General features: G+C 48.3%; 47 protein-coding genes and 2 pseudogenes (2 of these 49 cut by a window edge). 21 read left to right on the forward strand and 28 right to left on the reverse strand.

Going from position 1 to position 57671, the window contains the following annotated elements:
- The 5 genes and pseudogenes from CBP12_RS08740 to CBP12_RS08760 all read right to left on the reverse strand — a co-directional run.
- Window positions 1-35, reverse strand: the 5' end (the start) of a protein-coding gene (locus tag CBP12_RS08740) for an ABC transporter ATP-binding protein (RefSeq protein ID WP_086964090.1). 1048 nt of this gene lie to the left of the window's left edge; only the first 35 of its 1083 coding nucleotides appear in the window; it begins with the start codon at window positions 33-35; the stop codon falls past the left edge of the window.
- A complete protein-coding gene (locus tag CBP12_RS08745) occupies window positions 32-1012 on the reverse strand; it encodes an ABC transporter ATP-binding protein (RefSeq protein ID WP_086964091.1) in 981 nt (326 codons plus the stop codon). Before CBP12_RS08745 ends, CBP12_RS08740 begins: the two co-directional genes overlap by 4 nt.
- Entirely contained in the window at window positions 1012-2823 is a 1812-nt protein-coding gene (locus CBP12_RS08750) for an extracellular solute-binding protein (RefSeq protein ID WP_232455046.1), read from the reverse strand. Before CBP12_RS08750 ends, CBP12_RS08745 begins: the two co-directional genes overlap by 1 nt.
- Before the next feature lie 12 nt (window positions 2824-2835).
- Window positions 2836-3890: pseudogene (locus tag CBP12_RS08755) on the reverse strand (ABC transporter permease).
- Window positions 3883-4902 (reverse strand): ABC transporter permease subunit, encoded by a 1020-nt coding sequence (locus CBP12_RS08760; protein WP_086964092.1) that lies wholly within the window; start codon window positions 4900-4902, stop codon window positions 3883-3885. The pseudogene CBP12_RS08755 and the gene CBP12_RS08760 overlap by 8 nt, the downstream one beginning before the upstream one ends.
- Before the next feature lie 241 nt (window positions 4903-5143).
- On the opposite strand from CBP12_RS08760, the gene metN reads away from it, so the two are divergent.
- The 4 genes from metN (at window position 5144) to rfaH (ending at window position 8307) form a co-directional block, all read left to right on the forward strand.
- Window positions 5144-6187, forward strand: a complete 1044-nt coding sequence (gene metN / locus CBP12_RS08765) for a methionine ABC transporter ATP-binding protein MetN (protein ID WP_086964093.1) — start codon at window positions 5144-5146, stop codon at window positions 6185-6187.
- Window positions 6168-6821, forward strand: a complete 654-nt coding sequence (locus CBP12_RS08770; RefSeq protein ID WP_086964094.1) for a methionine ABC transporter permease — start codon at window positions 6168-6170, stop codon at window positions 6819-6821. Before metN ends, CBP12_RS08770 begins: the two co-directional genes overlap by 20 nt.
- A gap of 16 nt (window positions 6822-6837) precedes the next feature.
- Window positions 6838-7671, forward strand: a complete 834-nt coding sequence (gene metQ, locus CBP12_RS08775; protein WP_086964095.1) for a methionine ABC transporter substrate-binding lipoprotein MetQ — start codon at window positions 6838-6840, stop codon at window positions 7669-7671.
- Window positions 7672-7794: 123 nt separating this feature from the next.
- Window positions 7795-8307: a transcription/translation regulatory transformer protein RfaH gene (gene rfaH / locus CBP12_RS08780; RefSeq protein WP_086964096.1), complete on the forward strand. Its 513-nt coding sequence runs from the start codon at window positions 7795-7797 to the stop codon at window positions 8305-8307.
- 18 nt (window positions 8308-8325) lie between these two features.
- Here the strand turns inward: rfaH and CBP12_RS08785 are convergent, their stop codons facing one another.
- The 3 genes from CBP12_RS08785 to arcB form a co-directional block, all read right to left on the reverse strand.
- Window positions 8326-9498, reverse strand: coding sequence for an inverse autotransporter beta domain-containing protein (locus CBP12_RS08785; protein ID WP_157420087.1), 1173 nt, complete (start codon window positions 9496-9498; stop codon window positions 8326-8328).
- 150 nt (window positions 9499-9648) lie between these two features.
- Complete coding sequence (gene dgt / locus CBP12_RS08790; protein ID WP_086964098.1) at window positions 9649-11037, reverse strand: dGTPase; 1389 nt, start codon at window positions 11035-11037, stop codon at window positions 9649-9651.
- On the reverse strand, window positions 11034-13430 hold the full coding sequence (arcB, locus tag CBP12_RS08795) for an aerobic respiration two-component sensor histidine kinase ArcB (RefSeq protein ID WP_086964099.1): 2397 nt from the start codon (window positions 13428-13430) through the stop codon (window positions 11034-11036). Before arcB ends, dgt begins: the two co-directional genes overlap by 4 nt.
- Window positions 13431-13614: 184 nt before the next feature.
- Here arcB and mtnN point away from each other — a divergent pair, with 184 nt between their 5' ends.
- From mtnN to CBP12_RS08815, 4 genes and pseudogenes are all read left to right on the forward strand, one after another.
- Entirely contained in the window at window positions 13615-14313 is a 699-nt protein-coding gene (gene mtnN / locus CBP12_RS08800; RefSeq protein ID WP_086965495.1) for a 5'-methylthioadenosine/S-adenosylhomocysteine nucleosidase, read from the forward strand.
- Between the two features lie 2 nt (window positions 14314-14315).
- The gene (locus CBP12_RS08805; RefSeq protein ID WP_086964100.1) at window positions 14316-15260 is read left to right on the forward strand and encodes a cobalamin biosynthesis protein; all 945 of its coding nucleotides are present in this window, start codon (window positions 14316-14318) and stop codon (window positions 15258-15260) included.
- A complete protein-coding gene (locus CBP12_RS08810; protein WP_232455047.1) occupies window positions 15251-16141 on the forward strand; it encodes a cobalamin-binding protein in 891 nt (296 codons plus the stop codon). Before CBP12_RS08805 ends, CBP12_RS08810 begins: the two co-directional genes overlap by 10 nt.
- Before the next feature lie 63 nt (window positions 16142-16204).
- Window positions 16205-16833 (forward strand): annotated as a pseudogene (locus CBP12_RS08815) (trimeric intracellular cation channel family protein).
- Between the two features lie 157 nt (window positions 16834-16990).
- Here CBP12_RS08815 and tyrS read toward each other — a convergent pair.
- Complete coding sequence (tyrS, locus tag CBP12_RS08820) at window positions 16991-18187, reverse strand: tyrosine--tRNA ligase (protein WP_086964101.1); 1197 nt, start codon at window positions 18185-18187, stop codon at window positions 16991-16993.
- Between the two features lie 173 nt (window positions 18188-18360).
- Between tyrS and CBP12_RS08825 the strand changes: the two genes are divergently transcribed.
- The gene (locus tag CBP12_RS08825) at window positions 18361-19659 is read left to right on the forward strand and encodes a peptidoglycan DD-metalloendopeptidase family protein (protein ID WP_086964102.1); all 1299 of its coding nucleotides are present in this window, start codon (window positions 18361-18363) and stop codon (window positions 19657-19659) included.
- Window positions 19660-19738: 79 nt separating this feature from the next.
- Here CBP12_RS08825 and CBP12_RS08830 read toward each other — a convergent pair whose 3' ends face one another.
- From CBP12_RS08830 to CBP12_RS08845, 4 genes are all read right to left on the reverse strand, one after another.
- Window positions 19739-20185, reverse strand: a complete 447-nt coding sequence (locus CBP12_RS08830; RefSeq protein WP_086964103.1) for an HIT domain-containing protein — start codon at window positions 20183-20185, stop codon at window positions 19739-19741.
- Window positions 20178-20504 (reverse strand): glutaredoxin family protein, encoded by a 327-nt coding sequence (locus CBP12_RS08835; RefSeq protein ID WP_086964104.1) that lies wholly within the window; start codon window positions 20502-20504, stop codon window positions 20178-20180. The genes CBP12_RS08830 and CBP12_RS08835 overlap by 8 nt, the downstream gene beginning before the upstream one ends.
- A gap of 15 nt (window positions 20505-20519) precedes the next feature.
- The gene (erpA, locus tag CBP12_RS08840) at window positions 20520-20864 is read right to left on the reverse strand and encodes an iron-sulfur cluster insertion protein ErpA (protein WP_086964105.1); all 345 of its coding nucleotides are present in this window, start codon (window positions 20862-20864) and stop codon (window positions 20520-20522) included.
- A gap of 93 nt (window positions 20865-20957) precedes the next feature.
- Window positions 20958-21593 carry a DUF6776 family protein gene (locus tag CBP12_RS08845; RefSeq protein WP_086964106.1) on the reverse strand — a complete coding sequence of 212 codons (636 nt, stop codon included), beginning with the start codon at window positions 21591-21593 and terminating at the stop codon, window positions 20958-20960.
- Window positions 21594-21761: 168 nt separating this feature from the next.
- Here CBP12_RS08845 and hemL point away from each other — a divergent pair, with 168 nt between their 5' ends.
- On the forward strand, window positions 21762-23048 hold the full coding sequence (gene hemL, locus CBP12_RS08850; RefSeq protein ID WP_086964107.1) for a glutamate-1-semialdehyde 2,1-aminomutase: 1287 nt from the start codon (window positions 21762-21764) through the stop codon (window positions 23046-23048).
- Between the two features lie 130 nt (window positions 23049-23178).
- Here the strand turns inward: hemL and mrcB are convergent, their stop codons facing one another.
- A complete protein-coding gene (mrcB, locus tag CBP12_RS08855; protein WP_086964108.1) occupies window positions 23179-25521 on the reverse strand; it encodes a penicillin-binding protein 1B in 2343 nt (780 codons plus the stop codon).
- Window positions 25522-25523: 2 nt separating this feature from the next.
- Window positions 25524-27965, reverse strand: coding sequence for an ATP-dependent helicase HrpB (gene hrpB / locus CBP12_RS08860; RefSeq protein ID WP_086964109.1), 2442 nt, complete (start codon window positions 27963-27965; stop codon window positions 25524-25526).
- 293 nt (window positions 27966-28258) lie between these two features.
- On the opposite strand from hrpB, the gene thpR reads away from it, so the two are divergent.
- Window positions 28259-28780, forward strand: a complete 522-nt coding sequence (gene thpR / locus CBP12_RS08865; RefSeq protein ID WP_157420089.1) for an RNA 2',3'-cyclic phosphodiesterase — start codon at window positions 28259-28261, stop codon at window positions 28778-28780.
- On the opposite strand, the gene sfsA is transcribed toward thpR, so the two are convergent.
- Complete coding sequence (gene sfsA / locus CBP12_RS08870) at window positions 28777-29511, reverse strand: DNA/RNA nuclease SfsA (RefSeq protein ID WP_198341902.1); 735 nt, start codon at window positions 29509-29511, stop codon at window positions 28777-28779. The two genes, thpR and sfsA, sit on opposite strands and share 4 nt — an antisense overlap.
- A 285-nt stretch (window positions 29512-29796) precedes the next feature.
- Between sfsA and dksA the strand changes: the two genes are divergently transcribed.
- From dksA to CBP12_RS08910, 8 genes are all read left to right on the forward strand, one after another.
- Window positions 29797-30249: an RNA polymerase-binding protein DksA gene (gene dksA, locus CBP12_RS08875; protein WP_086964112.1), complete on the forward strand. Its 453-nt coding sequence runs from the start codon at window positions 29797-29799 to the stop codon at window positions 30247-30249.
- Between the two features lie 9 nt (window positions 30250-30258).
- Entirely contained in the window at window positions 30259-31140 is an 882-nt protein-coding gene (gene gluQRS, locus CBP12_RS08880) for a tRNA glutamyl-Q(34) synthetase GluQRS (protein ID WP_086964113.1), read from the forward strand.
- An 81-nt stretch (window positions 31141-31221) separates the two neighbouring features.
- Window positions 31222-32625 (forward strand): polynucleotide adenylyltransferase PcnB, encoded by a 1404-nt coding sequence (gene pcnB, locus CBP12_RS08885; protein WP_086964114.1) that lies wholly within the window; start codon window positions 31222-31224, stop codon window positions 32623-32625.
- The gene (gene folK / locus CBP12_RS08890; protein WP_086964115.1) at window positions 32622-33128 is read left to right on the forward strand and encodes a 2-amino-4-hydroxy-6-hydroxymethyldihydropteridine diphosphokinase; all 507 of its coding nucleotides are present in this window, start codon (window positions 32622-32624) and stop codon (window positions 33126-33128) included. Before pcnB ends, folK begins: the two co-directional genes overlap by 4 nt.
- Entirely contained in the window at window positions 33121-33915 is a 795-nt protein-coding gene (gene panB, locus CBP12_RS08895; protein ID WP_086964116.1) for a 3-methyl-2-oxobutanoate hydroxymethyltransferase, read from the forward strand. Before folK ends, panB begins: the two co-directional genes overlap by 8 nt.
- 17 nt (window positions 33916-33932) lie before the next feature.
- Window positions 33933-34778, forward strand: a complete 846-nt coding sequence (gene panC / locus CBP12_RS08900; protein ID WP_086964117.1) for a pantoate--beta-alanine ligase — start codon at window positions 33933-33935, stop codon at window positions 34776-34778.
- A 144-nt stretch (window positions 34779-34922) separates the two neighbouring features.
- Window positions 34923-35309: an aspartate 1-decarboxylase gene (panD, locus tag CBP12_RS08905; RefSeq protein WP_456093787.1), complete on the forward strand. Its 387-nt coding sequence runs from the start codon at window positions 34923-34925 to the stop codon at window positions 35307-35309.
- Between the two features lie 155 nt (window positions 35310-35464).
- Window positions 35465-36082, forward strand: a complete 618-nt coding sequence (locus tag CBP12_RS08910; protein WP_198341778.1) for a GNAT family N-acetyltransferase — start codon at window positions 35465-35467, stop codon at window positions 36080-36082.
- A 157-nt stretch (window positions 36083-36239) separates the two neighbouring features.
- Here the strand turns inward: CBP12_RS08910 and CBP12_RS08915 are convergent, their stop codons facing one another.
- The 5 genes from CBP12_RS08915 to mpl form a co-directional block, all read right to left on the reverse strand.
- On the reverse strand, window positions 36240-37013 hold the full coding sequence (locus CBP12_RS08915; protein ID WP_086964119.1) for an ABC transporter permease: 774 nt from the start codon (window positions 37011-37013) through the stop codon (window positions 36240-36242).
- Window positions 37010-37933, reverse strand: a complete 924-nt coding sequence (locus tag CBP12_RS08920) for an ABC transporter ATP-binding protein (protein WP_086964120.1) — start codon at window positions 37931-37933, stop codon at window positions 37010-37012. The genes CBP12_RS08915 and CBP12_RS08920 overlap by 4 nt, the downstream gene beginning before the upstream one ends.
- Window positions 37934-38085: 152 nt before the next feature.
- Window positions 38086-38616, reverse strand: a complete 531-nt coding sequence (gene hpt / locus CBP12_RS08925) for a hypoxanthine phosphoribosyltransferase (RefSeq protein ID WP_086964121.1) — start codon at window positions 38614-38616, stop codon at window positions 38086-38088.
- 96 nt (window positions 38617-38712) lie between these two features.
- On the reverse strand, window positions 38713-39369 hold the full coding sequence (locus CBP12_RS08930; RefSeq protein ID WP_086964122.1) for a flavin prenyltransferase UbiX: 657 nt from the start codon (window positions 39367-39369) through the stop codon (window positions 38713-38715).
- Window positions 39366-40754 carry a UDP-N-acetylmuramate:L-alanyl-gamma-D-glutamyl-meso-diaminopimelate ligase gene (gene mpl / locus CBP12_RS08935; protein ID WP_086964123.1) on the reverse strand — a complete coding sequence of 463 codons (1389 nt, stop codon included), beginning with the start codon at window positions 40752-40754 and terminating at the stop codon, window positions 39366-39368. The genes CBP12_RS08930 and mpl overlap by 4 nt, the downstream gene beginning before the upstream one ends.
- Before the next feature lie 189 nt (window positions 40755-40943).
- On the opposite strand from mpl, the gene ppa reads away from it, so the two are divergent.
- Both ppa and CBP12_RS08945 read left to right on the forward strand, forming a co-directional pair.
- Window positions 40944-41474, forward strand: a complete 531-nt coding sequence (ppa, locus tag CBP12_RS08940) for an inorganic diphosphatase (RefSeq protein WP_086964124.1) — start codon at window positions 40944-40946, stop codon at window positions 41472-41474.
- A 475-nt stretch (window positions 41475-41949) separates the two neighbouring features.
- Window positions 41950-42765, forward strand: coding sequence for a TIGR03899 family protein (locus CBP12_RS08945; protein ID WP_086964125.1), 816 nt, complete (start codon window positions 41950-41952; stop codon window positions 42763-42765).
- Between the two features lie 92 nt (window positions 42766-42857).
- Here CBP12_RS08945 and cysG read toward each other — a convergent pair whose 3' ends face one another.
- The 7 genes from cysG to rpoB all read right to left on the reverse strand — a co-directional run.
- Entirely contained in the window at window positions 42858-44264 is a 1407-nt protein-coding gene (gene cysG / locus CBP12_RS08950) for a siroheme synthase CysG (protein ID WP_086964126.1), read from the reverse strand.
- A gap of 324 nt (window positions 44265-44588) precedes the next feature.
- The gene (locus CBP12_RS08955; RefSeq protein ID WP_086964127.1) at window positions 44589-44990 is read right to left on the reverse strand and encodes a CBS domain-containing protein; all 402 of its coding nucleotides are present in this window, start codon (window positions 44988-44990) and stop codon (window positions 44589-44591) included.
- A gap of 40 nt (window positions 44991-45030) precedes the next feature.
- On the reverse strand, window positions 45031-45801 hold the full coding sequence (locus tag CBP12_RS08960) for a phosphoadenylyl-sulfate reductase (protein ID WP_086964128.1): 771 nt from the start codon (window positions 45799-45801) through the stop codon (window positions 45031-45033).
- Window positions 45788-47482 (reverse strand): assimilatory sulfite reductase (NADPH) hemoprotein subunit, encoded by a 1695-nt coding sequence (gene cysI, locus CBP12_RS08965; protein ID WP_086964129.1) that lies wholly within the window; start codon window positions 47480-47482, stop codon window positions 45788-45790. The genes CBP12_RS08960 and cysI overlap by 14 nt, the downstream gene beginning before the upstream one ends.
- Entirely contained in the window at window positions 47482-49290 is a 1809-nt protein-coding gene (locus CBP12_RS08970; protein ID WP_086964130.1) for an assimilatory sulfite reductase (NADPH) flavoprotein subunit, read from the reverse strand. Before CBP12_RS08970 ends, cysI begins: the two co-directional genes overlap by 1 nt.
- 285 nt (window positions 49291-49575) lie before the next feature.
- Entirely contained in the window at window positions 49576-53775 is a 4200-nt protein-coding gene (gene rpoC / locus CBP12_RS08975; RefSeq protein ID WP_086964131.1) for a DNA-directed RNA polymerase subunit beta', read from the reverse strand.
- A gap of 81 nt (window positions 53776-53856) precedes the next feature.
- Window positions 53857-57671, reverse strand: the 3' portion of a protein-coding gene (gene rpoB / locus CBP12_RS08980) for a DNA-directed RNA polymerase subunit beta (protein WP_157420091.1). The gene runs 214 nt beyond the window's last position; only the last 3815 of its 4029 coding nucleotides appear in the window; its start codon lies beyond the right edge, outside the window; the stop codon is at window positions 53857-53859.

Genomic DNA, 57671 nt, shown 5'->3' on the forward strand with positions numbered 1-57671 from the left:
TCAGCACTGGCTAAGGATGCATTGTGCTCACTCATGACGCGCATTCCTGCCAGTGATGACACCATACCGTATGTAATTCGGCCACTTGCTCTACTTCAGGTTGTTGCTCACAAATGTCACTGCGATATTGGCAGCGATTAGCAAACCGGCAACCGACCCGCTGCTCTTCTAAGCTTGGGACCTGCCCTGGAATAGTCGCTAATTGTGTTTTACTCACTCGATCCAGTCGCGCAATGGAAGCCAGTAGCCCTTGAGTATAGGGATGTGAGGGAGCTTCATAAAGACTGATCACCGGCGCTTGTTCTACGCTACGCCCGGCATACATGACTAATACTTGATCACAAATTTGCGCCACTACTCCAAGATCATGAGTAATAAATATTACCGCCATGCCGTTTTTTTGCTGCAACGCTTTAATAAGATGCAGAATTTGTGCCTGTATAGTCACATCTAAGGCAGTCGTGGGCTCATCGCAAATTAATAAGTCAGGCTCACAAGCCAGCGCCATAGCGATCATCACCCGTTGGCGCATTCCGCCCGAGAGCTGGTGTGGATACGCTTTTAGTCGCGCATTCGCTTCTGGAATTCCCACTTGCTGTAACATCTCTAGTGCGGCTGCTTGTTGCTCGCGTTTCGACATCTGCGGGCGATGCAGTTGATACACTTCCATTAACTGGCGCCCTATCGTATGCACCGGATTAAGGGCAGTCATGGGCTCTTGAAAGATCATGGCAATCTGATTGCCACGCACTTGATAACGCTGCTTAGCAGTTAAGGTTAATAAGTCTTGGTCTTGAAAAAAAGCCTGGCCAGCGACCACTTTTCCGGCAGGTTTTGGCAACAAACCCAGTAAGCTTAAAGCGGTGACACTTTTGCCACAGCCCGACTCCCCCACTAAGCCGAGAGTTTGGCCGGCATAGAGCGTAAAGCTGACATCGTCCACCACTCTAAAACTGCCGGCTTCGGTAGTAAAACTAACAGCTAAATTATCCACCTTAAGCAAGGGATTCATTAATGCTCCTGATGACGCCATGTTTCATCTATTTCTAAAACAGGTTCAAAACGTGTCTTACCCGCAGTCACCTCTTTCTTAAGCTCTTGATCAATCCAAAATAAACCGCCGGTGCTGTAAGGCGCCCCTTCCATTGGCCAAAATAATGACGGTGAATAACGGCTACCTTTACTTTCGGGTAAGCGTACATAGCGCCAATAAGCTTCCCGCGTATAAGGCACTTGGTAGCCGGGAATGAAAATAGCCAGCTCATGAATACGTTGTTGAATTTGGCGAGAAATCGCCGCTTTATCGTCAAGATTCATAGTGACTCTGTATTGCTCGATAAGCTTATCTAGCGAGTCATCGGCAATATTAAACAAGTTATTAGTTTGCGGGATATTGGCATTCGCCGAGTGGAAGAACTCCCAATATTGGGGATACAAGCCGCCACCGGCCCAACCTAACCAAGCAGCCTCGTGTTTTTTCTCTAACATCACCTTAAAGCCACTGGCACCATCGACTAAGTTTAACTGCAAGTCGAGGCCTGCTTTGCGTGCTTCTTCTCGCAAAATAGCTAACCGAGGCGTGTGCTCTTGGGTGGTATAGGTCACGCTTAGGCTTAATACATCGCCCGCTTGATTTTGTAAAAAGCCACTGGGACCTTGTTGATCATAGCCCGCTTCGCTAAATAGCGCTCGCGCTTGTTTAATATCGTATGCTCTGGCCTTGATACCGGCATCGGTAAAGGCATCGTAACCCGTACCAAAGGTATTCATACGTTCATAATCGCCGCGCAAAATAGTATCTAACATACGCTGCATATTAAGTGCATGAGCCATGCCCTTACGGACTCGTACATCACTTAAACGTGGGTGCGCCGTATTCAGATGTAACCCTTGGGCTCCTTGTGGCATGTCGTTATAAAACCAAATACGATTAATTAAGCCTTTTTTATATTCTGGGGTATCGGTTTTATCGTGCCACCATTCGGGCAAGATCAAACCAAAGGTGTCGATATCGCCTTTTAGGAAATGACGATAAGAGATATTAAGATCACGAATTACCGTTAAGCGGATTTCATCGGGGTTAAAGCGGTGCTGATAGTATTTAAGATCATTACCCCACCAATCATCGAGGCGCTTAAAGCTAATAGTGCGCCCTCGCTTTACCTTATCCATCACATACGCGCCCGTCACTGGGACTTGTGACCAGTTATAACGGCGCACCCAATCGTCGGTCAACTCGTAAAAATGCTCAGGCTCGGGCGCCAATCCTAGGGTATTTAATAACTCGCGGGGGCTTTTCTCACTGCCAGCGGTAACCGAGATGGTGTGCTCATCAAAGACGGTGACATCAACAATCTCTTCACTGTAATAGTTATTGTACCAAGGGGCACGTATCACCTCAGAGCGCATCATTTTAAGTGCAAATAAGAAATCAGCACTGGTCACCGGCTTACCGTCAGACCAGCGCGCACTGGGATTTAGTTTAAAATACATGGTTTTATTATCGTCACCAAAGGCCCAATGGGTTGCTAAAGCCGGAATGGGATTTTGTGTCACGGGGTGCAGCGAATATAAGCCCAATTGGTTTTCTAAGATAAAAGAGCGAAAAGCCGTATTAGAATCAGGTCCTACAGTGCGAAAAGTCAACGGGAAGCTTAATAAGCTTAAGTTAAATACGCCGCCGCGCTTAGCCTCAGGCGAGGCAAAAATAGGATCGTCATTATTGGTTTCCCAAGTTAACTCCGAAGGAAGCTCGGCGGCATACGCGCTGCCCAATAACAGCGCCAGCATAGCGACTTTTAACTTTATAAAAAAACGACTCATGCTCTTCCCTGCCTATTCATAACGAGAAAAATGTTTGGGGTCTAAGGCTTCACGAATAGCCTCACCAATAAAAGAGACGGTAATTAATACCAAGGACACAGCTGTCACTACCGAGGCCACAATCCAAGGTGCATCTAAATGGTTCACGCCTTGGCGTAATAACTCTCCCCAGCTAGGAGTGGGGGAGCCAAACCAAAACCAAGATAATCTAGCGCGGTTAGCAATGATATATTCGCCACTACCGTAAAAGGAGCTAGTGTGATTATCATCACTAAGGTGTTGGGGAGAATATGGCGCACAATAATTCGCCCCAAGCTCGCCCCTTGCGCGCGTGCTGCCAGCACATAATCGCGCACTTTTTCTCGGTAAGTGAGCGTACGCATATACCAAGTAATGCCCATCCAGCCAAATAAGACGTTAATTCCCACAAATAGCATAAAGTTAGGTTGGGTAAGGGACACTAAAATCATAATGACATATAGAAATGGTACCTGAGACCAGACTTCAATAAAGCGCTGAAAAAGTAAATCAAACTTGCCGCCCACAAAACCCATCGCACACCCTAACAGTACGCCAATTACATAACTGGCGGTCAAGGCGATAAAGGCAAAGCCCACCGCGGTGCGAAAGCCATATACTAGGCGGGCTAAAATATCTCGCCCTGAACTGTCGGTACCTAAGTAATGACCCTGACTGGCATTGGGCGGCGTTGGCGGATAACCGCTGGCACTGTAATCTTGCTCATAAGCACTCCAAGGGACTAGGGGTAATAACACCCAGTTGTTGGTGCTCTGAGCTTGCTCGGCAAAGAGGGCTTTTAGCTCACGATAATTGGTTTCGTACTGATAGCCTAAGTCGAAAGTATCGCCGGTGATCACTTCCCCGTAGCTAGGGAAATAAAGTTGGCCTTCATAACTGACGATTAATGCGCGGTTGCTGGCCCAAAGTTCGGCAGTCAGTGCTAATAACACCATTAATAAAAACAAACAAAAAGCGTAATAGCCGCGGCGAATACTGCGAAAGCGCCGCCATTTTTTTAAGGTAGCATTGGACAATAACTTAGCCATCAAAGCGCACCCTAGGATCTACCAGCGCCACACAAATATCGGATAAAATATTGCCCACTAACATTAATATTGAAGTGACGGCTAAAATCCCCATCACCACCGGATAATCTCGCTCCACAATAGCTTCATAGCCTAATAGGCCAAGCCCGTCGATATTAAAGATCACTTCAATTAAAAACGAACCAGCAAAAAATACTGAAATCACATTACCAAAGTGGCTAGCGATGGGGATCATGCTGTTACGTAGCGCATGGCGCGTGACTGCTTTATGAAAGGGCAAACCTTTTGCAACTGCAGTGCGTACATAATCGGCAGACAAGTTTTCCATCAGGCTGTTTTTCATGGTCATGGTGAGCACGGCAAAATCGCCAATGGCATAGGCAATCAGCGGTAATAATGCATGATGAAATAAGTTAATGGTTTTCGGCCAAAAACCCTCCAAATAATCAAAGTCATCACCGACAAAGCCCCCCATGGGGAACCAGCCTAACTGAAAAGAAAAAATGGTTAGCAAGAAAATGCCCACCACATAGGCAGGCAGAGCATAACCTGCATAAATCAGCATAGAGGTTATGCTATCAAAGCGGCTGTTATGCTTTAGAGCTTTTAAGATACCCAGCGGGATAGAAACCAGATAGCTCAAAATGAAGGTACAAATACCAAAGAAGGCGGACACCGGCAGCCGCTCTTTTATCAGCTCCCATACTGGTAAAAAATAGCGGCTAGACTCACCCAAATCTAGGGTTACTAATTTAGTTAGCCAGTCGCGATACGCTTCAAATACGGGTTTATCTAAGCCATAAAAGGCCTTGAGTTCGTCGATTTGTTCTGCTGAAAGCACCTGACTGCCACGGGAGCTTTGGCTAAACTCGCTACTTTGCATCTGGCTTTCCATTAACATGCGCTCCACAGGGCCGCCCGGCACAAAGCGAGTAATGGCAAACACCACTAAGGTGATCCCTAAAAAAGTAGGGATCAGCAGCAATAAGCGCCGCAGAAAATACTGTGCCATTGGCTTCCTTCGTTTCCTTCCATGAGCGCGTGGAAATCGCGCTATTAGCACCCTAGCCTATCTAGTTGCAGATAAGCAAGAAAGCTCGCGACTTCTGCTGCTGCCCTTCACGCTAAACTTTCCGTTGACTCAGACATCCGGACGGCTTAGCATCGGCGGTTATTGGTCATACTTTTGTGACTTGTCACTACTAAGGTCTGGTAAAGTAGTGAATAACTAACCCGCAAAGGCCTTTCCTCCGATGATCAAGCTAATCAACATCAATAAACGCTACGGCGACGGCCCGCAAGCGGTGCATGCGGTACGTAATATTAATCTGTCAGTCAGTCCAGGCCAAATTATGGGCGTGATTGGCGAGTCTGGCGCTGGGAAAAGTACGCTGATCCGCTGTGTCAATATGCTAGAGCAGCCTACTTCGGGTCAAGTGTTAGTAGATAACCAAGACTTAACCTTATTGAAAGCCAATCAGTTACCTGCGGCACGGCGCAATATTGGCATGATTTTCCAGCACTTTAACTTGTTATCGTCACGCACCGTATTTGCTAATGTTGCCTTGCCTTTAGAGCTGGCAGGTATGAGTAAGGCAGCTATAAAAAATAGAGTCCATGAACTACTGGAATTAGTGGGCTTAAGCAATCGGGCTCATACTTATCCTAATGCCCTCTCGGGTGGGCAAAAACAACGCGTAGCCATAGCTCGTGCACTGGCGCCTAAGCCAAAAGTACTATTGTGCGACGAAGCGACTTCAGCGCTAGACCCTAATACCACTCACTCTATCTTAAACTTACTTAAAGACTTAAACCGCAAATTAGGGCTCACTATTTTACTGATCACGCACGAGATGCAAGTGGTAAAAAGTATTTGTGACCGAGTCGCGATTATTAGCGACGGTGAGCTTATTGAAGAAGGGGAAGTGGCGTGGTTTTTTGCTAATGCGAAAACAAAGTTAGCGCAACGCTTTATTTCCTCCACCATTAATTTAGCCATTCCACCCGAGTATCAAGCGCGCCTCAGTGCTGAGCCTAGCGCAGAAAGTTTACCCATAGTGCGCTTAGGCTTTAGTGGCGATACGGTCGATAGCCCCCTCATTTCTATTATTAGCCGAGAGCTTAATGTCGATGTCAGCATTTTAAGTGCAGATATGGAGTATGCCGGAGGGGTTAAATTTGGCTTTATGCTGGCTGAACTCGAAGGTAGCCAAGCGCAAACCCAAGCCGCATTGGCTTATCTTCAAGAACATAAAATTCAGGTAGAGGTATTAGGCTATGTCCGACGCCATGATTAACTTACTGTTGTCAGCCCTGTGGGAAACCTTGCTGATGACGTTTGGCTCAGGGCTGATTGCCGGTGTCATTGGTATCCCCTTGGGTATTGCTTTGCACGTCAGTAAGCCTGAGCAAATTTGGCAAAATAAAGCCTTTAATAAAGGCTTGGGCACCTTAGTTAATATAGGACGCTCGGTGCCATTTATTATTTTAATGGTCGCCATCATTCCCTTCACGCGTTTAGTGGCGGGGACCAGTATTGGTACTACAGCGGCCATCGTGCCTTTAACAGTGGCTGCCATACCCTTTGTTGCGCGCTTAATGGAAGCCGCCTTAATGGAAGTGCCAGCAGGGTTAGTGGAAGCCGCCCAAGCCATGGGCGCTAAACGACTACAAATTATTACTAAGGTATTATTGCCAGAAGCGCTGCCTGGCATGCTAAATGGCATTATTATCACGCTGGTTACTCTAGTGAATTATTCTGCTATGGCAGGCGCCATTGGCGGCGGTGGCTTAGGCGATGTGGGGATCCGCTATGGTTATCAGCGCTTTGATGGCCAGATAATGTTAATAACTGTGGTGATGCTCGTCGTATTAGTGCAAATTATCCAAAGTGCCGGTGAACGCCTGGTCACTTATGTGGATCATCGTTGATTAAAAGGAAAGACCAATGAAATTAGGCTTTAAATCTCTTACAACCGTCAGCCTATTAGCTGCAGCCCTCGCCTTAGCTGGTTGTGGTGAGCAAGCAAGTGATAGTGCCAACACCGACCAAGAAAATGCGAAACCACTTCGTCTGGGCGTCATTGCCGGTGCCGAAGAGCAAGTTGCTGAAGTCGCGGCTAAAGTCGCGAAAGAACAATATAATTTAGACGTGGAGCTAGTGGCCTTTAGTGACTATGTTACGCCTAACATTGCGCTCAACGATGGCAGTATCGATATTAATGCCTTTCAGCATCAGCCTTACTTAGATAAGCAAATTGCTGACCGAGGTTATGAGATTACCGCAGTTGGAAAAACGTTTGTTTATCCCATTGCCGCTTACTCTAAAGTTATCCAATCGGTCGATGAATTAGAAGATGGCGCTAAGGTCGCCGTGCCTAATGATCCTACCAACTTAGGACGCAGCTTACTGTTATTAGAACAACAAGGCTTACTAGAAATTAATGATGAGGCGGGCTTAGAAGCCACCCCTTTAGATATCACAGCTAACCCTAAAAATTTAAAAATAGTAGAGTTAGAAGCACCCCAATTACCTCGTTCGTTAGATGATGTGGCGTTTGCCATTATTAACACCACTTATGCTTCACAAATCGACTTATTGCCCGAGCGCGATGGCTTATTTGTAGAAGATAAAGACTCTCCCTACACCAACCTTATCGTCGCGCGCAAAGATAACCAAGATGACGAGCGTATCCAAACGTTTGTTAAAGCGTACCAAAGCGATGAAGTGTATGAAGCGGCAAAAGTCTTGTTTAAAGGTGGCGTAGTAAAAGGCTGGTAATAGATAGATAGCTAAATAAGCTTCTTACTTCATAATAAGTTCGTCTAAAGGTCACGCCACAGCGTGGCCTTTTTATATGGGGCTGTCATAATAAAGATCAGATTTATTTAGTAAGAGCTTAGTATGCACAAATGGTATTTGGCGCAGTGTCGGCCTCGTGAAGAGGAACGCGCCTTACAAAACCTAAGCAATCAAGGCATAGACGCCTTTTATCCTTATGCCGAAGTTAAAAAGCGCCAGCGCAACAAGCTAGTGACACGTGTAGAAGCCTTATTTCCTGGTTATCTGTTTGTGCGAGCAGATCTCGATATAGTGAGTGTCACGACCATTAGCTCCACGCGAGGCGTGCGCAGTTTAGTACGCTTTGGCGGCGGACCTTGTGTGGTGCCAAGCCACCTTGTGTACGATTTAATGGCGCATTGTGACAGTGATGCGCTGCGCGAGCAGTTAAGTGACTTGCCTAAAGCGGGAGAAAAAGTACGTATTGAGCAAGGACCTTTTAGTGGTTTAGAAGCCATTTATGTCCAAGCGGATGGCGATACTCGCGCTATTTTATTACTCACGCTCTTACAAAAAGAAACTCGCACCAGCTTTGCTAATCAAGAATTTTCTAAAGTGCTTAAGCCTGCTAAATAATAACCCTACTCTTTTGTTTTAACGCTGCTCAAGAACTAACACTGAGTGATGCTGTAGCGGTTGGTAGCTTTGATAATCACTGCTTTGCTGGGTATTTTTCCACCATAAGCCAGGTTTTAGACTAATAGGCAGCTCAACCCCTAAACGAAAACGGGTTTCAAACTTGTCTTTACTATTGCTAAGTACGGAGCTTTGCAGGCGAAGGATTTGCCAAGGTGCATAATTGAGCGACCATTTTCTTGACATAGTCGCCTTATATTTATCACCACTACCATACAAATTAAGCCGTTTTCCTTGCCACTGATAAAATTGACTCGACACACTTAAGCCCGGCAGCCAATCTAAACGGCCTTCACCAAACACCACTTGTCCGGCGGCAGCGCGCTCAAACTGACCCGCTTGCTGCTGCCAGCCCGATAAAGGGTAATAGCGTCCCGCACCCAGCGTCCAGTCGGGCTTGGAGACATATAATAATAAACCCCCTCTTTGATGCTCCCAGCTGGATTGATAATCCATTACCGGCTCTAAGTGTACATACGTCTGGGGTGTTAGCGCGTGCTCGATATTAAGGCCGGCTTGATAAGTAAGGCGCTGATCACGATAGTCAACGCCCACCTCCCCTTGTACTTGCTTAGTTAAGGGCAAGGCGAAACGACTATTAAACAACAACTCTTTATCAAATAGGGGTAACTGATAATCCCAACTCCAATGCTCTGGGCTGCCCCACAATAAATCACTGAGCTGTGCTGAGCCAAAGGATAAAGTGCTATCCGCCCAATGGCTGCTTTGCTGCTCTAAAAATTTATCTAACTTATCATCGGCGGCGGCTTTAGCCGCACTGGCTAGGGTTAGTTGCAGCTGGCTTGCTCTAGGCGCTTGCTTAGGATTAGGCCGCCCAAGCTGTGGAAGAGAGCTCTCATAAGAGGCAGACTTAGCCGTTGTTGGTGTTGGTGCTGGTTTTGATACTGTGGCAGCCACTGTAGGCTGATAGCTAATAGATAACGTCTTAGCGTGAGTAGGGAGTGGCGATGATATAACTTCTGAGCTAGGCAACCATATCCACTCGCCAGCGCTGAGCGGCGTCATAAAGCGCGCTTGGTTATAGCGAACCCGCAATTGGCGCTCACTAAGTTGATAACGCGCGGCCAGCACTGGCCAGGTTTCTCCTGCTTGCACTTGGTGTAATTTCATTTCTGGCCTTTTGGCGTGCACCGCAAAGCTGACCGCCATCAAGCAAGCCATTATTAGCCTCAAGGCCTGCCCTTTAGCGAGTGGCAAAAAATGCATAACTGCCAAGCTGCTGTTCATGGTTATGCTTTAGATCTCCTTATTAACAGTGAGCTAGCGCTGAAAACCACACAACAAACGGTATTCTTCTAACACATAGGTATCGGTCATGCCACTAACAAAGTCTAACAACAAGCGTACTCGAAAATACCACTCGCGCTCACTGGCTTGTTCAAACCAAGGGGCCTGCTGGCTATCTCTTTTATAGGCAGCAAGATGGCGCGGTGGCAAGCGGTGATATAAACGGCGCAATAATAAGCCTTGAGCATCTTGGCGACGTTCAAGGCTAGTAAACTCCTCGCCCGACAGTGCTAATAAGGGAGCAAATACCTCTAATATACCTTTTAAAGCAGCAAAACCGGCCAGCTCTAGCGCTTCTACCTCTCGGTGTTTAAAGACACTCTGGTGAGCAAAATCTTTTAGCCACTGTAAAGCCTGTGCGGCGGGCTGTTCCACTACCAGCAAAGGTTGGCCATGACTGCCATCTAAAATGGCACTGTGATGCAATAAGTACTGCTCACTCACTAATAGTAATAAGTCATCATTCAGTTGTTGGCGAAAGCGACTAAAAAAGCCTGCTTGTTGTGCGTTGGCTTGGCGAAAGTTGTGTTGTAAATAATCATTTCCCTCGCGCAATATCGCTTGCTCTAACTCCACTAGCGTTAGCACACCGCGATCGACGGCATCTTCTAAGTCGGCCACGCCATAGGCCATGTCATCCGCCGCTTCCATTAAAAAAGTCAGCGGATAGCGCCCGTGAGTTGTGCTTGGGAAATGCTGCCTAATTTGTTGCACTAAGGGGCGCTCACTAAAGTAATGCCCCGGTTTTTGGCGCCACGCCCCCTTATTTTTGCTCACACTGGGTGCCTGGTAGGCGCCGCGCACGTATTTTTGCAACGCCGCTAGCTGGCTTAAGGTCAGGTTTAAGTCTTGGAGGCTATGCAATAAGCGCAAGCTTTGCGCATTGCCTTCAAACTGTTGCAGATCCGCTAGCAACATGGGCCATTGCCGTGAGCCTTTGCCCACGGCTTTTTTAAAAAGCGCCGGCAAGTGGCTACGCAACCAGTCAATTAGCACCACTTCACCAAAGTGGCCAAAGGGAGGGTTGCCCACATCGTGTAGCAGACAGGCCATTTCCACTAAGCTCACAAAGGCTTGTTTATCGGCCCCGTCTTCTTGGGCGCTAGGCGAAAGCTTAGCTAACACTAATAAGGCGAGTTGGCGGCCGGTTTCTTTTACTTCCAGTGAGTGAGTTAAGCGACTGCGCACTGAGGCTTTCACATCTAAGGGAAAGACTTGGGTCTTTTGTTGTAAGCGACGTACCGGCGAGCATTGCACTATGCGCCCTCGATCAGCTTCAATAGCGCTCAGCGCAGAGCTTAGTGCTTGATCATTGGCGCTATCTTGACGGGTACTGGTAATAAAAGGCTGATAGTTTTTCATAAGCGTTGCTCAAGCCAATGGCGTAGTGTCGCTAAGTCACTCGGCAAGTGATGGTTTAGCTCTGCAGTCCAGTTAGGCATAGTTTGCCACCAGTTTTCTTGCTCAGGCGTTTGGATCAGCTGAGCGAGTTGCTGAATACGTTTTAGCCCCACCGAGCCCGCCGCTCCTTTTATTTTATGAGCTTCTTCTACTATTTCGGTTTGCTGTTTCGCGCTCACAAAATCGTTAAGTTTTTGTAAATAATCACTCGCCATGGTGTCGAGCATATCCACACTAGAGAGCAAAATGCGCGCGCCTACCGTATCCACATAATCATTTAAAAAAACACAATCTAGCACCTTATCTTGCTCACTTGGCTCGAGGCGCTCGTTAATAAAAGCGTGCGCTAGCGCGGGCTGTGTTTGGTCAGGTGCAGGCATGTTGGCCAATAGTCGCTCTCGGCTACTGACTCTGGGTTTATGGGCAAAAAAGCGCGCCAGCACCCCTTTAATGGCTTTAGATGACAACGGCTTACTAATGGCATCGTCCATACCTTTAGCCAAATATTCTTGCTTATCACTAATGACATTGGCCGTTAGCGCCACTAACGGCGGTAAACTGTGCCCTTGGCTAAGTGCTTGCTCGCGCAAGCGCTTAGCAATATCAAAGCCGGTCATATCTGGCAGCTGAATATCTAAAAATACTAAGTCAAAGTCTTGTTTGCTTAAGTGCTCAAAAGTTTGTTTACCATCACGAGCGACTGTGACTTGGTGGCCAAGCTTTTCTAATAAAGCACACGCCACGGTCACGTTGAGCTCGACATCTTCAACTAATAACACCGATAAGCAGGGCAGATCAGCCACCACAGGATCGTCTATCGGTGCCGTAGTTCTTGGCACTGTAATGGTAATGCTAAAGCAGGAGCCTTCATTAGGTTCGCTATCTAGTTCAATAGTGCCGCGCATCGCCTCAACCAGCTGCTTAGAGACGGCTAGGCCAATGCCAGTGCCGGTGGCGTATTTATCTCCCTCCACCTGAAAGTACAACGCAAAAATTTGCTGTTGTAGACTAAGCGGAATACCAATACCGGTATCCTCAATATCAAAGCGCAAGGTGATCTCACCCACCATCAGCTCATCGGCCATACAGCGAATGGTAACCCCTCCTTCATCGGTAAACTTCACCGCATTGCCTACCAAGTTCCACAGCACTTGGCGCAACCGAGTACCATCGGCCATGATCCAGTCGGGAATGTCACCGTCACGATCAAAATGTAAATACAGCCCTTTTTGTTCGGCTTGTAAGCGCGCTAAGCTTTCTAAGTCATCTAAAAAGCCTGGAAAATCCATTGGCTCCGGTGCCAGCTCAAGGCGGCTACGATCAATTTTATCGAGATCGATAATGTCGTTAAAAATATTACCCAAAGTCACAGCACTAAAGTGAATGGTTTTCATGTGCTGGCGCTGCTCTTTTGCTAGTTTTGTGGCGAGCAAAATACGGCTTAACCCTACAATGCCATTGAGTGGCGTGCGCAATTCATGGCTAATGGTCGAGATAAAAGTGGTTTTATCTCGACTGGCTTTCTCTAACTCTTCTTGGTAGCGCTTGCGCTCTGTAATATCTCGGCCAAAGCCCAATAAGCCTAGGCGTTTACCATTGCGATCAAAAAAGGGCACTTTGCGAAGCTCAAAACAGGCGCGGCGCAGATCAGGGTATTGCAGCCATTGCTCATAAGTTTGGCTTTCGTTGCGGGCAAAGACTTCTTTATCAGTCTCTACCACTTTTTCCGCCACATCGGCCGGGTACACATCATAGGGCGTTAAGCCAATCAGCTCTTTTTCTTGCTTACCTAATAAATTTTCCATGGCGCGATTACAGCCAGAAAACTCTTCTCGTTCGTTGCGGTAATAAACAAGATCCGGCGAGGTATCAATAAAAGAGCGCAACAAAGCAAGACGCTCTTGAGACTCCATTTGCGCTTTTTCTCGTTGGTAGACTTCCGCCTCTAAGTCTTCAATGGCTTGGTCGCGGCCAGTTTCTGCTTTATGAGTTTCTTCTATTTGCTTATTTAGCAGTTCTATTTTTTCTTGTAATTCATTATTAAGCTCAAGATCGCGCTCACGCATTTGTTGTAAGCGCTGCACCAAACGGCTAAGGCGCTGGCGCGAGTCTTCTAATTGATCAACCACCACCGATAAGAAATACACCGCCCACGGCGTGACTAATAAGCCAAAGAATACCGAGCGTACTAAATCCACTGACTCAACATTGCCGCGTAAAAATAACGTGACTCCCACTTGGATAAAAATGGCCAATAAAATGATACACGCAGCCAGCACTATGCTAAATCGCACTATGCCAAGCTTAGTCATTAGGTCTACGTAATATTGGGCCCAAGTTTTTATGGGTTTCATGACGTTTTTCCATCCGTGAGAGATAAAAGTAGGATACCGACTTAGCGCGGTGAAAACCAAGCTTTAGACAAGCACTGGCCGCGGTTCACTGCCGACCTTGTTAGGTGAAGCTATTTTCTATGATCGGCCTTTCGCTATGATGATGATAAACTGGCCTATATTTTTTATGACTAGAGCATCTATTATGACAATTGGCATTATCGGCGCCATGGAACAAGAAGTCGCCACTTTACGCGCAAACTTAACAGACGCCCACACCATCACAGTGGCCGGCTGTGAGTTTTATCAAGGCACCCTTAATGGTCAAGCAGTGGTGCTCACCCGCTCTGGTATTGGCAAAGTGGCGGCCAGCATGGCCACTACTATTTTATTAGAGCGCTTCTCTCCCACCGCCGTTATTAATACTGGCTCCGCTGGCGGCTTTGATCCTAGCCTTACCATTGGAGATGTCATTATTTCTAGTGAAGTGCGTTTTCATGATGTCGACGTCACTGCCTTTGGCTATGAAATAGGACAAATGGCGCAGCAACCCGCAGCCTTTGTGGCAGATGAGCAATTAATCGCGCTAGCGCAAGCCTGCTTAAAAGAGCAAAATGAAATTAACTCCGCACTGGGCTTAATTTGTACCGGTGATCAGTTTATGCATCGAGAAGATCAATTACGCCACGCCACTACTCAATTCCCGTTAATGAAAGCCTGTGACATGGAAGCCGCTGCCATTGCCCAAGTGTGCCATCAATTTGCAGTCCCCTTTGTCGTGGTACGTGCACTTTCCGACATAGCCGGTAAAGAACAAGCGCAATCTTTTGAAGCTTTCTTAGAAGTGGCCGCCCATCACTCCTCACTAATGGTGCAAGCCATGCTTGCCCGTTTAGCGCACTAACCATGCTACATCTAGCGCTGCTAGAGCAGCCGGTGGCCTTACTCACCTTAGCTATTTTACTTAGTCTTGCTTTGCCCGCCACTCGGCTACAAGCACTCTTAGTAGAAGGGTTGCAGCGCTTAGGTCGCAGACTAAACGGCACTCGCTACCAGCCTCGTTATCTAAAGTTTGCCGGCAGCGCCGCTATGTTGTGTTTATTGCTGCCCTTATTAGCCACTTATTGGGCATTGGCGGTCTTGGCACCTTGGCCGCATTTGCTTGAGCCTTTGCTATTGTGGTGTTGCCTAGACTTAGGGCGCCTTAGTCGCATTGTGCCCAGTGTGCTTGGTTACAGCCAGAGTAATAAACCGCTTGCCCGCCTAAGTTTGGCGCCAATTTGCTTACGTAATACCGACCCTCTCTCACCCTTGGGCTTATATAAAGCGCTAGCCGAGGTGAGCTTATTACGCTTAGCAACTGACTTTGCGCTACTGGTTTGCTATTTAGCCGGGGGGATTTATCTGGCCTTATTTTTTGGTTTGCTGCGTTATCTGGTACAAGCTTGGCCTTATAAATTAGTTCAGTGGCGCGCCTTTGGTATGCTGCCCTCTTATGCTTATCGACTGTTAGCTTGGTTACCCTTTCAACTATTAACGCTCAGTCTGTTTTTATATCCTGGCTCCTTGCGCGCGATGAAAGCTTGGCCTCAGGGTAAACTATGGGGCTATAGCGCAAGTGGGCGCTTATTAGCTGTTGCGGCTGGCGGAGTCAATGTTGGACTAGGCGGCCCCCGTCGCTATACAGAGGCCACCGATTACTATCCCAAGCTAGGTACTGCGCAATATATTAATGAAGTAGCCACGCGCGCCTTATTATGGCGTGTGGTTATTATTTTTATATTTTGGCTCTCGCTGGCGTGGGCTTATCTGCTTATTCCTTTAGTTCAAGACTCGCAATTATGGCCTTAAAGGGTTCTGCACCCCGCGCTGTTAAAGTGGCGTTATTATTGTATATGGCAGTGAGCGCGCCCGCGCTCGCTGATACTTCGTTTTCGGGCCTAAAAAATGGCCAGCATTTAAAAGATAAACCTGCTCAGCGAATTATTACTATTGTGCCTCATGCTACCGAGTTGCTGTTTGCTATTGGTGCGGGCAGCCAAGTTATCGCCACCGATGAAGCCAGCGACTATCCCGCTGGCGCTAAGACACTGCCTAAAGTAGCTAACTACCGCTCCCTGAATACTGAGCGTATTTTAGCGCTGCAACCCGACTTAATTGTGGCTTGGGGCGCCGCTCAGCAGCAAGCGGTACAACCGCTAGTGCAATTAGGCATTGCGGTATTTTTATCAGAGCCCGCCACCTTTAAAGACTTAAGTACCGAGCTTAAAAAGCTAGGTGAGCTAACCGGCCATAGCACACAAGCCGCCAAGGTAATTAATGATTATGAACATGCCTTGGCACAATTAAGCGCAACCTTTGAGCAGCGCCGCCCCGTGCGAGTTTTTTACCAAGTAGCAGAAGTGCCGCTCATGTCGGCTAATAATAGCACTTGGATGGGACAAGCGGTGCGTATGTGTGGTGGGGAAAATATTATGGCGCAAAGCCTTGCGCCCTATCCGCAGGTGAATGTAGAGCAAGTGATTGCACAAAATCCTGAAGCGATAGTGGGCGCCAGTGCGGCTGAGCTTAAGCATTGGCAGCAATGGCCGATGCTCAGTGCGGTACAAAACCAGCATTTGCTGAGCATAGATGCTAATTTATTGCATCGTTTTGGGCCGCGGATAACTCAAGGTATCACTCAGCTTTGCCAACAATTAGAGGCCGTGCGCAGCGCTTCTTCCATTGATTGAGTTCATCTAAGTGCCTCTATACAATAGCGCTCTTTTTTTAGCTTTTTAATAAGGTAGTCACGAATGCAGCCCTTGGTTGAGTCGGTGTTTTACTGGAGTGATCTGTTTGGCACGGCTGTATTCGCCTTTTCTGGCGTACTGGTGGCGGGACGTTTGCGCATGGATGGCTTTGGCGTCATCGTGCTGGCCGCCGTTACCGCTATTGGCGGCGGCACCATTCGCGACCTCATTATCCGCGCCGATCAGGTATTTTGGACGGCAGATACGCTGTATTTATGGGTAATTTTGGTAACTGCCTTATTAGGGCAATACATAGCAACCTTACCAAGGCGCTTACCTTGGTATATTTTACCTCTCGCCGACGCCTTTGGCTTAGCCACCTTTACTATTATCGGTACCGATAAAGCCCTCACTTATGGTACTTCGGGCATGGTAGCGGTAGTGATGGGCGTGATCACAGGAGTAGCAGGGGCATGATCCGTGATGTGTTAGCTCGCGAAGTACCCATGGTGTTACAGCGCGAAATTTATGCTACTGCCTGTATCTTAGGCGGCGTGCTTTATACCGGCTCTTTAGCGCTGGGCGTAGCGCCGTTATTGGCTACTCTCTTCGGCATGGCAGGTACCTTTATCTTAAGAGTGGCGGCGATTCGTTGGCATTTATCACTACCGGCGTTTTCACTTAATCGGTGAGGCATGAGGCGAAGTTTTAAACACACTATTAGAATGTGCAGCAAGGTTTGTGGCGCAAAGTAACAAGGCCTCCAATGGGGAGGCCTTTTTTGTGCTTGGGCGTAAAATACTAACACCTCAGTCTACAAATTCGGTGTATGACTCCTCACCATTTCCCTCACCCTAAAGTCACCTTAGCGAACTTACGCTTACCCACTTGATACACGGCGCTCCCTGCCTTCACTACTAACTTAGTATCCTCTAACTTATCGCCATCTATCTTAACCGCACCTTGTTTGATCATGCGCAGCGCCTCAGAAGTGGAAGCCACTAGGCCTGCTTCTTTCAAGAGATTCGCGATGGCCATGCCGCCTGCTTTAGCATTTAAGCTTAGCTCTGGTACTTCATCAGGAATGGCATTTTTTTGAAAACGGTTAATAAAGTCTTGATGGGCCTGCTCGGCGGCGGCGTCATCGTGGTAGCGGCTAATTATTTCTTTAGCGAGCAAAATTTTAATATCGCGCGGGTTAGCGCCCTGCGCAACTTGTTGTTTAAGGCCGGCCAGTTCTTCTAAGCTTAAGCGAGATAACAACTCAAAGTAGCGCCACATTAGCTCATCAGACAACGACATGATTTTGCCAAACATCTCACCCGGCGCTTCATCTACGCCAATGTAGTTGTGAGCTGACTTAGACATTTTCTTCACGCCATCTAAGCCTTCAAGTAAGGGCATGGTAATCACCACTTGCGCCGCTTGGCCCGCTTCTTTTTGTAACTCACGGCCCATTAATAAATTAAATTTCTGATCGGTCCCGCCAAGCTCAATATCCGCCTTTAATGCGACTGAGTCATGGCCTTGCAATAAGGGATAGATAAATTCATGAATGGCAATCGACTGGCCGCTGGCATAGCGTTTTTTAAAGTCATCACGCTCTAACATCCGCGCCACCGTCAGCTGAGAGGCCAGTTTGATCATGCCACTTGCGCCTAACTCACCTAACCAAGTGGAGTTATAAACAATCTCAGTTTTATCGGCATCTAGCACCTTAAATGCTTGCTCAGCGTAGGTTTTGGCATTTTCTAACACTTGTTCGCCGGTGAGTGGCGGGCGTGTGGTGTTTTTACCACTGGGATCACCGACTTGGGCGGTAAAGTCGCCAATGAGCAATAACACATGGTGACCTAAGTCTTGAAATTGGCGCAACTTGTTAAGGATAACCGTGTGGCCTAAATGAATATCTGGTGCCGTAGGATCCATGCCCAACTTCACACGCAGTGGTCGGCCCAGTTTGAGCTTAGCAATCAGCTCATCTTCAACCAATATTTCTTCTACACCACGCTTAATTTCAGCCAGTGCCGTTTCTAGTTCGGACATGACAACTATACTCCTGTGCTGTGCACCTAAAATAGCAATTACGTAGTGCTCGCCACTCGAAATGACTATTTAGATAAATCGAACAAAATAAGGCGAGCATATTACTGGAATGGCAGATAAATTGGAAAGCCTGTAAAATCTTTACCACTTTTTCGGAAGAGCTATTACTACTCATGATTAAACACTTCCAACAGTTTCCGCGACCGCATAAGGTCGCTATTTCAGTATTAAGCGTCTTGGTTGGCCTATTATCTTTAGCCCCCTCAGAGTCCGCACAAGCTGGCCGTGCTCAGCCCACCACTGTCATTTTAGAGCAAGTTGGCGAGCGCCAGCCTCTTACTTTATCCCTTGATTTAGTCGACACCGCCACTACTCAAGCCCCGGTATTAGTACAAGAGCGTACCGTCCAAGTGCGCAGTGGTGATACCCTATCGGCCATCTTTTCCCGTAATGGCTTACCTTCCACGCTCTTACATGACATTAATCAGCTTAACGGCGTGGCCAGCGAGCTCGCGAAACTCTACCCCGGTAAAATTCTCACTTTCGGTTTTGATGCAGAGCATCAATTTAAGAGTTTGCACTATCCATTAGATAACAGCCGCAGCTTACATATCAACTACACCAGTGAGGGACTTAGCTCACACATAGAACAAGCGGAGCTTGAAAAAAGAACGGAGTTTGCTCAGGCCACTGTTAGCTCTAACTTTTGGAATGCCGCCGCTGGCGCGGGCCTTAGCCCTAATCAAATTATGAGCTTGGCTGGCATGTTCGCTTGGGACGTGGACTTTGCTTTAGATATCCGCACTAATGACAATTTTACCGTTTTATATGAGCAGTATTTTAAAGACGGCATTTTAGTTAGCACCGGCAATATATTGGCAGCCTCTTTTACTAATCAGGGCAAAGTATACCAAGCGATTCGCCATCAAGATGGTAACTATTACTCCCCAGAGGGGCGCTATATGCGCAAGAGCTTTTTAAGAGCCCCCGTCAACTTTTCTCATATTAGCTCTAACTTTAACCCAAGACGTTTGCATCCGGTTACCGGTCAAGTCAAACCTCACCGTGGCATCGACTATGCCGCCCGTACTGGAACGCCAGTGGTGGCCGCCGGTAATGGCGTAGTAGTAGAGTCTGGTTTTAGCCGCTTTAATGGCAACTATGTGGTGATCCGCCACGACAGCACCTACACCACTAAATATTTGCACTTACATCAGCGCAAAGTTAATAAAGGAGAAAAAGTTAAGCAAGAACAGCAAATTGGCACGGTAGGGGCCACCGGACGGGTAACAGGGCCGCATTTACACTATGAGTTTCTAGTCAATGGCATTCATAAAGACCCTAAAAGCGTCGATCTTCCACAAGCGGCATTTTTATCGCCTGCTGAATTAGCGGTCTTTAAGCCCAAAGCCAAGCGCCTGATGGCACAGCTGTCAAAAGTGAGTGATATTATGCTGGCGCGCAATCCCTAGCTACTTTTAGTATCTGCACTAAACGGGAAGCTAAAATTAAAACTAACAATAATGAGTCCTTATTGTTAGGGACTCATTATTAAGCGCTAATAAAATCGGTAAGTTGGCGTAATCTTTGCTGCCATAGGCTGACTTGGCTGTGCGGTTTTTCATAGGGGTTGGCACTCACCTTGCCCCAAATAGGTGAAGGCCAAGCTGCATCATGACTAAAGCGTGCCACATGATGCACATGCAACTGGGGCACCATATTACCTAACGCCGCTATATTAATTTTTTCAGCGCCAACACAGGTCTCTAATAGTTGCGCCACGCCACAGGACTCAATCATGAGCTGCTGCTGATCAGAGGCACTTAAATGATGCGCTTCACGCAGCGAAGCGCGCTTAGGAACCAAGATTAACCAAGGGTAATGACTGTCGTTGGCCAGTAGCACTCGACATAAGGGCAGATCCCCTAGCACCAAACAATCCGCGGCTAACTGAGCATGCAATACAAAGCCCTGCTCAGCACCCGAATAATTACTCATGCTCGCGCTCGGCGTGGCAGCGTAAATAATGAATAATATCGGCCGACTCATAGAGCCAAAAATATTCTTGAGGCGCAGTTTCTATGCGCAGGCAAGGTACCATACGCTGACCGCCGCCTTGCATTAAAGCTTGCAAGTGTTCTGGTTGGCTAATATCACACTTTGCTATGGGCAGGTTCAGCTCTTTAATAACGCTTTTTACGCGCTCACAAAAGGGACACCAGTCTTTTTCATACAGCGCCAATTTGTCAACACTTGCCACTTCTGGGGCAGGGTTTGACTCTGGAGCGTCGCCTTTAAACCAATCGAGTACTGACATTACCCACCTCCAAAACTAGATACTAAACGAAGAGCCACAGCCACAGGTACTGGTCGCATTGGGGTTAGTCACCAAAAAGCGCGAGCCGGCTAAACCGTCAATATAATCAACGGTACCGCCAACTAAGTATTGTAGGCTCATACTATCTACCACCATAATCACGCCGTTTTTTTCAATCACGGTATCGCCATCATTGGTTTTTTCATCAAAGGTAAAGCCGTATTCAAAGCCCGAACATCCGCCGCCAGTGATATACACCCGTAAGCGCAAATTAGGATTTTCTTCTTCCGTGATCAAGGCTTGGATCTTAGTGGCTGCCGCATCACTCATTTGAATTGGCAAAGGGATTGCTTCACTCATCACTACCTCTTGAATTAGTTATCGGCTGAAATTATCTAATACCCGACTAAACAGATCAAGTATTGTCAGCCCAGTTCAATTACCCGTTTCACTTCATTCACTTTCAAAGGTGGGCCAATTTAAGCTAAGCGTACGCAGCGCTTTGCCATCCAAGTCTAACTGCAACTCTAGCGTTTGCGCCTGACTGTCGCTGGGCAACTGTAGTTGCCCGCTTAGCACTTGGAAATGGCGAAAATCCAAGGTAACAGGGGCTACGCCTAATACTTCATCATTGAGTACCACAGACACCCCATTTTGTAAGGCGCGTACTTTAATTCGCGCCACACCCGTAATACGTTTATCGGTCTTGCTCGGCTGTAACAATACCAGTCGGTAAGAAAATAAGCCCGTCTGCGATAAAGGGGTGATGTCTTCTTGGGCTAATAACAACTCAGCACTACCATCGCTGGCTAGCACTTGTCGATATAGCGCCAACTGCTGAGTCTGGGCGCTAAGTTGTTGCGATTGCTGCTCTAATTGGGCTAGCTGACTGGCTTGGGAAGCGAGTAATGCTTGCAGCTCTACTCTAAGAGCCAGCACTTCTTGGCGCTGGCGCTCCCCTTGGGCTTGCTGCTGAGCTAGCATTTGAGATTGTTCATAATAACCTTGGCCGCCGATAAGCAGCGCAATGCCTAAGAGTACGCAAGCCAGCCCACACCCGAGCAAACGCCGATCGATGGCTTTAGTCATAATGAACTCCTAGCGGATAAGAGCAAATTGTGCCAAAGGTCTTAGCCGCGCGCCAGCTTTAGCGTAATAAAGGACAACACAGCTGCATTCAAGCGCCGCCCAGTTTTTGTTATAGTCTGCCCACCTTGGCAGCAGTTGCCGCTTCAGCTCATTTCAAAGGATGCTTACATGTCTAAGTCTGATGACTTATTTGCAAAGGCCCGCCTCGTCATTCCTGGCGGCGTAAACTCTCCGGTGCGCGCCTTTAATGGTGTCGGCGGTACACCTCGCTTTATTGAACGCGCCGAAGGGGCTTATATTTTTGACGCCGATGGCCAATCCTATGTGGACTATATCGGCTCTTGGGGACCGATGATCTTAGGTCATAACGCGCCTGTAGTGCGTGAGGCTGTTATTGAAGCTGTGCAGCGCGGTTTAAGCTTCGGTGCGCCCACGGCCAGTGAAGTAACCATGGCAGAAAAAGTAAAAGAATTAGTGCCCTCCATGGAGCTGACCCGCATGGTGAACTCTGGCACCGAAGCGACCATGAGTGCAATCCGCTTAGCCCGCGGCTTTACTGGGCGCGATAAAATTTTAAAATTTGAAGGCTGCTACCACGGCCATGCGGACTGTTTATTAGTGAAAGCGGGCTCAGGTGCACTGACGCTAGGCCAACCTAACTCGCCTGGCGTACCGGCAGATTTTGCTAAACACACGCTTACCGCCACTTATAACGATGTAGACTCAGTAAGAGCGGCTTTTGCCGCCGCACCTAATGATATTGCCTGCATTATCGTCGAGCCCATTGCCGGTAATATGAATTGCATTCCGCCTGCAGACGGCTTCTTACAAGGCTTGCGCGAAATTTGTGATCAATACGGTGCTTTGCTTATTTTCGATGAGGTGATGTGCGGCTTTCGCGTGGCCTTAGGCGGTGCTCAGCAACGCTATGGCGTAACTCCTGACTTAACCACTTTGGGTAAAATCATCGGCGGCGGTATGCCAGTGGGTGCCTTTGGTGGTCGTCGTGAGGTAATGGAGCATTTAGCGCCTATGGGTCCTGTTTATCAGGCTGGGACGTTATCGGGCAACCCCATCGCCATGGCGGCGGGTCTGGCTACATTGAACGCCCTTAGCAAGCCAGGCCTTCATCAACAATTAGAAGCCAACACTCAAGCGCTCGTTAAGGGCTTGCAAGCGGCGGCAGATAAACATGGCATTGCTTTTACTACCACACAAGTGGGCGCTATGTTTGGCTTTTTCTTTACCACTGAAAAAGACATCCACAGTTATGAGCAAGTGATGAACTGTGATGTAGACGCCTTTAAACGCTTCTTCCATTTGATGTTAGAGCAAGGGGTATACTTAGCACCTTCTGCTTTTGAAGCAGGCTTTATGTCGCTCGCCCACGGCGAGCAAGAAATTGCCCACACCTTAGCAGCGGCAGAGAGTGCCTTTGCTGCAATGAAAGCTTAAGGGTTTTTTAAGGCGACAATTAACACAGCCCGCCTTTTACTTCTTAGTGGCGCTTACTTTAAGTGGGGCGCACTATCGCTAATAAAAAAGCCTCCTAATTAGGAGGCTTTAATATAAGCGGCTGCCATTATTATCTTGCGAAGTTAAAGATATCTTTTAGCCAATCACCAATTTGCTCACCCGCAGCCGGAATATCGTAAGTGGGCGTAGCCGGTCGACAACCCCGTATGGGCGGTAAGTCGGCAGACTTTGCCGGTAATAACCGCGTTTGCTCGCATCTTGGGTCGGCAGGCTGGCCATCGCTATATGCAAAATTCACCTGCTCAACCCCTTGCGGTTGAGTTAGCTCAAGTGAGTCGACACCTCGGCTATCTAAATAACGGCTATACACCCGCAGCGCGCCACTGGCACCCGTTAATCCGGTAGTGCCATTATTATCTAACCCTACCCACACACTGGCGAGCTCTTCATTATCTAAGCCGGCATACCAAGCATCCCGCAGATCGTTAGTGGTACCCGTTTTACCGGCCATTACTCGGTTAGGAAAGCGCGCCGCCAAATGGGCTGCGGTACCGCCACCGACCACTTTTGTCATGGCATATAGCGCTAAGTAACCCGCATCGGGATCTAAGACTTGGGTAGCTTTGGCCGTGTGTTGGTAAACCAGTTCACCTTGATTATCTTGAATTGCTCGAATAGAAGTAAGAGGCTGATATAAGCCTTGGTTAGCCAAAGTTAAGTACAGCTGGTTTACTTCAAACGGCGTTAACTCCAGGGTGCCTAACATTAACGACGGATAAGCCGGAATAGATTGGCGCACTCCCATGCGCTCTAAGCCTTTAATGATTTTATCTAAACCCACCGCCATCCCTATGTTGACGGTCGGTACGTTAAGAGATTTAGCAAGCGCATCCACAAACATCACCTGTCCGCGGAATTTACGATCATAGTTATTAGGCTTCCATACTTGTCCGCCTTCACTGCGCAAGCTTATCGGTTGGTCTTTAATGGCACTGCCTAAAGTAAAGCCGGATGCCAATGCTTGAGCATAGACAGGCGGCTTAATTAAGGAGCCAATGGCACGGCGTGCCGACAATGCTCGGTTAAAGCCAGCATAGCTGGGGTCGGCACCGCCCACGACGGCACTCACCTCTCCTTTTCGCCAATTACTGACCACCATGGCCGCTTCTAAATCCGATTTTTTAGTATTCGCACGCAGCTGTTTTACTTGCTCGGCGATAGCTTGCTCGGCGCTGTGCTGAGCAATAGGGTCAAGACTACTAAAAATCTTCAAGCCATTTTGATTTAAAAATTCATTACCAAATCGCTCTTGCAACTCTTGGCGCAACAAGCCCATAAATGCCGGCGTACGGCCATAGCCCATGCGTCCACGCTCAATGAGGCGCAGTGGCGCCCCACTGGCCTGCTCATAAGTGGCGCGATCAATATGGCCATCATTTGCCAGCAGGCGCAGCACCAAGTCACGGCGATCTCTCGCACGCTCACTGTTGCGCCAAGGATCGTAATAAGAGGGACCTTTTACCAAAGCCACCATTAACGCGATTTGATCGGGATTTAACTCATTAAGCGGTAAGCCAAAATAAAAATAACTGGCTAAACCAAATCCATAAACGCCTTGGTTACCATTTTGGCCTAAGTAAACCTCATTTAAGTAAGCTTCTAAGATTTCATCTTTGTCATAGCGAAAATCAATAATTAGCGCCATGTAGGCTTCTTGTACCTTGCGCCATAAGCTGCGATCGGGCGTTAAAAATAAGTTTTTAGCAAGTTGCTGGGTCAGCGTACTGCCCCCTTGTATAGTGCGACCCGCCTTTAAGTTAACCACCAAAGCCCGTATTATCGCCATGGGCGACACGCCATCATGTTTATAAAAATCTCGGTCTTCTACGGTGATTAGCGCAGTTTTTAATAACTCAGGCACTTGGTCTAAGCGCACCAGTAAGCGGTCTTCTCGCTTATCAACATTCAGTCGGTCTAACAGCACCGGGTCCATTCGCGCATAGCCCAACTCACGACCATTGACCGGATTTTTAATCGCTTGTAGGCGTTGTCCGGCAAAGGTAAGTGAAATTTGGCGCGCATCTTCTGGCCCATCAGAAAAGTTAAAAGAACGACGGTGAATATCAATGCGACTGTTATTCGCAAAATATTCCCCAGGTCCACTAGGACTGTCTACTTTACGATAATTAAGCATTTGCAGCTCACGCAGCATTTGAGCGTGAGAGAGCTTTTGTCCAGGGAATAATTCTAAGGGTCGGCTATATACTAATGCTGGCAATGCCCACTTTTGGCCTTCAAAACGCTCACGCACTTGGCTATCTAAATAGATACCAAAAACCCCCATCAGTACCGCCATCACCAGTGCGACCTTAAGCAACAAGCCCCAGCCAAAGCGGCGCTGTTCAAGCGGTTTTTTCTTGGTGCTTTTCTTAGTTCGAGTCTGTTTTGCCATAATCAGTGCTTATTATGCCTCTTGGTATACTGGGTTGGCGCTGTGGTAGCTGGATTATCAGGCCAGTGGTGTTTGGGGTAGCGCCCCCGCATTTCTTTTTTAACATCTTCATAAGACCCGGCCCAAAATGCTGCCAGATCTCGAGTAATTTGTAGTGGTCGCCGAGCGGGCGATAACAGCTCAAGCACTAAAGACACTCGACCTTGTGCTAGCTGAGGGCTATCAGAGCGGCCAAACATTTCTTGTAAGCGCACCGGCAGCACCGGATCTTGCTCTGCTCGATAGCGAATTCGCACTTGAGTGCCAGTCGCGAGCGTCAGTGAGCCGGGTAGCAGAGTATCCAGCAATTGCTGTTGTGACCAGTCCAGTTGTGCTTTAAATATTTGCAGCCAAGGCAGTCGTGATAACTCCTCCCAACGACTAAGCCCCATCAAATAAGGCAATAACCACAGCTCGGCCCTTGCCAACCAGTGTTTTTCATCAGCGGGAGAAAAGCCATGATCGGCCAGTTTTTGTCCTGCCAGCTTCAATCGCAACCAGTATTGCTGACTCTGTTCATCAAGAGGCAGCGCTTGCCACCCTCGTTTTTGGAGCTCTGCTAATAGACACTGGGCTTTTTGTTCGCCACTTAGGTTAGTTAAGGGCGTACGCTTTAAAATTAAGTTACCAAAACAGGCTTGTTGCTCGGCCCGCACCCGGTTAGCTTCATCATCCCACACTAAATAGGCTCGCTCAGAAAAATAGCTCGCTGCGGCTTCTTCAAGTTGAGCGAAGGTTATGGGCTCACTCGCTTGGATTATTACGCCATTATCATTTTTACTTAAGTCGGCCACGGCTAATAATTCTTTACCGCTTAGCGGACTGGCGAGGGGCAAGCTGGCCGTTAAACCATTGGCTAAGCCATATCGTTGGGCATTGCGAAGTAGCGCCACTCGTTGCGGATAAACACTGGCTAGTAATGCTCCAACATGCTGAGTGCTAGGCAGACTAGGTGTAGCATTTAAGCGCTTAAACCAACGCAGAGCGGTTTTTTTAAGTGCACTTTGCTGCGCTAAAATTTGCCCAGACAAAGGGCCGTTATCTAAGCGATGCTCTTCTAATAAGCTGACTAGATAAACACCGTCGGCCAACGCCCCTGCCTTGCCTTGTGCTTGCCACGCTTTTGCATTCACTAGCAACAAGCCCAAGGGAGCTTCGCTGCCTAAACGCCATACTTGTTGGCCTAATGCGGTGAGCTTATCGGCGTTTAATAAGCCTAGTGCGCTTAATTGTTGGCGGGCCGCAGCGAGCAAAGCAGCAGGCGGCGCACTGAGCAGTGCTAATTGTTCAGGGGCACAGCCCCATGCGGCACATTCCATCACAAAGCGGGTAAGACAACTGAGTTCAATCTCTGCAGGGCGGCGCTGGGCTAAGCGAGGCTGTTGCTCTTCGGACCATAGACGCACACACCATCCGGGCTGCATGCGCCCAGCGCGCCCTGCTCTTTGGGTAGCCGAGCCTTGGCTAATAAAGCGAGTGGTTAAGCGGCTAATATCTGATTGCGGCTCATACTCAGCGCGACGTTCCAAACCTGAGTCAACCACAATGCTAATGCCCTCAATCGTGAGTGAGGTTTCTGCCACATTGGTGGCTAACACCACTTTGCGCCGCCCCGCTGCACAGGCGCTAATGGCTCGCCGCTGTTCGGCCAAACTTAATCGGCCATATAAAGGCCTAAGCTCCACCTCATCACGGGCCGCCAAACCATGATGTTGTAGCCAGCGTAGCGTATCGGCAATTTCGCGCTCTCCCGGTAAAAAAGCCAATACGCTACCCGAGTGCTCTTCCAAGGCCGCTACAATAGCTCTGCCCATGCTTTCATCAAGAGGTTGCTGCAAATTGCGCGGCTGATAACTAACAGTGACCGGAAAACTACGTCCTTGGCTTTTAATAACAACGGCATTAGGTAATAGTTCATCCAACGCCAAGCCTTCTAGGGTGGCAGACATCACTAAAATACCAAGGTCATCGCGTAACTGCTGGCTTTCAAGGGCAAAGGCAAGAGCCAATTCCGCTTGTAGACTACGTTCATGAAACTCATCAAAAATCAGTAAGTCCACACCGCTCAGCTCAGGATCCGCTTGTAGCATACGGGTCAGCACCCCTTCGGTCACCACTTCTAAGCGCGTTGTACTACTCACTCGACTCTCGCCGCGCATGCGATAACCTACTTGGTTACCCAGCTCTTCCCCCAGTTGATTCGCCAAATATTGGGCAATAGTACGAGCCGCCAAGCGCCTTGGCTCCAATAGAATAATGCGCCCTACAAGCTCAGGTTGCGCCAACAACCATAATGGCAAGCCCGTAGACTTACCCGCCCCAGGCGGAGCTTCTAAGATAATGTGCGCAGCATTTAAGGCCGCCTTTAATTCTGGCAGCACGTGGGCGATGGGCAGCGACGAGATGTTTGAGCTTAAGATAGTGATACCTAAGGTGCATTAGCTTAACGAGGAGAAGACCGATAAAAAGCGGCTATATAGTGCCAAATATCCCGATAAATTGCATTACTCAGCACAGTTTTTTATCGCCATAATTCAGTGCATTTATGAGGGACAGCTTTTATAACAAGGGCGGTACTCTTTAGCGCTCAAAGACCTATCCTAGGAGTTAAGTGTCTGCTATCACGCCTTCTTTTTAATTTGCCAAAGTAACAGCCACTGGTCAGTATGCGGTTATTACTTACTATTAGGAGGTGGGTTTGAGCTGCGATTATTCCCGCTTATTCTTAGCATTCCCCGCCACTGAGCTCAGTGAGTCATTGAGCTTACTTCAAGACCAACTGGCGCTTCCTGGACGACGAGTCCCCGTTCATCAATTTCATTTAACTTTGCGTTTTTTAGGAGCGCTCACGCCTACACAGTTTGATTCTTTGCATCGGCAACTATCGGGGGTGCGCTTAGCTAAATTTCATTTACGTCTAGATAATTTAGGCTATTTCCCTAAGGCGCAAGTGGCTTGGTTAGGGCCGACCAGAGTACCTACAGCACTGAGCACTCTCTATCAAGAGTTGTTATTACGCTGTGCTTCGTTGCGTTTAGCTAAGCCCCATAAAGCTTATCGGCCGCACGTGAGTGTATATCGTAATACCCCCGCGCCTCCTCGGATTACCATTAGCCCGCTCGCCTTTAGCCCGCCCTATTTAGCCTTATACAATTCCACTGCCAGTGAGCAAGGTGTGCACTATGAAGAATTAGCACGCTGGCCCTTAGTAAAAAGTTAAGAGAGGACGAGGTCGGGCGCTAGCGAAAACGGCACAGGCGCTATTAGCTGCATGCCTTGAGGGTTAATGGTGGCGCGCCAAGCGAGACACTCGACCCCTAGCGCCATGGCTTTTTCGACTAAGGCGGCGTAGTCAGGATCGATGTGCGCAGCTGGGCTTACCCGTGTAATACCGGTATGTAAGACACAAAATAATAATACGGCTCTATGACCGTCGCGTACGCATTGCATTAACTCGCGCACATGCTTTTGTGCGCGCTCGCTTTTGGTATCAGGAAAATAGCCTTGTCCGGGACTGTGCTCTTCGGCCAATAAAGTAACGCTTTTTACTTCTACGTAGCAGTCTGGCAGCGAGCAGGCACTAAGTAAAAAATCAATGCGACTCTGCTCAGTGCCATAACGTACTTCCGCTTTCATGTCTTGATAAGCGCTAAGCGGCGTAATACGTTGCTCAGCTAATGCGCTGGCCACTAAGGCGTTGGCTTGCTGAGTATTAACACAGACAAAATCTCCCTGCTCATTTTCAACGAGCTCCCAAGTATGGGGGTATTTGCGCTTACGATTATTGGACTCAGAAAAATACACCGGCCACCCAGGCTCAGCGCAACCGGTCATTTTTCCGGTATTAGGGCAATGCAGAGTGAGTGTTTGGTCTTGTACTTGGACATCGGCTAAAAAACGTTTATAGCGACGCAGTAACTGTCCTTTTTGTAAAGAAGGTGAAAAGGCCACCATCACAGCTATCCTTCTTAGATTAATAATAAATACAGGGTGTTTTATAACTTGTCTCTTGAAAGCCCCACCATCGCCCCCATATGAGGAAACAACAAGCGATTCGCTCCGTTAATAGGGACAAGACTGAGACCCACTTTTAGCACCTAAAGTGGCCTATGTCCTGTTTCAAGTAGAATTATCATCGAAATAGCACGGCAAAATTGCCTTGCTAATAGGCTTTCTGCTATAGATAGCCGCTTAAAAAATTTGGTTGGCGCAATATTGCTTCTTAGGAGATACAGAATGCCAGCAATCGAACTCAAGAAATCTCTCGGTATTCTGGCCATTGCCGGTGTAGAGGCCTATCAGGCAAAGCCTGACGAAGAATACATGAACGAGCCACAAAAGACTCACTTTCGCAAGATTTTGGGCGCTTGGCGCACTCAATTGCGTGAAGAAGTGGACCGCACTGTGGGTTACATGAAAGATGAAGCAGCCAATTTCCCCGATCCGGTGGACAGAGCTGCGCAAGAAGAAGAATTTGCGCTTGAGTTGCGTGCTCGAGATCGTGAACGCAAACTGATTAAAAAAATTGAGAAAACACTGCAAAAGATCGAAGAAGATGACTTTGGCTTTTGCGAACATTGTGGTGTTGAAATCGGTATTCGCCGGTTAGAAGCAAGACCTACTGCCGATCTTTGTATCGATTGTAAGACACTTGCCGAAATTAAAGAAAAACAAATGGCCGGCTACTAAGTCGTTGTCATGAATACCACTGCGCCCAAGCCTTACATTGGGCGCTTTGCCCCCTCCCCCAGTGGCCCTTTGCATTTTGGTTCGTTAATTGCCGCACTTGGTAGTTTTTTACAAGCCAGACATCACCAAGGGCGCTGGTTATTGCGTATCGAAGATCTTGACCCTCCGCGAGAAGTGCCAGGGGCGGCCGATGAGATCCTCTTTAGCCTAGATGCGTTCGGATTACACTGGGACGGCCCCGTTTTATATCAAAGTCAGCGCTTAGACGTATATCAACACCTCCTCGAGCAATGGGAAAAGCGCGGCTTAACCTATTATTGCCATTGCAGCCGTAAAGAAATTGCTGAAAGCGGCGGTTTTTATAATGGCCACTGTCGCTACCTCAACTTAGGCGCTAAGGGCAGCGGCACGCGCCTTATCATGAGCAATCCGGTATATGAATTTGTGGATTTACTGCAAGGTAAGGTTAAAATAGACCGTGCGTTGGCAGAAGAAGATTTTATTGTGCGCCGCCGAGACGGTTTTTATGCGTATAATCTGGCCGTGGTCATCGACGATGCGCACACTGGCATTAGTGAAGTGGTACGAGGAGCGGATTTATTAGCGCCCACTGGCCGGCAAATATCGCTCTACCAACAACTTAATGCGCCGGTGCCAAGCTGGTTACATTTGCCATTGGCTACCGTAGCCGGCAATAAATTATCTAAGCAAAATCATGCACCTGCCTTAGATATAAATCATGCAAGTAACCAGTTATGCCAAGCCTTGAGGTTTTTAGGCCAAGCGCCACCTGCGACATTAGCCACAGCGCCGGTCGCAGAAGTACTAGCGTGGGCGATAGCTCACTGGCAATTACAGCAGGTGCCTAAGACCACACAGATTGCACTGTAACTGCGCCAAAGTTCGCATTTGCACTGCCGTGCGCTATTATAGTGCGCGCATTTTTAAGCTAAAGGCCATGCGAGGTGTCCTATTTTTTCCCAGATTGCTGGCTTTTGTAAGAAGCTACTAAACCGAACTCCATCGTCGTCCACTGCACAGGAGACGTTACCGTTGCAACCCGTTATTTTAACGCGCGATCAACACGGTATCTCACGTCAACAAATCAGTGATAACGCCCTCAAAGTATTATACCGCCTGAATAAAGCGGGTTTTGAGGCGTACTTAGTAGGCGGTGGCGTACGCGACTTACTCTTGGGCCGCCAGCCCAAGGACTTTGATATTGCCACCAGTGCTACGCCCGAGCAGGTGAAAGCGCTGTTTAGTAACAGCCGTTTAGTGGGTCGGCGCTTTCGTTTGGCCCATATCTTGTTTGGCCGAGATGTCATTGAAGTGGCGACTTTTCGCGGGCACCACCATGAAGTGAATAATAATAAAAACATCTCCTCTCAATCGTCAGAGGGCATGCTGCTGCGCGATAATGTCTATGGCACCATAGAAGAAGATGCTGAGCGTCGCGACTTTAGTGTTAATGCGCTCTACTACAATATTGCTGACTTTAGCGTGGTCGGTTTCTCTAATGGCCTACAAGACTTAGACAATAAACGCTTAGAGCTCATTGGTGACCCAGAAACCCGGTATCGCGAAGACCCAGTGCGCATGATCCGCGCGGTACGCTTTTCGGCCAAGTTGGGCCTGACCATAAGCCCACGCACCGCCGCTCCTATTCGCGAGCTGGCGCCGCTATTAGGCGATATTCCTCCAGCACGCTTGTTTGAGGAAACGCTAAAATTATTAATGGCCGGCTACGGCCTAGAAACCTATCGCTTACTCCAACATTATCAGTTGTTTGCGCCGTTATTTCCGGAAGCAGCCGACATTATAGGCCAAGAAGACAATGACTATCATCGCTTTCTTGAACTAGCGCTGACAAATACCGATGAACGTATCGCTCAAGGCTTGCGCGTTACGCCCGCATTCTTATATGCCGCTCTCCTATGGGGACCGGTAGAAATGCATACCCAACAGTTTATGCATGAAGGCGGCCTTAATTATTATGATGCCTTCTTACTGGCGATGGATGAAGTGTTGGCTCGCCAAGTGAAGAGTGTGGCCATTCCGCGGCGCTTTAGCTCAGTGGTACGTGATATTTGGATGATGCAAGAGCGCTTAACTAAGCGCAGCGGCAAACGACCGCACCGTTTACTGGAGCACCCTAAGTTTCGCGCCGGCTACGACTTTTTACTATTGCGTGCCGAGCTAGACCCTAAGCTTCAAGAATTAGCTCAGTGGTGGACCGAGTTTCAACAAGCTAACCCGGTAGATCGCAAACAGCTTTCTCGCCATGCTCAGTCGCGTCATAACCAATTAGGGGAGGAGCCGGCCAGTAAGCGCAAGCGCCCTCGCCGCCGCCCGCGTAAGAAAAAAGAAGCATGACTCGGGTCTTTGTCGGCTTAGGTGCTAATTTAGCCCAGCCCGTCGCGCAAATTCGCGCCGCCCAAGTGGCTTTAGAAGCGCTGGCGCTACCCAATAGCTTACGTCACTCGCCGCTTTATCAAAGCCTGCCGATGGGGCCCTCAGATCAGCCGCTCTATATCAATGGCGTGAGTGAGTTTGTGACTAAGCTTGCGCCTCATGCCCTATTAGATGCGCTCCAAGCCATAGAGCAAGCACAGGGCCGAGAGCGCAAGGAGCAGCGCTGGGGTGCCCGTACACTAGATTTAGATATCTTGTTGTATGGCAACCAACGCATCATTGATGAGCGATTAACGGTGCCCCATTACGGTATGAAGCAACGAGAATTTGTCTTATATCCACTGGCCGATCTATGCCCAGACTTAGTGTTACCTTGCACTACCCCACTGGCAGATTTGCTACTGACTTGCCCGCTTAATGGCATGACGCTATTAAGCTCAAGCCAAAGGAAGATTGATGAGTAAAATAACCACGGCTCGTTTGCTGGCCATGAAGCAAGAGCGCAGCAAAATTGCCATGATCACCGCTTACGATGCCACCTTTGCTACCCTCTTTGAGCAAGCCGGTGCCCACGCCATTTTGATTGGCGACTCACTCGGCATGGTTTTACAAGGTGAAGAGAGCACCTTAGGGGTCTCGGTGGCAGACATGGCATATCACACCCGTTGTGTAGCCAAAGGTACGGACAAAGCACTGGTGGTCGCCGACCTTCCCTTTATGTCCTATAGCAACCCCGAGCTAGCATGTCACAATGCGGCCATTTTAATGCGCGCCGGTGCGCACATGGTTAAATTAGAAGGGGGCGCTTGGCTCACCGACACCATTACTCAATTAACCCGCCAAGGCGTGCCGGTGTGCGGCCATTTGGGCCTAACGCCACAATCGGTGCATGTGTTTGGGGGCTTTAAACTCCAAGGTCGCCAGCAAGATCAAGCGGCGCAAATTAAAGATGATGCTAAAGTCTTAGAAGCGGCGGGTATTCAGTTGCTGGTCTTAGAATGTGTGCCAAGCCCGCTTGCTAAAGAAATTACCGAGTTATTAACCATACCGGTGATCGGTATCGGCGCAGGCCCACATACCGACGGCCAAGTGCTGGTTATGCAAGATGCCTTGGGCTTAACCACCGGTTATGTGCCTAAATTCACTAAAAACTTTCTTGCCGAGCAAGGCAACGTAAAAGCCGCCATTAGCGCCTATGTGAGTGATGTGGCTACGGGGCGCTTCCCAGGCCCTGAGCACAGTTTTAATTAAGCCGAGATACCAATGCCATGTTGCCAATTGCTGAAATAACAACGCTGCGCGCTACTGTACAAGACTGGCGTCAACAAGGGCTCAAGGTGGGATTTGTGCCCACTATGGGTAACTTGCATGCCGGCCACCTCGAGCTGGTCAAAACGGCGCGCCACCACTGCGATAAAGTCATAGTGAGTATTTTTATTAACCCACTACAATTTGATCGCGCCGCTGACTTACATGCTTATCCGCGCACGCTTGAGCAAGATTGTGCCCAGCTAGCAGAGCTGGCCGATGCCGTGTTCACGCCTACGGCTGAGCTGATGTATCCCCAAGGTCAAACTCAGCAAACGCGAGTCTTAGTGCCAGGCATTAGCCAAGTATTAGAAGGCGCACTGCGCCCAGGCCATTTTGATGGCGTAAGTACAGTCGTGTGTAAGCTGTTTAATCTAGTCCAGCCTGATGTGGCCTGCTTTGGTGAAAAAGACTATCAGCAGTTGGCACTGATCCGTAAGATGGTGACAGACTTAAATATGCCCATAGACATTATCAGTGTGCCAACGGTACGTGCGAGTAATGGTTTAGCATTAAGCTCACGCAATGGCTACTTAACCGCTGCTGAGCTGGCATTAGCTCCGCAACTCGCCCGTACTATGCATCACATCGCCCAGCAGATACGCGAGGGGAGTCGAGATTTTACGGCATTAATAAATAGTGCGCGTGCCCAATTAAATGCGCACGGTTTTCGCACCGATGCCATTGATATTGTGGATGCTACTCACTTATTAGCCGTTGATGAACACTCAACAGCAGTGGTTATTTTAATGGCGGCCTTTTTAGGCAATGCACGATTAATAGACAATCAGGTAGTCTCTTTATAAGATGCGCCTACTTTTTCATACTACTTTTGGCAGAACGGTCTGATAAGCACTGGTATTAGCTAGCGCTTAGACAATGACTAACTAATTAGTCTCAGACTGAACTCGCCTCGTGCTCTTTGCTGAGCACTGTTACGGAGACCAAACATGGATATGCAACGCGTTATGCTAAGAGGCAAGCTGCATCAGGCACGAGTGACTCATGCTGAGCTAAATTACGAAGGCTCGTGCGCCATCGATCAAGACTTGTTAGATGCAGTGAACATTCGCGAATACGAACAAATCGATATTTATAATATCGAAAATGGTGAGCGCTTTCATACTTATGCCATTTCTGGTGAGCGTGGCTCTAAGATGATCTCACTTAATGGTGCGGCTGCCCGCAAAGCCGCGGTAGGCGATCGTATTATTATCTGTGCCTATGCGCCTATGTCTGAACAGCAGATCGAGCAGTATCACCCAAGCTTGGTCTATCTGGATGTAGACAATAACATAGTGCGCACCAGCAAAAATATTCCGCTGCAATTAGCTTAAACACAGCCGTGCGCTATACGTAGTGCGCCTTACGTTAAACGCTGTATGTTAAACGAAAAACACCGAGCCTTGAGCTCGGTGTTCTTGTTGATAGGCTAACTGTTGGTAAGCTAATTTAAGATACCTCGGAGCCAACTTCATTCATTATGCTACCAATGACCGTTAGTCTCACGCCGTTACGCCCACCCGATATTGAACAAGCGGCAGCGCTGTGTGCCGAGGCCATGCTAGATAATCCTTTGCATATTCGGGTGTTTGGCAATGATGCTATGCGGCGTAAACGCCGGCTAACATGCTTATTTAATGGTTTGCTGCCTTATATATTGGCTAAAGGTGAGCTGATGGGGGCCTACGACGGCCAGCAATTGCAAGGGGTATTAGGTCGGTTAGCACCTCATAGTTGCCAACCTAATTGGCAAGAGACGGTGAGCTTAGCGCCCGCCTTAATAAGCAGCAACTCACCGCTCGGCTGGTTACGCACACTACGCTGGTTATCAAGTTGGGCTAAACTTGACCCCAGTCTGCCTCACTGGCATTTAGGCCCGCTAGCCGTGGCACCTCAGCATCAGCGCCAAGGCATTGGCCGTACCTTAATAGAGTACGCCATTCGCGAGGCCAATGAAGCCTGCTTATATTTAGAAACCGATAAGCTCAGTAATGTGCAGTTTTATCAAAGCTTAGGCTTTACTATTACCGCCACGCTCACACTGCTAGGTATTCAGACATGGTTAATGCAAAAAAGAAAGCCGTCCGTCATACGCTATATGCCCTAGGTAAACGACAAACATTATCTTGTTTCACGATCGACGTATCGCGTCCCACTGAGGTTTACTCATAAAAATGGCAGCTCATTGGCTGCCATCGAAAATCATCTCTCTTTTACTTACAGTGTACGGCGTTAAACGTACAGCTTCCCGAAGGGGCAAAGACTTAGGTTCGTAGTCCTTTACCAATGTGGATCAAATACCAAGCCCAGCTATAAAAAATTACAATAAAGCCAATAATAATGGTGTAGGCCACGCTTAAGCGCACATCAGAAATACCCAAAAAGCCATAACGAAAGGCGTTCACCATATAGAGGACTGGGTTGATATGGGAAATATTTTGCCAAATTTGGGGCAATAAACTAATAGAGTAAAACACTCCCCCTAAATAGGTGAGTGGCGTAAGAATAAAAGTGGGGATAATGCTGACATCATCAAAACTACGAGCATAAATAGCGTTTAATAAGCCGGCTAGTGCAAATAAAACCGAAGTTAAAAACACCGTAAAAATAACGCTAAATAAATGCTCGATGTGCAAATCAACAAAAAATAATGATACCAAGCTTACAATTAGACCCACCAGCAAGCCGCGTACTACGCCACCGCCCACATAACCGGCGATAATCACATAAGTGGGCACAGGTGCGACTAATAGCTCTTCGACGTTATTTTGAAACTTACTACTAAAAAAAGAGGAGGCCACATTCGAGTAAGAGTTAGTGATCACCGACATCATAATTAAACCGGGGACGATAAAGGCCATATAAGAAAAGCCATCCATCTCGCCAATACGCCCGCCAATTAAATTACCAAAGATAACAAAATATAACGACATAGTAATAGCGGGCGGTACTAAGGTTTGTAACCATATACGACCAAAGCGCACTACTTCGCGGATCAAGATGCTCTTAAAGGCCACATAATAATGCTTACCGCTCATACTGCTGCTCTCCCATGCTCTACCAGTGACACAAATAACTCTTCTAGGCGGTTAGCCTTATTACGCATACTTAATACCCGCACGCCTTGCTCGTTGAGTTGAGCAAAGACATTATTTAAACCTTGGTCTTTTTTAACTTCAACTTCTAGCGTGTGATCGTCTAAGAGCTGCCAGTTAAAGCCCGATAAGAAGGGCTCTCGACCATCGGCTGCTAAATCTAGAATAAAGGTTTCTACTGTCAACTTGCCCAGTAAGCCTTTCATACTGGTATTTTCAACCAATAATCCTTTATCAATAATACCGATATGGCGACATAGTAATTCCGCCTCTTCTAAATAATGAGTGGTTAATATAATGGTGATGCCTTGCTCATTAATGTGTTTAAGAAAATCCCACATAGCACGGCGGATCTCGATATCTACCCCAGCGGTCGGCTCATCAAGGATCAATAGCTTAGGCTCATGCATAAGCGCGCGCGCTATCATTAAGCGGCGCTTCATACCGCCCGATAAGGTGCGGGAGGTAACTTGGCGCTTATCCCATAAATCCAGCTGTTTTAGGTATTTTTCAGCGCGTATTTTGGCTTCTTTGCGATCTACGCCATACAGTCCTGCTTGGTTGATCACCACCTGTTCTACTTTCTCAAACTGATTAAAGTTAAACTCTTGCGGCACTAATCCAATGTGAGTTTTAGCCGCCTCTAAGTCAGTATCGAGATCGTAACTAAACACCTTAACACTGCCCGCGGTTTTGTTAACCAGAGAAGAGATAATACCAATGGTGGTGGACTTACCTGCTCCATTAGGACCAAGAAGCGCATAAAAGTCGCCCTGCTCTACGGTTAAATCGATGCCTTTCAGGGCCTCTACCCCGCCGGCATAAGTTTTACGCAAGCCGGTAATTTCCAGTGCTTTGGTCATCAATAGCTCCATAACATAAAAAGCCTAGAGACGGTCAACGAGTAAACTTCGTCGCCTGATCCCTAAGCTGAGAGTAATAGTGAGAGGTATGAAGTGCAGTGTGAGGAGAAAGACATACACCTCGCTCCTCACGCTTTACACCTCACAAAAAATCATTCCAGCGGTATTACCTTGCCGATGTAAGGCAGGTTGCGATAGCGCTGGGCATAATCGATGCCATAGCCCACCACAAATTCATCGGGAATGGTAAAACCCACCCAGTCTACCGGCACCTGTACTTCTCGCCGCTCAGGCTTATCTAATAATGAGCAGATCGTTAGCGAGGCGGGTGCTCTTAACGATAAAATCTCTCGCACTTTACTTAAGGTGTAACCGGTGTCGATAATATCTTCCACTATGATGACGTGTTTACCGTGAATTTCATCATCCAAGTCTTTTAAGATACGCACATCGCGATTACTTTCAGTGTTGCTGCCATAACTGGACGCCGTCATAAAGTCTAGGCGCACCGGCAACGGGATCTGGCGACACAAATCGGCCATAAAGACACAAGAGCCGCGCAGTAAACCCACCATCACCAGTTCGTCTACCCCTTGATAATGCTCGGTAATTTGCTCGCCTAACGCTTTAATCCTTGCCGTTACTTCTTCCGTACTCAGCAGGACCTCCACTGTGTGTTTCATTTTCGCTCCGTTGGGGTGCACCCACTAATTAAAGAGACATTCTATCGGAAATCTAACTGAGCTGCATGTGGCATACCTAAGGCGTAACTTCTCGCCTTACCCCTCACCTTGTTTCGCGCCATATCCCCAGCGTGACATCAGCGCGTGGTCCAAGTCGAGGTGATCTAAGATGCGCGCCACCATAAAGTCTACTAAGTCTTGAATAGTTTTCGGCTGATGATAAAAGCCCGGTGAGGCCGGCATAATAGTGACGTTTAACTGAGCCAGCTTTAGCATGTTTTCTAAATGCAGCGCCGAGTAAGGTGACTCCCGAGGCACAATAATTAACTGCCCTTTTTCTTTGATCACGACATCGGCCGCGCGCTCAATTAAATTATCTGAATTGCCCATGGCAATAGCAGCGACCGTGCCCATGGAGCAGGGGCAAATAACCATGCGCCTTGGTGCACCTGAGCCAGAGGCTACCGGCGAAAACCACTCTTCTTTGCCATAGACTTTTAGTTGCTCAGATTTGGCCTGAAAACGCTCGGTCAATAATGTTGCCAGTGCCTCAGGCTTAGCCGGCCACTGTTCTTGTTGTTCGGTGGCCATCACTACCCTAGCGGCACTCGAGACTAATAAGTGCACTTGTAAGTCGGCAGCTAATAAACGCTTTAACAACTCAAGGGCATAAGGCGCCCCCGAGGCGCCCGATAATGCCAGCGTAATTTGCTGATCTCTTGGGTAGTTAGGCACTAAATTAAGTGCGCTCATAGTGAGGCTCCTGCACGTAGTGCTAAGGCATCTAATAGGCGCTGATGAATGCCGCCAAAGCCGCCATTGCTCATCACCAAGATATGATCTTGGTCTTGGACATCTTGAATAAGTGCGGCGATAAGAATATCTAAGTCTTCATAGATTTTTCCTTGCGGGCAGGCTTGAGCTACTGCGCTTAAGTCCCAATCTAAGCCGCTGGGTTTAAAGAAATAGGTGGCATCGGCTAATTGCAATGAATCGGCTAGAGGTTGTTCGTGAATGCCCATTTTCATGGTGTTAGAGCGCAGCTCTAACACCGCCAAGATGCGCGGGCGCACAGCTAAATTTCCTTGGGCTTTTATTTGGGCATTAAGGCCGGCAAGGGTAGTAGCAATTGCGGTAGGATGATGAGCAAAGTCATCCCATACCCGCACGCTCCCTACTTCGCCTTTTAGCTCCATGCGCCGCTTTGGTGAAATAAAAGCATTGAGCGAGCGAATGGCCTCGCTGACAGGTACTCCCGCATGGCGGGCTGCGGCTAAGGCCATTAAGCCGTTGTTCACATTATGTAAGCCCATGCAGCCCCAATGTACTTCTCCCACTTGCACCCCATCGAGCCATACCGCAAAGGCACTGCCATCGGCGGCTAAAGGATTCGCTAGCCACTTACCGTCTAGCCCAAGGTATTCCACTTCACTCCAGCAGCCCATGGCCAATACTTCATCTACCGCGGGGGTTTGGGTAGGCACTAATACGCGGCCATGGCTCGGCACCATCCGTAATAAATGGTGAAATTGGCGCTGAATGGCGCTTAAGTCAGGAAAAATATCTGCATGATCAAATTCTAAATTGTTCACAATTAAGGTACTGGGACGATAGTGCACAAACTTAGAGCGCTTATCGAAAAAGGCACTGTCATATTCATCGGCTTCAATGACAAAAAATGGCGCATCGCCTAAGCGCGCCGAGACATCAAAATTGCCAGGCACGCCGCCAATTAGGAATCCCGGCTTAAGGCCACAATCTTCTAAAATCCACGCCAACATGCCAGCGGTGGTCGTCTTGCCATGAGTGCCGGATACCGCTAGCACCCAGCGCTCTTGTAAAACATGCTCCAACAACCACTGCGGACCAGAGGTATAAGGCAGGCGACGGTTTAGCACCGCTTCTACACAAGGATTACCTCGGCTCATGGCATTGCCAATCACCACTAAGTCGGGCGTATCGTCAAGCTGAGCGACGTCATAGCCCTCAATTAGCTCAATACCTTGGGCTAAAAGTTGACTGCTCATGGGCGGATAGACATTGGCATCACTGCCCGTTACACGATAGCCAAGTTGTTTGGCAAGAACGGCGAGGCCACCCATAAAGGTGCCACAAATACCGAGAATATGAATATGCATAAGGTGCCTCTGGCTGCGAAATTGAGCTTATTCTAACAATCTGCCCGCACTTTGGGCACTTGTATGGCGATCTCTACGACACTAGTTATAATATCGGCCTATAAAGCGGCGTAGTTGTATTATCAAACTCGCATGCTAAGCGTGGTAAACTCAACTTAAAGTTTGTAACACACTATTAAAGGAACTCTCATGAGTCTGAAAAACGTCCCTGCTGGCCTTAATTTGCCAGAAGATATTTATGTTGTAATTGAAATTCCCCAAAATGCCGATCCTATTAAATACGAAGTAGATAAAGACACAGGCGCGCTTTTTGTTGACCGTTTCATGTCTACGCCGATGTTTTATCCTTGTAACTACGGTTATGTTAACAACACGCTGTCACTTGATGGTGACCCAGTAGACGTATTGGTACACACTCCTTACCCACTGGAAGCCGGCTCTGTGATCCGTTGTCGCCCAGTAGGCGTACTGAATATGACCGATGAGTCTGGTGAAGATGCAAAAATCATCGCCGTGCCTCACACTAAGCTAAGCAAAGAGTATGAGCACATCCAAGACATTAATGATGTGTCTGAGCTACTTAAAGCCCAAATTCAACACTTCTTTGAGCATTACAAAGATTTAGAAGCAGGCAAGTGGGTTAAGTTAGCCGGCTGGGGCGATAAAGCCGCCGCTAAAGATGAAATCTTAAGCTCTGCTGAGCGCTTCAACAAAGGCTAAACTGTGGTTAGTCAGATTAAAGCCCCCTGTTAGGGGGCTTTTTTATGGCTAATAGCTAAGGGTGCATAGTGGCACTCGGCTTAGTAGTTAATAAGTAAGGTTAATTTTTTAGTAGGAAGGGTTTATTAGCAGCTAAGCAAAGAAAGCTTTCTTTACTTAATTAAAATGCGCTGCAATAGAAGAGCATTAGAGCTACAAAAAATGGAAAATGCGGACATTAGGCGAGATAAAGAGAATGCAGACGCTGAATAATTAAAAGATAAGCCCCATCACGTTATTACCTTTTGATTAGGCTTATTCTATGATGGCAATGATGGCTGCTAAAATACCTAAGCTTGATAAATAGCCCACCATTAATAACACTCTAGCCATACTGTTTTTCCCTTTTGGATTTTGTTGCATATACATGCGCCACTCCATTTTCTGATAAGGCGCAATTTTAACATGGAACCAACATGGTTAACAATAGAAACTGATGACACGAAAAAACGCAACACTCGAAAATAAGCTCAAAAATCGTCGAGCACTTCTCCAGCAAATTGCCGAACAACGAGGCATTGCAGGAACTTTGCATGGCGATAATAAAATTAGCTTGGGTGAGCGTTTTAAAATTCGCCAACAGCTAGACGATGCTGCGCGGCAAAAAAATTTAGAAACTATTGTTGAATTGGCCAGTCGTCAAGATAAGGGAGAGTTAGGTCACGAGCCCGATCCAGATTGGCTTAGCCACTTTCTCGGTCTGGCAGAAAATATTCGCCACCCCGCTATGCAACAATTTTGGGCAAATATTTTATCTCAAGAAATGCTAAGCCCCGGCCATTGTTCTGTTCAAGCCTTAAGCCGCTTGCAAGTAATGACGCAAAAAGACGCGCTGCTCCTACAAAAAGCCAGTGCACTGGCCTGTCATTTTGGCGATGATAACTTGCGCCTTCTCTTTGGTTATCAATATCGCACTATCTTACAAGGCCAGCGCCAACAACGTCTTAACTTAGGCCGCTACCGCTTACCTTATGCGGGAATGTTGCAATTATTCGAGTTGGGTTTATTACATCAAGCGGAATTAGAGTCAGGGGAATTATCACAAGCAAGCCCGCTAAAGGTCATTTTACAAAACCAAACTCTCACCTTACAGCCACAGCGTAAAGGCATTCGCTTGCTTTATTATCGTTTCACTACTGTGGGTAATGAGCTAGCGGCACTCATTACTGACACGCCCCCTGTTGATTATCGCAATGATCTACAAGACTTATTAGCGCCATTAGGCCAACTGAGTGCTAAAAATCCGTCTTAATACGCTGAGATAAAAAATACCGGCTCAAGGCCGATATAAAGGGGGTATATAAGACAGTGCTTCATTTTTTAGCTGGCGCTCAGCACTGTCACTTACGCGTATTGTTCTTGAGCTTCTGCTGGAAGTGCTGCGCCCTGTTGCGGTTTAAACCAAGCCAATGAGTCGGCTAAAGTAGTTACCTCGCCAATGACCATTAATGAGGGGCTGACTACTTGCTCAGCTAAGCTGGCTAGCTCTTGTAAGCTGCCGCGCACCACTCGCTGCTCAGGTGTGGTACCGCGCTCAATTAAGGCCACCGGCGTGTTCGCTGACAAGCCATGTTCAATAAGACGCTGTTGAATATGTGCGGAGCGCATTAATCCCATATAAATAACCAGCGTTTGACGACTTTGCGCCAATGACGCCCAGTTTGGCTCTTTGCCGTCGACTTTGCTGTGGCCGGTAATAAAGACCGCACTTTGCGCAAAATCGCGATGAGTTAGCGGAATACCCGCATAGGCAGTAGCACCTGCGGCGGCGGTAATACCGGGCACCACCTGATAAGCAATCCCTGCCGCTTTTAAGATTTCTAACTCTTCGGCGCCGCGCCCAAACATAAAGGGGTCACCGCCTTTAAGACGCACCACCCGCTTGCCGGTTTGGGCTTGCTCAACTAATAACTCATTAATTCTATCTTGAGGCACACTATGGTGACCGGCTTTTTTACCGACCGCAATCAGCTCGGCTTCAGGGCGGATCAAGGCCATGATCTCTGGCGACACTAGCTGGTCGTATAATACCACTTCCGCTTTTTGTAATTCGTTTAAGGCCTTAACGGTAAGTAGCTCAGGATCGCCTGGCCCCGCTCCTACCAATATCACTTCACCTAATTGCGGCTTAGTAATCGCCTGCTCTAACCAGCGCTCTGCCGCTGCCGTTTCACCTTGGGCTAACAAATTATTAAGAGTGGCGTCATCTTGAGCACGCGCCCAGAAACGTCGACGCTGCTCGCTGCTAGCAAAACTGGCTTGCACTTTATGGCGCAGCTTGCCGGCAACGCGGCTCAGATCACCCCAGTGTTTGGGCAATAAGGCATTGAGGCGCGCGCGTAATAATCGTGCTAACCAAGGCGCATCGCCGCCGGTGCTAAAGGCTAATTGCAGCGGAAAGCGCTCTACAATCGAGGGGAAAATCACCGCTGAGCGCTTGCTATCATCGGCTTTATTAACCAATAAACCGCGCAAATTAGCACTTTGATACACCCGCGCATTCACTTCCTTTTTATCAGTTGCGGCCACTACTAAAAATTGCTCGTCTAAATAATGCTCTTCAAATACATCGTTTTGCCAAACAAACTGACTTTGCAACTGAGCTAACTCTTCACCTAACTGAGGCGCCACTATAGTTAAGCGCGCACCACGGGCTAGCAACACCCGCGCTTTACGCGCGGCCACCCCACCTCCGCCTACGATTAAGCAAGGACGGTGTTTGATTTTAATAAACAGAGGCAGGTGTTCCATGAGGTAATCCATAAATACGATGTAGTAATAGCTCTACTATAAAGCAGACCAACTAGATCTCAAAAGAATGGATAATGACTTTTTATTACTAAAAAGAATAAGTGAAAAATAACGCTGTCAGCCGTACGTTATAAGCCATACGTTGCAACTCAAGATCGCTTCGCAGCTGACACATTGCTGCTTAGGTGCGTTAAACTTATTTTTAACGGTCGGCTAATAACTGCTCTTCAAAAACAAATGCCGAGCAATCACTGCTCGGCATTTGTTGGATGTTACCTTTGTCTTTAACTGACAGCGTACAGCGATTAACGTACAGCTATGTCTTTATTTGATCACTTGACGCAATAGATCTTTCCAAGACACTAACCCTTGCAGTTTGCCATTTTCCATAACGGGTAAACAGCCGATATTATGCTCTAACATAATACGCGCCGCTGTTTGCAAGGTAGCCGCACCGGTAATAGTAATGACGTTGCGGCTCATGACCTGATGCACTCGACGTTGCAAGGTATCTCGATCGCGCTCCACTTCAGCATCTGTGCCTAGGTAAGGGCTCAGCGCCCACCCCATATCTGCATGGCTAATAATGCCACATAGCTGTTCTTGGCTATCCAGAACTAATAGATGGCGAAACGCCGACTGAGTGAAAATATCATGCACAAACTCCAACCGATCATCTTGATGAACGGTGGCAATACGTCGCGTCATTATTTCTTGAACACGCATACTTGCTCCTTAAGCTTAATCACTCAAGAAGCGGCTGCGTTTAGATGCCACTGCCATCGGCTTCTTGGGTGTCATGAAGACCACATTCACGCTTCATACCAAAAAAGCGCGTATCTGACTCCGACATGCCCGGCTCCCATTTAGCCGTAGTATGCACATCGCCAACAGAAACGTAGCCTTGCTCCCATAACGGATGATAAGGCAAATCATACTGTTGCAAGTAATAATGCACGTCTTTGTTGCTCCAGTCGATGATCGGCAAGAACTTAAAGCGCCCACCTTGCACGCCCAGCACTTCCAGTTTGCCTCTCGTATCAGACTGACTACGGCGCAAGCCCGAAAACCAAATGCCCGCGTCTAATTCGCGCAAGGCACGTTGCATCGGCTCCACTTTGTTCAGTTGATTATAACGGCTAAGGCCCTCTTCTCCTTGACACCACAGCTGACCGTAGCGCGCTTCTTGCCAAGCAGGAGAGCAACTGGCTTGGTAAACCTTCAGGTTTAGCCCTAAGCGTTCAGTCAGATCATCAATAAAGCGATACGTTTCTGGAAATAAGTAACCCGTATCGGTCAAAATCACCGGCACATCCGCTTTTTCTTGAGTGACTAAATGCAGCATGACCGCCGCTTGAATACCAAAACTTGAGGACAGCACCGCAGCACCCGGCAAATGCTCTAAGGCCCAGCGCACCCGCTCAGGTGCGCTCATCCCAGCAAGCTCTTGATTGAGCGGCGCTAAGGCCGCCGCTCGCTCAGCTACACTCAAGTTAGTTAGCTCACTTAAGCTAATTAACAGACTAGACTGCGGCATAAAAATCCCTCGCCGAATCGATGACAGGTGCGATAATGCCGGCGCGGATCACGAAGTCTCCAAAACCTTCGCCGCTATTACGCTCCGCCGACCAACGACCAATCAAAGTATCTAGCTCTTCCATGATCTGGCGATCGGTGATGTTTTCTTTGTACATACGCGGAATACGCGTGCCTTCGCGGTTACCACCTAAGTGCAAGTTATAACGCCCCGGTGCCTTACCCACTAAGCCCACTTCCGCCAACATGGCGCGACCACAGCCGTTCGGGCAGCCGGTCACACGGAAGATAATATTGTCATCAGTAATATTATGCTTAGCTAAGTAGCCCTCAAGCTCAGTGACATATTCAGGTAACACCCGCTCCGACTCCGCCATGGCCAGCGGGCAAGTAGGTAGAGCCACACACGCCATCGAGCTTTTGCGCTGCTCAGATACTGAGTCTTCAATTAAACCATGCTCACGAGCGAGCTGCTCAATTTGAGCTTTTTGCTCGGTGGGCACTCCGGCAATAATCAAGTTTTGGTTGGCGGTAATTCTAAAGTCACCTTGGTGAATTTTAGCAATTTCGCGCAAGCCCGTTTTTAAAGGTTTACCTGGATAATCCAGAATTCGACCGTTTTCAATAAACAGCGTTAAGTGCTGCTTGCCGTCTATGCCCTCAACCCACCCGAAGCGATCGCCACGGCTAGTAAACTTATAAGGACGAATGGCACCAAATTCGATACCGGCCCGCTTTTCCACTTCCGCTTTAAAGACCTCAACACCCACCCGCTCTAGCGTATATTTGGTCTTGGCGTTTTTACGATCCACACGGTTACCCATGTCACGCTGAGTGGTCACGACCGCTTCGGCAATAGCAATAGTATGTGACAGTGGGATAAAGCCAAACTCGGTGGCTTTGCGCGGATAGGTCGCGGTATCGCCGTGGGTCATGGCCAAGCCACCGCCCACTAACACGTTAAAGCCGACCAGCTTGCCATTTTCAGCAATGGCCACGAAGTTTAAATCGTTAGCGTGCAAGTCCACATCGTTATGCGGAGGGACCACCACCGTGGTTTTAAACTTACGCGGCAGGTAAGTGGCCCCTAAGATGGGCTCTTCTTCTGGCGTATTTAAGCGCTCGCCATCTAACCAAATCTCAAGATAGGCACGGGTTTTTGGCAACAGGTGCTCAGAGATCTGCTTCGCCCATTCATAGGCTTCTTGGTGCAGATGCGACTCAACAGGGTTACTGGTGCACAGTACGTTACGGTTTACATCACCCGCTGTGGCAATGGAGTCGATGCCGGTACTGTTCAGCGTTTGGTGCATGTGCTTAATATCACGTTTTAACACGCCGTGATATTGGAAAGTCTGGCGAGTAGTTAAGCGAATACTGCCATAGATGCTGCTTTCTTCAGCAAACTTATCTACCACTAGCCACTGCTCAGGCTTAATAATGCCACCCGGCAAGCGCGCGCGCAGCATGACATTATGCAAAGGCTCTAACTTTTGTGCGGTACGCTCATTACGAATATCGCGGTCATCTTGTTGATACATGCCGTGCACACGGATCAGATGATAGTTATCACCGGTAAAACCACCGGTTAAGTCATCTTGTAAGTCTTGCTCTATGGTGCCGCGCAGAAAATTACTTTCTCTTTTGGCGCGTTCGTTATCGGATAGTTTTAATTCGCTCATTAGTATACATCCCTCTGGTAACGCTTAGCGGCGCGCAGTGCATCAACATATTCGGTTGCTTGTTCAATAGTCTTATTGCCGTGCTCAGCCACAATATCCACTAAGGCATCGTGCACATCTTTGGCCATCTTGTTGGCATCGCCACACACATAAAAGTGCGCGCCTTCTTCTAACCAAGCGTAAACCTCGGCGCCTTGCTCGCGTAGTTTGTGCTGTACGTAAATCTTTTCTTGTTGGTCACGGCTAAAGGCTAAAGAGATCTTGTTTAATAAGCCGGATTTTACGAACCGCTGCCATTCTAGTTGATATAAAAAGTCTTGAGTAAAGTGTGGGTTACCAAAAAATAACCAGTTCTTACCACTGGCATCGCGAGCATCGCGCTCTTGCATAAAGGCACGAAACGGCGCTATGCCAGTGCCTGGGCCTACCATGATCACTGGCGTGTCATCATTAGCGGGCAGACGGAAGTTATCATTATGTTCGATAAACACCCGCACTTGGCCGCCTTCTGCTAAGCGATCAGCCAGATAAGAAGAAGCGCCGCCGCTGCGAGCAAAGCCATCTTGTTCAAAGCGCACCACACCCACGGTTAAATGCACTTCCTCTTCGACTTCAGCTTGTGACGAGGCAATGGAATATAGACGCGGTGTTAAGCGGCGCAGACTGGCTTGCAGTTGCTCGGCAGTGAGCGCGCCTTGTTGCTCACGAGCAATATCTAAGATTTGGTGAGTAGCGCAGTACTCGCGCAGAGCTGCTTTATCATCTACTAATGCACGCAACTTAGGCGCATCGGTCAACTCAGAATAAGACTGCACGAAGCTGGCATACCCTTGGGTTAACTCATAGCTGTGAATTAGCGCTTCTCGGATAGTGACGCTTTGCTCATCAACTATCACTTTGCTATCTGCAGCCACTCCCGTTTGCGCGAGTAAGTCATCGACTAATTGCTCATCGTTACTAAACCACACGCCTAAGGAGTCGCCCGGCTGATAAGTTAAGTCTGAGCCTTCTAAAGAAATCTCAAAGTGGCGTACATCACGGTCTGAGTCACGCCCCACTATGGCTTGATTAGTTAACAGCTCAGCGGTGAAGGGATGCTTTTTATTATATAAGCTAGTGGCACCGGCAGTTAGCGGCACCACGGCGGCCGATACATCGTTTGCGGCATCTGACTTAAGCGCTTCTTTTACTAGCGCCACCGACTCTTGGATCCAGCTTTGGCACACCGCATCATAGTCAACGTCGGCATCAAGACGGGCTAATAATGGCTTAGCACCGGCTTTACTTAAGTATTCGTCGAAGTCTTTACCGGTTTGGCAATAAAACTCATAAGAAGAGTCGCCTAAACCAATGACACCATACTGCAGACCATCTAACTTGCCTGCCTTACCGGCTTTTAATTCTTTATGAAACTCTATGGCATCATCGGGGGCTTCGCCCTCGCCGTTGGTACTGGCGACGATGAGCACATGCGTTTCTTTTTTCAGGTTGCGCACTTTAAAATCGGCGGCATTAAATAGGCTCACCGCCACACCATTAGCGCTGGCGGCCGCTTGCAACTCTTCGGCCACGCCTTTGGCGTTGCCGGTCTGTGACGCATAGATAATGGTAAGCTTACCAGCGGGGGCGGCAACAGCAGCAGGCGCAGGCGCTGCTAGGGCGGCACCGCCATGTTGGCTAATACCGTAAAAATAACCGCTTACCCACGCCAGTTGAGTCGCGCTTAGCTCGGCTGCCACCTGAGTAAGCTTATGGACTTGTTGTTCGTTTAGCGGGCTGGCAGACGCCGCGAGTTCTTTTAACAGCATAAGATTTGCTTCCACTTTTCCAGATGCATATAGCATAAACGATGCTTGAGACAACAAGAAAGAATAAAAGATGATTTTTTATGCTTTAAAAGAATAAGAGAAAAAATAAAGCCTTCAGCGATCAGCTTTAAGCTGTCAGCTAAAGATAAATACGCACAGTGTTGGATTTTAGCTGATCGCTTACGGCTGACAGCTGACGGCTTTTTTTTGCCCTACTAAGGGCAAAAAAAAGGCCCCCTTGCGGGAGCCTTTGTTATCAGCGAGTCGAGATTCGTTGCTTATTACTTACTTAGCTGCATTCAACAGATCAGCCAGATTTTGTTCGGCTTCATCGGCCGAGACAGTTACTGCTTGATCCGGATTACGCTGAGCATTGCGGGTTTGATGGTAAGCAAAGCCCGTACCTGCAGGAACTAAACGGCCCACAATTACGTTCTCTTTCAGACCACGCAAGTTATCTACCTTGCCAGACACCGCAGCTTCAGTTAGCACGCGAGTGGTTTCCTGGAAAGACGCCGCCGAGATAAAGGATTCGGTGCTTAACGAGGCCTTAGTGATACCCATCAAGACATGGCGATATTCTACCGGTTGCTTATTCGCAGCAATGAGTGCGCGGTTAGCTTGGCGAATACGTACCACCTCTGCTTGCTCACCGTTAATGAAGTCGGAATCTCCGGCATTCATAATTTCGGCGCGGCGCAGCATCTGACGTACGATAGTTTCAATGTGCTTATCGTTGATCTTAACGCCTTGCAAGCGGTAAACCTCTTGCACTTCGTTAACGATATAGTTAGCAACGGGGCTAATGCCACGCAAGCGCAAGATATCGTGGGCAGATTCTGGACCATCGGCCAAGACTTCACCCTTTTCAACTTTCTCACCTTCAAACACGTTCACATGGCGCCATTTGTGGATCATTTCCTCAAAGGCATCACCACCATCTAACGGCGTAATCACCAAGCGGCGTTTGCCTTTGGTTTCTTTACCGAAAGAAATGGTACCGGAGATTTCCGCCAAAATGGCCGGCTCCTTCGGTAAACGTGCTTCAAATAAGTCAGCAACTCGTGGCAGACCACCGGTAATATCTTTAGTACCACTGGACTCTTGTGGGATACGCGCAATCGCATCACCCACGTTTACCACAGCACCATCTTCCAAGCTCACAATAGAGCGACCTGGTAAGAAGTACAGCGCAGATAAGTCAGTACCTGGAATGATGACGTCATTATTGTTGTCATCAATGAGCTTAACGGTCGGACGTAAGTCTTTACCAGAAGCGGGACGCTCATTCACATCCATCACTACGATACTAGACAGACCCGTTAGCTCATCGGTTTGTCGACTAATGGTCACGCCATCAATCATGTCGATAAACTTAACGTGACCGGCTACTTCGGTAACGATAGGGTGAGTGTGCGGGTCCCAAGTGGCGACCAACTGACCCACTTGAACTTCTTCACCGTCCGCTTTATCCAACAAGGCACCGTAGGGTAGCTTGTGGTTTTCACGAGTTTGGCCTAGTTCATCGATAATGGTCAGCTCAGAAGAGCGCGACACAATAACGGTTTTGTCTTCATTGTTGGTCACATATTTCGCGTTTAACAGCTTAACAGTACCGGCATTTTTCACCTGAATACTGTTTTCTGCGGCCGCTCTCGATGCGGCACCACCAATGTGGAAGGTACGCATCGTTAACTGGGTACCCGGCTCACCGATAGATTGAGCAGCGATAACGCCCACCGCTTCACCTTGGTTAACCAAGTGGCCACGAGCCAAATCACGACCGTAACAATGGGCACACACGCCATGGTCATTGTCACAGGTGATAACCGAGCGCACCATAATGCCATCGACGGAGCTGTCTTCTACCACATCACACCACTTCTCATCGAGCAGGGTGTTACGGGCAACCAACACTTCATCTTCGGTACCAGGGCGGATCACATCTTCAGCCACCACTCGGCCTAATACGCGCTCACGTAATGGCTCAACAACGTCACCGCCTTCAATCAGGGAAGTAATCCACAGACCGTCGAAAGTGCCACAGTCATCAGAGGTAATCACCAAATCTTGGGCAACGTCTACCAAGCGGCGTGTTAGGTAACCGGAGTTCGCCGTCTTCAAGGCGGTATCCGCTAGACCCTTACGAGCACCGTGGGTGGAGTTAAAGTACTGAAGTACGTTCAAGCCTTCACGGAAGTTAGCAATGATCGGTGTTTCAATGATGGAGCCATCGGGTTTTGCCATCAGGCCACGCATCCCCGCGAGCTGGCGGATCTGGGCGGCACTACCACGAGCACCGGAGTCGGCCATCATAAAGATACTGTTAAATGAGTCTTGCAGTACTTCATTGCCTTCAGCGTCGATCACCTTATCTTTCGATAAGTTTTCCATCATCGCTTTAGACACGCGCTCGTTAGCACTGGCCCAAATATCGATAACTTTGTTATAACGCTCACCCGCGGTCACCAGACCAGACTGGAATTGATCTTGGATCTCGGTTACTTCGGCTTCAGCTTCATCAATGATGTGTTTCTTCGCATCTGGAATCACCATGTCGTTAATACCAACGGACACGCCAGACAGCGTTGCATAATGGAAACCGGTATACATCAATTGGTCAGCAAAGATAACGGAGTCTTTCAACCCTAAACGACGGTAACAAGCGTTCAGTAATTTTGAGATCTGCTTCTTACCCATAGGGTGATCGATCATGCTAAAAGGTAAGCCCTTTGGCACAATCAAGCTCAAGATAGCGCGACCGATAGTGGTATCACGAATAGACGTGGTTTCGACTTCGGTGCCATCTTCCATGCGTTCAAAATCCGTAATCCGAATTTTAACTTTAGCATGCAGCTCAGCATGACCACCGCGATAGACCTTTTCCGCTTCTTTAGCGCTGGTTAAGATCATGCCTTCACCTTTGGCATTCACTTTATCGCGGGTCATGTAGTACAAACCTAATACCACGTCTTGCGAGGGTACAATAATAGGTTCGCCGTTAGCCGGAGACAGTATGTTGTTGGTGGACATCATAAGTGCACGCGCTTCAAGCTGTGCTTCTATGGTCAGCGGTACGTGGACCGCCATTTGGTCACCATCAAAGTCGGCGTTATAGGCCGCACACACGAGTGGGTGCAACTGAATCGCTTTACCTTCGATCAACACTGGCTCAAACGCTTGAATACCCAAACGGTGCAAAGTAGGTGCACGGTTCAGTAATACTGGGTGTTCGCGGATCACGTCATCTAAAACGTCCCACACCACAGCTTCTTCACGCTCAACCATCTTCTTAGCCGCTTTAATGGTAGTGGCTAAACCACGGCCTTCTAGCTTGCCATAGATAAATGGCTTAAATAACTCGAGGGCCATTTTCTTCGGCAGACCGCACTGATGCAAACGCAAGGTCGGTCCTACTACGATGACCGAACGACCGGAGTAGTCAACACGCTTACCAAGCAAGTTCTGACGGAAACGACCCTGCTTACCTTTGATCATATCGGCCAAGGATTTCAGTGGGCGCTTGTTAGAGCCAGTAATGGCACGACCGCGACGACCGTTATCAAGCAAGGCATCTACAGACTCTTGCAGCATCCGCTTTTCGTTACGCACGATAATATCGGGCGCCGCTAAATCCAGCAGACGTTTTAAACGGTTGTTACGGTTGATCACACGACGATATAAATCGTTCAGATCTGAAGTCGCAAAGCGACCCCCGTCCAGCGGTACTAGCGGACGTAAGTCCGGTGGCAATACTGGCAATACGGTCAGTACCATCCACTCTGGCTTGTTGCCTGAGCCGAAGAAAGCTTCCATCAGTTTGAAGCGCTTGGTAATTTTCTTACGCTTAGTTTCTGAGTTAGTTTGGCTCAGCTCTTCGCGCATGGCTTCAATTTCAGCACCTAAATCAATGGCGCTTAGCAAAGACAGTACCGCTTCGGCACCCATCTTGGCGTCAAATTCATCGCCCCACTCTTCGAGTGCATCTAAATACTGTTCTTCTGACAGCATTTGGCCACGCTCAAGACTGGTCATACCCGCTTCGATCACCACAAAGGATTCGAAGTACAGGACGCGCTCGATATCACGCAAGGTCATATCCAGCAATAAACCGATACGGCTTGGCAGGGACTTCAAGAACCAGATATGGGCAACAGGGCTGGCTAGCTCAATGTGGCCCATGCGCTCACGGCGCACTTTGGTCTGGGTAACTTCAACGCCACATTTTTCGCAGATAACACCACGATGTTTAAGGCGTTTGTACTTACCACACAGACACTCATAGTCCTTGACCGGACCAAAGATCCGAGCACAGAAAAGGCCGTCACGCTCCGGTTTGAAGGTACGGTAGTTAATGGTCTCAGGCTTTTTGACTTCGCCAAAAGACCAAGAGCGGATCATGTCTGGGGAGGCCAGACCAATTTTGATCCCATCAAACTCTTCTGTCTTATTCTGCGCTTTCAAAAACTTAAGTAAGTCTTTCACGTTAGTCTCCTGTGAGGAGTTCTACCTAGGCGCCCTATTTTTAAAAAAAAGGGCGCCGTTATTTCTTCAGCAGTCTGTGCTTTAGCTTTCGTCTAATTCGATGTTGATACCGAGCGAGCGAATTTCTTTCAACAAGACGTTGAAGGACTCGGGCATGCCCGGCTCCATGCGGTGATCACCATCGACGATGTTTTTATACATCTTAGTACGACCGTTAACGTCATCGGACTTCACCGTCAACATTTCTTGCAAGGTGTAAGCGGCACCATATGCTTCCAGTGCCCACACTTCCATCTCACCGAAACGCTGACCACCAAACTGAGCTTTACCACCCAGTGGCTGTTGCGTTACCAGACTGTAAGAACCAGTAGAACGGGCGTGCATCTTGTCGTCCACTAAGTGGTTCAACTTCAGCATGTACATATAGCCCACGGTCACTGGGCGCTCAAAGGCATTACCAGTACGACCGTCATAGAGCGTGATCTGACCAGAATCTGGCAGATCAGCCAGTAGCAACATGCGCTTGATTTCGCCTTCATCAGCACCATCAAACGCCGGCGTTGCCATTGGCATGCCGTGGCGCAAGTTATGAGCCAGTGTTTGCACTTCGGCATCAGTAAAGCTAGAGATATCGACTTTCTGACGAGTACCATCACCCAAGTTATAAACTTCTTGGATAAATTCACGCAAACGAGCGATATCTTGCTGCTCTTTGATCATGCGATCGATCTTCTCGCCAATGCCCTTAGCTGCTAAGCCTAAGTGCGTCTCGAGTATCTGACCGATGTTCATCCGCGACGGTACACCCAATGGGTTCAGAACGATATCAACCGGCGTGCCGTGCACGTCGTAAGGCATATCTTCTACTGGAACTATAGTAGAGACCACACCCTTGTTACCGTGACGACCGGCCATCTTATCACCAGGCTGAATTTGGCGTTTAACGGCCAAGTACACCTTAACGATCTTCAGCACGCCCGGCGCCAAATCATCCCCTTGGGTGATTTTACGACGTTTGTTTTCAAACATCTTATCGAAGTCGGCTTTTAGTTCAGCTTGTTGCTCGGCGAGTTGCTCCAGCTCAATTTGCTTAGCTTCGTCATCAATCGCTTGCTCTAACAGCTTATTACGATCGATTTTAGCAACTTGCTCAGCAGACATACCGGAGGCAATTAACACACCGCGAGCACGGGCATATACACCGTCTTCAAGGATGCTAAATTCTTCAGTTAAGTCTTTCTTAGCTTGCTTCAACTGCATGTGCTCAATATCTTGGGCACGCTTGTCTTTTTCTACGCCATCACGGGTAAAGACTTGAACGTCGATGACAGTACCAAACACAGAGTTAGGCACACGTAATGACGAGTCTTTCACATCAGAGGCTTTTTCACCGAAGATAGCGCGCAGCAGCTTCTCTTCTGGTGTGAGCTGGCTTTCACCCTTAGGAGTGACTTTACCCACCAAGATATCGCCAGGACGCATCTCTGCACCCACATAAACGATACCAGACTCATCCAGTTTGCTCAGCGCAGACTCACCTACGTTAGGGATATCGGCGGTGATCTCTTCTGGACCCAACTTAGTATCACGAGAGATACAAGTGAGTTCTTGAATATGAATGGTGGTTAAGCGGTCTTGTTCTACCAAACGCTCATTTAATAAGATGGAGTCTTCAAAGTTGTAACCATTCCATGGCATAAAGGCCACGCGCAGGTTCTGACCCAGAGCGAGTTCGCCCAAGTCAGTAGAAGGACCATCGGCCAGTACGTCGCCACCCAGCACGCGCTCACCTGGCATCACACACGGACGCTGGTTAATACAAGTGTTCTGGTTAGAACGGGTGTACTTGGTCAGGTTATAGATGTCGATCCCAGCTTCGCCAGGCGTCATCTCTTCTTCGTTAACTTTAACTACAATGCGTGACGCATCGGCGTAATCGACGATACCACCACGCTTAGCTACCACGGTCACACCTGAGTCGACGGCTACGGCGCGCTCAATACCGGTACCTACTAACGGCTTATCGGCACGCAGTGTAGGCACAGCTTGGCGTTGCATGTTCGAGCCCATCAAGGCGCGGTTAGCATCATCGTGCTCAAGGAAGGGGATCAGAGATGCTGCAACTGACACTACCTGCTGTGGGCTCACATCCATGTACTGGATTTGATCCGCGTTCATATAGGTAGCTTCACCTTTATGACGCGAGGCTACCAGCTCATCGATTAAGCGGTTGTTCTCATCAGAGGCGGCGTTGGCCTGAGCGATCACAAAGTGACCTTCCTCGATAGCAGACAAGTAATCCACTTCATCGGTAATTTGGCCATCCACCACTTTACGATACGGCGTCTCAAGGAAACCATATTCGTTGGTGCGCGAGTAGCACGCCAGTGAGTTGATCAAACCAATGTTTGGACCTTCCGGCGTTTCGATAGGACACAAACGACCGTAGTGAGTGGTATGGACGTCTCGAACTTCAAAGCCAGCACGCTCACGAGTCAAACCACCTGGGCCTAATGCAGAAATACGACGCTTGTGCGTCACTTCTGATAGCGGGTTGTTTTGATCCATAAACTGCGATAATTGGCTAGAGCCAAAGAACTCTTTCACCGCCGCCGAAATCGGCTTGGCGTTGATCAAGTCTTGGGGCATTAAGGTATCTAAATCACCTAATGACAAGCGCTCACGCACTGCACGCTCTACGCGCACTAAACCAACACGGAATTGGTTTTCTGCCATCTCGCCTACCGAGCGAATACGACGGTTACCCAAGTGGTCAATATCATCCACTTCATCATTACCGTTACGGATGTCGATCAAACGCTTCATCACATCCACGATATCTGACTTAGTCAGGGTACCCGGACCATCAATCTCATCACGGAACAGACGACGGTTAAATTTCATCCGGCCCACGGTGGAGAGGTCATATCTGTCTTCTGAGAAGAATAAGTTCTCAAACAGCGTATCGGCAGCATCACGAGTAGGTGGCTCGCCTGGGCGCATCATGCGATATACTTCAACCAAGGCTTCTACACGGTTAGTTGAAGAGTCAATACGCAGTGTCTCAGACATATAAGCGCCGTGATCCAGTTCGTTAGTGAACAAGGTCTCAAACTGCTTAATACCGGCCACAGACATATTGGCTAAGGCTTCCAGCGTTAACTCTTGGTTAGCACCAATGATTAGCTCGCCCGTATCGGGATTAACATAATCTTTGGCCACCACTTTACCGACGGCATATTCCACCGGTACTTCAATTTTTTCGATGCCGGCTTTTTCTAGCTGACGAATATGGCGCGCAGTAATACGACGACCGGTTTCCACTAGTACTTCGCCATCAACCAAAATATCAAACGAGGCAGTTTCACCACGTAGACGCTCTGGCTTTAATTCCATCATCATTTTGCCATCGATCACTTCAAAAGAAGTCATATCGAAGAACATGGCCAAAATTTCTTCGGTCGTGAACTCCAATGCACGCAGCATGATGGATGCAGGTAACTTGCGACGACGGTCGATACGAACAAACAAGTTATCTTTGGCATCAAACTCAAAATCGAGCCAGGAACCACGGTAAGGGATCACACGGGCGTTATACAAAACCTTACCTGAAGAGTGGGTTTTGCCACGGTCGTGATCGAAAAACACACCCGGGCTGCGATGCAGCTGGGAGACTATTACCCGCTCGGTGCCGTTAATAACAAAGGTACCGTTTTCAGTCATGAGCGGGATTTCGCCCATGTAGACTTCTTGCTCTTTAATGTCTTTGACAGTGCCAGGTGCGGCTTCTCTGTCATACAACACCATGCGCAATTTAACGCGCAGCGGTGCCGAATAAGTAACACCACGAATTTGACATTCTTGAACGTCAAATACAGGCTCGCCTAAACGGAAAC

The organism is Oceanisphaera avium, from assembly GCF_002157875.1.
GTDB classification, from domain to species: domain Bacteria; phylum Pseudomonadota; class Gammaproteobacteria; order Enterobacterales; family Aeromonadaceae; genus Oceanimonas; species Oceanimonas avium.

Bases quoted from the DNA above. Each gene is read 5' to 3' on its own strand.
- CBP12_RS08745 (WP_086964091.1), bottom strand. From the start codon at position 1,012: ATGAATCCCTTGCTTAAGGTGGATAATTTAGCTGTTAGTTTTACTACC.
- CBP12_RS08750 (WP_232455046.1), bottom strand. From the start codon at position 2,823: ATGAGTCGTTTTTTTATAAAGTTAAAAGTCGCTATGCTGGCGCTGTTA.
- CBP12_RS08760 (WP_086964092.1), bottom strand. From the start codon at position 4,902: ATGGCACAGTATTTTCTGCGGCGCTTATTGCTGCTGATCCCTACTTTT.
- metN (WP_086964093.1), top strand. From the start codon at position 5,144: ATGATCAAGCTAATCAACATCAATAAACGCTACGGCGACGGCCCGCAA.
- CBP12_RS08770 (WP_086964094.1), top strand. From the start codon at position 6,168: ATGTCCGACGCCATGATTAACTTACTGTTGTCAGCCCTGTGGGAAACC.
- metQ (WP_086964095.1), top strand. From the start codon at position 6,838: ATGAAATTAGGCTTTAAATCTCTTACAACCGTCAGCCTATTAGCTGCA.
- rfaH (WP_086964096.1), top strand. From the start codon at position 7,795: ATGCACAAATGGTATTTGGCGCAGTGTCGGCCTCGTGAAGAGGAACGC.
- CBP12_RS08785 (WP_157420087.1), bottom strand. From the start codon at position 9,498: ATGAAATTACACCAAGTGCAAGCAGGAGAAACCTGGCCAGTGCTGGCC.
- dgt (WP_086964098.1), bottom strand. From the start codon at position 11,037: ATGAAAAACTATCAGCCTTTTATTACCAGTACCCGTCAAGATAGCGCC.
- arcB (WP_086964099.1), bottom strand. From the start codon at position 13,430: ATGAAACCCATAAAAACTTGGGCCCAATATTACGTAGACCTAATGACT.
- mtnN (WP_086965495.1), top strand. From the start codon at position 13,615: ATGACAATTGGCATTATCGGCGCCATGGAACAAGAAGTCGCCACTTTA.
- CBP12_RS08805 (WP_086964100.1), top strand. From the start codon at position 14,316: ATGCTACATCTAGCGCTGCTAGAGCAGCCGGTGGCCTTACTCACCTTA.
- CBP12_RS08810 (WP_232455047.1), top strand. From the start codon at position 15,251: ATGGCCTTAAAGGGTTCTGCACCCCGCGCTGTTAAAGTGGCGTTATTA.
- tyrS (WP_086964101.1), bottom strand. From the start codon at position 18,187: ATGTCCGAACTAGAAACGGCACTGGCTGAAATTAAGCGTGGTGTAGAA.
- CBP12_RS08825 (WP_086964102.1), top strand. From the start codon at position 18,361: ATGATTAAACACTTCCAACAGTTTCCGCGACCGCATAAGGTCGCTATT.
- CBP12_RS08830 (WP_086964103.1), bottom strand. From the start codon at position 20,185: ATGAGTAATTATTCGGGTGCTGAGCAGGGCTTTGTATTGCATGCTCAG.
- CBP12_RS08835 (WP_086964104.1), bottom strand. From the start codon at position 20,504: ATGTCAGTACTCGATTGGTTTAAAGGCGACGCTCCAGAGTCAAACCCT.
- erpA (WP_086964105.1), bottom strand. From the start codon at position 20,864: ATGAGTGAAGCAATCCCTTTGCCAATTCAAATGAGTGATGCGGCAGCC.
- CBP12_RS08845 (WP_086964106.1), bottom strand. From the start codon at position 21,593: ATGACTAAAGCCATCGATCGGCGTTTGCTCGGGTGTGGGCTGGCTTGC.
- hemL (WP_086964107.1), top strand. From the start codon at position 21,762: ATGTCTAAGTCTGATGACTTATTTGCAAAGGCCCGCCTCGTCATTCCT.
- mrcB (WP_086964108.1), bottom strand. From the start codon at position 25,521: ATGGCAAAACAGACTCGAACTAAGAAAAGCACCAAGAAAAAACCGCTT.
- dksA (WP_086964112.1), top strand. From the start codon at position 29,797: ATGCCAGCAATCGAACTCAAGAAATCTCTCGGTATTCTGGCCATTGCC.
- gluQRS (WP_086964113.1), top strand. From the start codon at position 30,259: ATGAATACCACTGCGCCCAAGCCTTACATTGGGCGCTTTGCCCCCTCC.
- folK (WP_086964115.1), top strand. From the start codon at position 32,622: ATGACTCGGGTCTTTGTCGGCTTAGGTGCTAATTTAGCCCAGCCCGTC.
- panB (WP_086964116.1), top strand. From the start codon at position 33,121: ATGAGTAAAATAACCACGGCTCGTTTGCTGGCCATGAAGCAAGAGCGC.
- panC (WP_086964117.1), top strand. From the start codon at position 33,933: ATGTTGCCAATTGCTGAAATAACAACGCTGCGCGCTACTGTACAAGAC.
- panD (WP_456093787.1), top strand. From the start codon at position 34,923: ATGGATATGCAACGCGTTATGCTAAGAGGCAAGCTGCATCAGGCACGA.
- CBP12_RS08910 (WP_198341778.1), top strand. From the start codon at position 35,465: ATGACCGTTAGTCTCACGCCGTTACGCCCACCCGATATTGAACAAGCG.
- CBP12_RS08915 (WP_086964119.1), bottom strand. From the start codon at position 37,013: ATGAGCGGTAAGCATTATTATGTGGCCTTTAAGAGCATCTTGATCCGC.
- CBP12_RS08920 (WP_086964120.1), bottom strand. From the start codon at position 37,933: ATGACCAAAGCACTGGAAATTACCGGCTTGCGTAAAACTTATGCCGGC.
- hpt (WP_086964121.1), bottom strand. From the start codon at position 38,616: ATGAAACACACAGTGGAGGTCCTGCTGAGTACGGAAGAAGTAACGGCA.
- CBP12_RS08930 (WP_086964122.1), bottom strand. From the start codon at position 39,369: ATGAGCGCACTTAATTTAGTGCCTAACTACCCAAGAGATCAGCAAATT.
- mpl (WP_086964123.1), bottom strand. From the start codon at position 40,754: ATGCATATTCATATTCTCGGTATTTGTGGCACCTTTATGGGTGGCCTC.
- ppa (WP_086964124.1), top strand. From the start codon at position 40,944: ATGAGTCTGAAAAACGTCCCTGCTGGCCTTAATTTGCCAGAAGATATT.
- CBP12_RS08945 (WP_086964125.1), top strand. From the start codon at position 41,950: ATGACACGAAAAAACGCAACACTCGAAAATAAGCTCAAAAATCGTCGA.
- cysG (WP_086964126.1), bottom strand. From the start codon at position 44,264: ATGGAACACCTGCCTCTGTTTATTAAAATCAAACACCGTCCTTGCTTA.
- CBP12_RS08955 (WP_086964127.1), bottom strand. From the start codon at position 44,990: ATGCGTGTTCAAGAAATAATGACGCGACGTATTGCCACCGTTCATCAA.
- CBP12_RS08960 (WP_086964128.1), bottom strand. From the start codon at position 45,801: ATGCCGCAGTCTAGTCTGTTAATTAGCTTAAGTGAGCTAACTAACTTG.
- cysI (WP_086964129.1), bottom strand. From the start codon at position 47,482: ATGAGCGAATTAAAACTATCCGATAACGAACGCGCCAAAAGAGAAAGT.
- CBP12_RS08970 (WP_086964130.1), bottom strand. From the start codon at position 49,290: ATGCTGTTAAAAGAACTCGCGGCGTCTGCCAGCCCGCTAAACGAACAA.